We start from the raw sequence: 57,671 nt of genomic DNA on the forward strand, positions 1-57,671 counted from the left end.
TCATGTCGTGCATCTGAATCCCGATCACGCTGAACAAAACAGCGCCATCGCGCAACCCCGGCACCAAGAGCGAAAAGCAGCGTAAATCTTATGCGGCGAGGCGACAACTACCTTGAAAACTTCCGCTGTCATGATCTTGCCTGGCGCGACCGCATTGCAGACGATCAGATCGGGGGCGTGGTCAACGGCGACCTGCCGCGTGAGCTGCACGGTACCGCCTTTGGTCACGCCGTACGGGAAGTCGCCGGGTGAAGCCACCATGCCATGCTGCGACGATACGTTGACGATACGTCCACGTACCTCGTCGACGGGCGCCTGCACAAGCATCTGCTGAACCGCTCGCTTGCAACCATGGAACATGCCAGTGAGGTTCACCCGTAATACGTGTTCCCACTGAGTTTCGTCGGTCTCGACAAGGCTGGTGCCGGTATAGGTAGCGGCGTTGTTTACCATTATGTCGAGACGGCCGTAGCGCTCTACAGCGATGGTGACGAGCCGATCAATTTCATCCCAGCGGGAAACGTCCGTGGGAACGCTGAAGGCAGTCCCTCCTGCACGCTCTATCTGCACCTGTGTCGTCTCACCACCTTCGATCGGCGCCTCACGCAGATCCGCAAGCACGACGCGCGCACCTTCGCTTGCATAGCGGATAGCGATCGCCCGGCCGAGCCCCGAACTCGCACCCGTCACAACAGCGACCTTGCCTTCAAGCAATCCCATGATTCGAAGCTCCTATAATCGCTCCCGCGGGTGCAGACGCCGCCAGTTGACCTTCTTCGTAAATCAGGACGCCCCGCAGAAACACAGTGGTGAGCCTTCCGGGTACCTGCATGCCGTCAAACGGTGTATACCCGGCACGCGATAGCTGCTCTGCATGGCTGATACGTGTATCGAGCCGTGGATCCAGCACGAGAATGTCCGCGTCTCGCCCTCGTGCCAGCGAGCCCTTGCGGTCTCCGATTCCAAAACGCTGTGCAGGATTTGCCGAGCACATACGAATGAGCGCGGGCAGATCGATGTCGCCTGTGGCTACGAAGTGCAACATGGTGGCCAGCAGGGTCTGCACCCCTGGCATCCCGCCTGGTATGTCTGCAAACGAGCCGTAGTGCGCCCTCTTCTCGGCGCGGGCATGTGGCGCATGGTCGGTAGCCACGATATCGATGAGACCTTCACGCAAGGCTGCCAGCAGTGCATCGCGGTCCTCTGCCGAGCGCATCGGCGGCGATGCCTTAAGGTCAGCACCGCGCTCCGCGTAGTCATCCGCGGTAAAAAGCAGGCACTGCGGAGTCGTTTCAATGCTGGTATCCGCCAGGCCGCGCATACGACGCCATGTTGCAATGCCCAGCGCCGAGTTGGTCTGCCGCAGATGAACGCGCGCATTCGCTTCGGCTGCGGCAAGGATCGTCCTGGCAATGCCGCTCGCTTCGGCCAGCGGCGGCCGGCTGGCCAGGAATGCGTCCACCCCTCCTGTTGGTGCAGCCTCTAATAGAGACTGGTCGCCAGGCGATACGCACGCGAGAACGTCAAGTGGCCGCACCAGATTCAGCGCATGTATCAACAAAGCCTGCGTGTCATGCAGATAAGCCGCAGGTACGTCAGCGGTGAAAACCTCAACGGATACCGGATGGAGTGCGCAGACTGCCAGCAAATCGCGCGCGTCGCGACGCAATGCCACCTGAAAGCCGACGTCAACATGCAAACGCCCCTCAGCCAGCCGCTGTTTTTCGATAAGCGATTCAACGCTGTCGGTCCAGGGTTCATCAGTAGGCATGTCGAGCAACGTAGTTACGCCGCCTGCTGCAGCGGCACGTGTGCCCGACGCGAAATCTTCCTTATACGTAAGACCGGGTTCGCGCAGATGGACGTGCGCGTCGACCAGCCCAGGCAACAGGTAGCACCCGTCCACCCTGCGTTCAATCTTTGCGGTGGCCGGAGTCTCCGGATCGAGCAAGGCAGCCACGCGGCCGCCGCTTACGCACAGGTCTGCACGTAACGTACCGCTTGCCTCTACTATCGTTGCGCCGCGCAATACCAGATCAAACACCTTGTTTCTCCATGAAAGGGGCGATCAGCTCAAACCCGCGAGCCGGCTTTCCTCGTGCGTGACCACCTCAAGCAATGCCGCGCGACCGTCTCGCACCGTTGCAACGCAACGCAGCAGCGCTTCGCGCAGCTGCTCCGTGTCGACGACGCACTCGCCATGCCCCCCCAGTGCCCGTGCGATCGGTGCGTACTCGCCTGACATGCGGTTGGCCTGATACTTTCTGGTGGCCACCGGCATGCTCGCGGCGTAGCCGCCGAGAACGTGATTGCGCAGCACGATAGCCAGAACTGGCAACTTGCAACGCACGGCCGTCTCGAAGTCGATACCCACCATGCCGAACGCAGATTCCCCCATGACGGCGGCTACGATCGCATCAGGCCGCGCGAGTTTCGCGCCCATTGCGAAACCAAGGCTGCTACCGAGTTGCGTGGTTTTGCCCCAGCCAAGGTAGCCGCGAGGCTCGGTCACGTCGTAGAACGGAATGAACTGGTCGCGCGGATTGCCAGCATCGTGAGTAACGATGGCCTTTTCCCGATCGAGCACCTGCATGATTTCCCACACCACCCGGTAGGGAGAGATCGGGCTGCCACACGCATTCATGAGTGGCATCCACTGGTCCATAAAAGCCTCACGACAAGTCGCGATTTCCCGCATCAACTCATCGCCACATCCAGCGCGTTGTGCCAGCGCCGCCGGATCCTGCCGGACGCGAGCCAGCATCTGGCGCAACACGGACCGGCAATCGCCAACCACCCCAAGCGCCACCGGATAGTCCTTCCCCAGGTCGCCCGGGTCGATGCTGACCTGCAAAACCTGTTTGCCGGCCGGCACAGACCGGATGTAGTACGAGCGCGTAAGGCTGCTGCCCAAGGCCAGAATGACGTCCGCCCGTTCGATGAAACGATCAACCGTGGCCGGACGAGCCCGCCCGGCCGTGCCGAGCGCGAGTGGGTGTCGTTCGGACATCGCACTCTTGGCGTTCGGCGTGGTCATCACAGGAATATTGACGAGTTCCGCGAATTCGGCGAGCTCCACGGAAGCGTGCGCGTTGAGAACGCCCTGACCGGCGAGAATCACCGGATTGCGGGCTCGCAGCAAAGTCTCGACGATCTCGTCGATCTCGGCCGCATCGGCCTGCGGACGTGCGCGACGCACCTGTCCATGAGCTGGAAGCTCAGATTCGTATTGTTGCGCGAGCAGGTCCACGGGCAGCTCGAGCAACACCGGCGCGGGCGGACCATTGCGCACACGCGAGATAGCGCTGAACAGCAATTGCGGTAAATCTTCGATGCGGGTCACCGACTCGCACCACTTGGTGATGTGGGTGAAATTGCGACGCGCCTCGAAATTGGGCGCTACCGCCTCCGAACCGCGCGGATAACCGGTTGGCAAAAACAAAATCGGCGCACGATCGTTCCATGCCTGCGCGATGCCGGCAAATGCACTTTCTGCACCTGGCCCATATTGAACAGTGACAACCGTCAGGTCGTCGCCTGGCGTCGTGCGTGCATGTCCTTCCGCAATATTGACTGCGACTCGCGGCGTCCGCGCAATGACTGGCGGCACGTCCAGTTCGGCCGCCGCATCGAACAGCCCGCTGCTCGGAAAGCCGATGATATGTTTCATGCCCTGCTGCTTGAGGATAGACGCTACGATTTGTGCTCCCGTCATCGTGCACCCCGGCCGGTCGACCATGTTGCTGACACCATTACGTTCAGGCTCCCTTCTGAAACAAATTGTGGTTGGCGAGCCAATGGCGTGCAATGTCCTCGCGCCGCATGAACACTGCCTCGCCATGTGAACGGCCCACGTGTTCGATCACCTCGCGCAAACCCGAAGCACGGTTCGGCTGTCCGCTCCAGCGAGCATGCGCTGCGATGGTCAGCATCTTGCCGCCCGCCTCACCCGCTTCCTCGATCAGGTAGTCGATCGCAGCACGGCAATCTTCGGCAAAATCGCGCGGGTTGCTGTATCCCGGTGCGATGAGGTATCGGCTGTCGTTGAGCGTTTTTGAATACGGGACGACCAGCAACTCGCCACCGTCATGCTTGACGAAGTACGGAATGTCGTCATTGCATGGATCGGAGTAGTAGAGAAAGCCCCCTGCCTCGATGATCAGGTCGCGCGTATTCACACTAGGAAACGAGCGGCAGTTCCAGCCAGGCGGATGGGTGCCGAGTACCTCGCGATAGAGACTGATCGCCTCCTGCAATTGCCTGCGCTCTTCCTCGAGACTCATTCCCGGATAGTCCGTCCAGCGCAAACCGTGACCGAGGAGGTCGTGCCCTCGATCTTTCATCCATGCAGCCACCTCTGGATTACGCTGCAGCGCCACCGCGCACGCAGAAACGGTGACAGGAATCCCGTAACGGTCGAACAGTCTGGCGAGTCTCCAGACGCCCGCGCGGCTGCCGTACTCGAAATGGGTTTCCGTACCAAGGTCTCTCAAGTTCGGGCTTGCGCTCAGGTTGTATTCGCCCCAGTTGTCATTGCGGCCGTCTTCGAGCCACGAATATTCAGAACCCTCCTCGTAGACAAGCACGAGATTGATTGCCACCTTCGCGCCGGCCGGCCACGTAACGAACGGCGGCGTACGGCCATAGCCAATAAAATCCCGTGCTGGGCCCTGCGTCTGAATGTCGGTCATGGGTACAAGTCTCTCGTTCAGGAACGGCTTGCGACAAGCCAGTCCATATAATCGTGAAAGGCGTCGCGGCCTTCGCGCGGGCGCCAGCCGGTGTCACGCTCGAGCCGGGATATGTCATAGGCGCCCCACATTCCAGTCGCCAATGCCGGGTCCTGAATCACATTCGCGCTCGCTTCATCAGCCACTTCGTAGCGAATACCAGGCACGCGCTCCGCCGCCCAGCCGATGATGTCGCCAATACTCGTGGTCACACCGCTCGCCACGTTGTAGTGCCGGTAACGCAGCCGCGATGCTTCCGTGAGCGCAAGAATCGCCTGCGCAGCGTCCACCGAATGCAGATAGTCGCCCACGGATTGCAAGCTGTTGGGCCGGATGACTTCGCCGTCCAGTGCCATCTGTGCGACCCGGTTAGGTACGTGGCGAAAATTCCGGCTTTCAGTCGCACGGTCCATCGGGCCATAGATCGAGGACAACCGCACGGACGCCACTGAGAGCCCAAACAGATCGGCATAACGATTGGCCACCATCTCCGAGGCAAATTTGGAGATCCCATACAGCGTGAGAGGTGCGACGTAGCCGTCTTCGGGCAGCGGCTCGGGCGACCAGTCCGGACCATGGTGCCGGTAGACCGAACCGGAGCTGATGTAAATGAAGCGCTTGATCGTTGCGCTTTGCCTCGCCCACTCGAGCAATTGCACCGTGCCCATCAGGTTGATGTCCATGATCCTGGCCGGCATCAGGGCCTCGGGCGGCACGTGAGCCGCCTCTTGCGCGCTGCCACGCGAGATCGGCGTAACCGTAGCACCGTGTACCACTGCTGTGATCTCGTGGCGATCGAGCTCGGCTGACCAACCCGACGGATCGCGAACGTCTCCTTCAACGACGGTAAGCCGCTCGCGCACAGGGGCGAACCAGGCTTGCGCCGTTGTGTCCAGTCCCGCGCGGTCAAGGATGACGGCTCGTCGGCCAGGATGCCGCTCGAGCCACTCGCGGGCGACCACGCTCATAACGAAGCCGGTCCCGCCGGTAATCAGTAAGTTCATCTAAATTCCTGAAAAAAAGAGGTTACTTCGCAGTGACGGGGTGCCCGCGAGTCAGCGCGCGATATATCCGCCGTCCACCAGCAGGTCTGTAGCGGTCACGAACGACGCGTCTTCACTCAGCAAAAATGCCGTGCTCGACGCTACCTCTTCGGGGCGGCCAATCCGCCCCAGCACGTGAGCCGGGCCTAGTTTCATATCGGCCTCGTCAAGAGAAGACCACGAGCGCAACAACCGGCCGGTACGCACAGCACCGGGGGATAAACTGTTGACGCGTATGCCCGCCTCCGCATGATCGACGGCCATCAGGCGTGCAAGATGGATCAATCCTGCCTTGGCCGCACAGTAGGCGACCGAGCGGGCGGCCGCGACATGGCCCAACTGTGAAGCGACCAGTACGATGGAGCCGCCACCGCTCGTGCGCATTAGCGGCACCACGAAGCGACTCATCAGAAACGCGCCGGTGAGCGAAACGTCGATTTCCTGATGCCAATGCTCGGGATCGAGGTCCTCCACGGAGCCTTCGTGCCATGGCGCGGCAGCGTTGTGAACATAGCCGTCGAGCCGTCCGAACTTCGAACGGGCCAGTTCGACCACTGCGCGTGCGGATTCGAGGTCGGTCACATCGCAGCGCGCATCCAGCGCGGCGGGACCGAGTTGCCGCGCGGTACGGGCTGCGGCTTGCGCATCGAGATCCGCGCACACTACGGTCGCGCCCTCGGCGATGCAACGGGCACCGATGGCAACCCCGATGTCGCTTGCCGCGCCGCTGATCAGCACCACCTTGCCATCAAGTCGATTGCTGACGCCTGTCATGATTCGAGCACCGACGGCAAGCGGGTTTGTGGCGTGAACGGGCGTTCGGCAGCAATGAAGCGACCGCGTCCTGGCGTTGAACTGACCTTGCCCTCATGCCAGACAATTTCGCCTCGAGAAATTGTGGTCACGGGCCAACCGTGCACAACCATGTCCTCATACGGAGTGTGATCGGTTGCGTGATGCAGCATGCTGTTTCGAATCGTCACTTCGCGCCCGGCGTCCCAGATTGCCAAATCGGCATCCGACCCAATCGCGATCACCCCCTTCCTCGGATAAAGACCATACAGGCGTGCTGGCGTCGTCGAGGTCAATTCCGCAAACTGCATCAGCGACATACGCCCACCATTCACGCCCGCTGAAAACAACAATGGCAAGCGAGTTTCGATGCCTGGCACCCCGTTGGGGATACGCGTGAACGGTGTATCCGGGCCGCCGGAGATCTTGTCCCTGTAGTGCCACGGCGAGTGATCGGAAGAGAACACTTCGAGGGTCCCGTCGAGCAGCCCACGCCAGATTTCAGCCTGGTTCTCACGCGGTCTCGGCGGCGGCGTACACACACACATCGCGCCGGACAGATCAGGCGTATCAATGTCCTCCGCAGCGAGAAAAAGATACTGTGGACAGGTTTCCGCATAGACGGGCAGACCACGCTTTTTTGCTCGCCGGATTTCCTCGGCTGCAGCCGCCGCGGACACGTGACAAACAAGAATAGGCGTCTCGATGACCTCAGCCAGACTGATCGCGCGGAAAGTTGCTTCACGGTCACCGATGGCCGGATGCGAGACCACGTGATAGCGCAACTGCGTTTTGCGGGCTTTCAGAAAATGGTCCGTCAGCCAGCGGATACACGCGTCGTTCTCCGCATGCACCATCACCATCGCACCCTCTCGGCGCGCCACGTTGAGTACTTCGAGAACCTCGTAATCGTCCAGCTTCAACCCTTCGTATGTCAGGTAGACCTTCACCGAGGTGCAGCCCTCGGCAATCAGTCGTGGCAGCTCCTCTTCCAGAAGCTGCTGCGTTGGGTCTCCGACGATCAGGTGAAACGTATAGTCGATGTGTGCCTTTGGAAGTGCGCGCTCGTGGTAGTCCGCGACCACTTCGGAGAGCGCCTGGCCGCGCATCTGCATCGCGAACGGAATGATCGTAGTCGTGCCGCCACACAACGCAGAAAGCGTGCCGCTCTGGAAATCGTCGGCCGTGGACCGCCCTTCCCAGGGCTGCTGATCCATATGGCAGTGAGCATCGACACCACCGGGCAGCACAATGCGCCCCTCGGCTGACAACTCCTCCCGCCCGGCAGGCAGCCCTGCAGCCAGCTCGGCGATCCGCCCATCGCGTACCCCAATGTCGACCTCGGCAGCGCCTTCGGGCAATACGACCGTACCGCCACGAATAACAAGGTCGAAGGGAAAATTTTCGCCATTCACGCGAGGTTCCCCATCGGTGCGCTCTGCTGGAAAACGGGGCGCATCGTACGCAACTCCTCAAGGCTGATGTGGCAGGCAATTTCGTGCGTTTGCGACGCCCGCCGTACGGGTGGTGCAACGGTGTCGCAAATCTCGCCAATCTTGCGATGACACCGTGAGGCAAAACGGCATCCCGCCGGTACATTGATCGGGCTTGGGGTTTCGCCGGTCAAGCGGATTCGATCCTGTTGTTTCACCGACGCGTCCGGACTATGGACCGCTGACAGCAGCGCTTCGGTGTAAGGGTGGTACGGTGGCGCGAAAATTTCCTCCGCGAGCCCTTTTTCCATGACCCGGCCCAAATACATCACGACAATGCGATCAGCGATATGGCGCACGAGCGCAAGATCGTGGCTGATGAAAAGCATCGTGCTCTGCTGCTCTTTCTGGATCGCCAGCAGCAACGTGACGATCGCCGCCTGCACCGAGACGTCCAGCGCCGAAACCGGCTCATCGGCAACGATGAGTGATGGATCAGTAGCAAAAGCGCGAGCGATGGCTATCCGCTGCTTCTGGCCGCCGGACAACTGCGAGGGGCGGCGCTGCGCCAATTCGGCCGGCAATCGCACGAGCTCGAGCAATTCCTGCAGGCGTTGCTCGATCGCGGCCTTGTCCTTGTAGCCGCCGAACTTGTGCAACGCACGACGAATAGGCGAAGCCACCGAATGTGATGGATTCAGCGTGCTGTCCGGGTTCTGGAAAACCATCTGAATCGACTTCAGCATGTCACGAGTGCGCTTTTTCGCAGGGACTTGCGCCAGCTCGATTCCTGCATACTGAATGGAACCCGACGTCGCCTCTTCGAGGCCGACAAGCATGCGTGCAAGACTCGACTTGCCGCAGCCGGATTCCCCAACCAGACCCACGATCTCTCCCTTGCCCACCTCGAACGATACGGATTCGTTGGCTTGCACAGTGCGACGTCCGCCGCCAAGCAGGTACTGCTTGGACACATCAGTGATCGACAATGCCGTTTCATGCCCGGCCGCAACCGCCACTTCGCCGCCCAAGGCTACGCTTTCGCGCGTCAGGTCCCGCCAGCGTATGCATCGGACCAGATGATCTTCGCTCGCAGCCGGAGCAAGCGTGATGGCTTCACCACATTTGTCTTTCTGAAAATGGGCGCAGCGCGGCCCAAACGAGCAGCCCTGCGGGCGCTCGGCTGGTGACGGCAGATGGCCCGGAATAGGCGATAGCGCACGTGCCCCCTTGGCGCTGCCGATTCCCGGAATGCAGCCAAGCAGACCCTGGGTATAGGGGTGGCGAGGCTGCCGGAAGAGCGTCTGCGTGTCGGCTTCCTCGATCATCTCGCCCGAATACATGATGCCAACCCGGTCGCACGCACTCGCGATCAGGCCGAGATTATGCGAGATGTAAAGAAGGCTCGTGCCGTATTGCTTGCGCAGGTCGGCGATCAGATCAAGAATCGCGGCCTCGACGGTAACGTCAAGTCCGGTCGTCGGTTCGTCGAGCAACAGCAACGCCGGACGCGCGAGCAGGGCCATCGCGATCACGATACGCTGCTGCTGGCCGCCCGATAGTTGATGCGGAAAACGCTTGAGCATCGCCAGCGGATCAGGCAGCCGGACGTTTTCCAGCATGGTCGCGCACAACTCCCGCGCCTCGGCGCGTGACGAACCCAGATGCCGGCGCGGCACCTCGGCGAGCTGGGCGCCGATGGTCTTGACCGGATTGAGTGCGCTCATCGGCTCCTGATAGACCATGGCCACGCGACGGCCACGAATCGCCCGCAGCTTCTCCGCACTTGCTCCCACGAGCTCTTCGCCCTCAAAGCGGATGCTGCCGCCCGTGACGCGCCCGGTACTGCCCAGGTACCCCATCACCGCCATGGCCGTCGTAGTCTTCCCGCAGCCTGACTCGCCCACCAGCCCGTAGCTCTCGCCCGGAGCGATGCTCAGCGACACGTCAGGCACGGCTACTACCGACTCGTAGCGCCCACGATATTCAATCCGAAGATTACGGATTTCCAGTAAAGCCTTGTTATCCGGCGTCGGCGTGTTGCGATTCTCAAGCACGCCGGCGTCAATGATTGCATTCATGGTTTCCAGGCCTCCCGCATGCCGTCGGCCAACAGGTTGAATCCAAGTACAAGGCTCACGATCGCGACCGACGGTGCAATCGACATCAGCGGCCAGACGTTGATGACAGTCGTAGTTTCACGGACCATGCCACCCCAGTCCGGATTGGGCGGGGGAAGGCCCAGCCCGAGGAAACCGAGCACACCGATTGTGATGATCGTGTAGCCGATACGCAGGCACGCATCGACCAGCAGCGGACCGCGGCAGTTGGGCAGCAGCTCGCAGACGATGATGTAAAAGGTGCTCTCTGCGCGTAGACGCGCTGCCGCCACGTATTCCTGCTGCTTGAGATCGAGCACGAGCCCGCGCACGATGCGGCCAATGCCGGGCGCCGAAGCGATCGTCGTCGCAATGACGATATTGACGACCGAGGCTCCAACGTTGGCAATCAGGATCACATAGAGGATGAGCACCGGAAACGCGAGTACCAGGTCGGAAAAACGGTCAACCAGCGCCTCAATCCAGCCGCCGAAGTAACCTGCGAGCATGCCGAGCGTGATGCCTGCGACCATTGCAACCGCCACGGACAGCGGCGCCACCATCAGCACCGTGCGGGCGCCAAATATCAGACGGGAAAGAATGTCTCTTCCAAGGATGTCCGTACCGAGCCAGTGAGCCGCCGAGGGCGTCGGATCGGCCATGGCCATCGCGTCCTGAGCCGTCGGTGACGGCAGTGGCAACACAGGCGCCAGTACGGCCAGTACGATCCAGAAAACGATCAATGACAGCCCGACTACCGCGGTGGGAGAGCTGAAAAGTCGAGTCCATGCGCGCCTTGGCGCAAGTGAGGTACGCACCGCTAGCGGCACGACACTGGGATCAATCGAAGACATGGGATTACCTCACACGGATCCGTGGGTTGAGCAGCATGTACCCGAGGTCGCCGAGGAATTGCGTGAGGACCGCGACGAATACCGTAACCAGGGTGGCAGCCTCGAGCGTGGCGATGTCACCGAACATGCTTGAATCGAGCAGCATCCTGCCGAAGCCGGGATAGGCAAAGACCATTTCAGTCACCACCACGCCGCCGATCAGGAAGTTAATTTGCAGTAGCAGCACGGTGAATGGCGCAATCATCGCGTTTCTCAATGCGTGCCCAAGAATGACCTGTCGGGGACTCAGCCCCTTGAGGATTGCAGTGCGGATGTATGGCTTTTCCATCACCCCGATCATCGACACGCGAATCATCCGGGCCACATAGCCGAAGTCGTAGAGCACCAGCACCGCTACCGGCAGCACCATCTGCGATGCGATAGACCAGTGGCCGCCCTCATTGCTATCAAGAGGGCTTGTGCCCGGTAAGATCGGCCAGAGAATCACAAACAGCGTCACCAAAAAGACGCCGGACGCGAACTCCGGAATTGACGTGAAGGTAATGCAGACAACAGAGAGGATGCGGTCGAGCGCACCTCCCTCCCTGAGTCCCGACAGGATGCCGAACAACATGGAGAGCGGCACGATCAGCGCGAACGCGATACCCGCCAGCAACGCCGTGTGCCCGAGGCGCTTCCACATGACGTCGTTGACCGGGAGCTTGTAGAGCGTCGAGTATCCGAAGTTGCCAAAGTAGCGGGATCCGCGCGGATCGGTGAAACCCAGTCCATTAGCTGGGTCCTCAAGAGGATCCGGCATGACACCGGCAAGAACGCCGAGCCAGCGACCATAACGGACCATCAGAGGATCGTCTGCATGCATACGCTGGGCGAGCAAATCCACTTGCTGCTGCGTCGCATACGGCCCAAGAGTACGGCGCGCAACACTTCCTGGCGTGAACTCCGAGACTGCGAAGACGATGAACGATGCACACAGCATCGTGACCATCATCAAGGTGATGCGCTTAACGAGAAATGAAGCCATGGCCACAGAAACTCACAGTTGGTACCCTCTTGCGACATCCGGTACCGCGCCTCAGCGGCGCGGTTTATAAGCTCAAGCACTCACAGCGTACTGATTCGCGAAGATGTATTGCGACGGATGAACAGAAAAGCCTTTGACCTTCTTGTCCATGACCGTCGAAAACGCACGCCAGAAAGGCTGTACGATTGGACCATCCTCCTGCATCAGCTTCTCAATCTTGGCCATCACCAGGCTGCGCTTCTTCGGGTCGAGAATGCCGTCGGCCTGATCAAGCAGCGCATCGAATTCAGGGTTCGCGTAACCTGACTCATTCCACGCGGCATTGGACCGGTACGCAAGGGAGAGTGTCATCACGCCAAGCGGACGATGGCCCCAGCCGGTCAGGCTAAACGGCACCTTCGTCCAGACTTCCCAGTACTGAGCGCTAGGCAGCGGCTTGATCGTCACCTTTACGCCGATGTCCTTGAACTGTTCAGCCAAAGCCTGGACCGTGTTCAGCTCCCAGATCGGATCAGGACGCGTCACCATATCGATCTCGAAGCCGTTCGGATAACCCGCCTCGGCCAGCAGCTTCTTTGCCTGTTCAACGTCCCGGCCGTATTTTGGCAAGGGAAAGTATTCGGGGTGTACCGGCGCAACGTGGTGATCCTCAGCCGAGGTACCCGCGCCGAGCAGAGATGTTGCGATGATTTTCTGATGGTCGATCGCAAGCTTCATGGCCTTGCGCACGCGAGGGTCGCCCAGGATCTTGTGATCGACACGCATACGCGCCACGCCGGTCTGCGAAGTCAGCACGCTATACGGTTGTACGTGAGGCAAGCGCTTCATGGCATTCACCTGAACCGCGTCAGCCTCGGAGAGGCCGTCCACCTGCTGCGAGGCCATTGCCGAGATTCCAGCACCAGCGTTGTCTCCAAGGTCAATGAACTCAAACGTGTCGAGATAGGGACCGGTGCCCCAGTAGTCCTTGCGCGCCTTGTACGTCGCACCCTTGCCCACCGTGTATGAGGTAAGTTCGAATGGTCCGGTGCCGTTGGCGCCAGGACCGAACATGCCCTTGTCGGCCGGATCGATGATGAACATCGCGTAATGGAACAGATGTTCCGGGACGGCAATCTGCGGAGCAAAACAGTTCAGCCTGACCGTGAGGTCATCGACTTTTTCGATCGCGTGATCGGACCACAAGCGGCTCGACTTTTTCGGCTTCCCGCTCGCGTCCTTTTCGCCAGCGTCGTATTCCTGAACGAGATATCCAGTGAACAATCCAAGCTGGGACGAACCGACAGCGGGATCGCAAACGCGCTTGAGGTTCCACACGACGTCGTCTGCATTAAGCGCGCGGCCGTTGTGCCACTTCACGTTCTTGCGGATGTGCAGCGTCCAGGTCTTGAGGTCGTCGCTTGCCTCCCACCGCTCCAGCAAATACGGACGCGTGATATTGTCGTTGCCCGTGAACGTCAGAAACTCGCACACCTGGCGGATCACGTTTGATTTTTCGGCGAAATCGGCTTGGTGCGGACTCTTGATTTCCATGCAACGCATCCCGATTCGGAGATGGCCGCCTTTAGGCAGTGCATCGGCAGCTTGCGCCTCGCCAATGAATGGATTTGCCTCACCACTCAGCGTGTATGCCGTGACGGCCGACAATCCGAGCAACGTTGCAGTGCGCAGAAAATGACGGCGCGAGATAGTCCCGCTCTTCAGGTCCTCGACGAGAACTGGGATATAAGGATGCTGCGTTGGTCTGGAATTCCTGGACACTGCGTTTTCTCCGGATGAATGGGCGGGCTGGCAATGAACGACTGATGGAAGGTTACGGCGATTCGACTTTTTGAAAAAAACGCATATGCGACATTTCAGGTACAAAAAGCGACATCACCGATGTTTGACGAGACGCTCGCCAGCTACGCTACCGAGGCGTCGTAATCAGGCCGCCGCCGCACGGCGCATCACGCCGCCCTGTCGCACTTCACGTGGGGTGTTGCCGTAGTGCGCCCGGTAGATCCGCCCGAAACGCGACACCGACATGTAGCCGCAAATCTGGGCAACGTCGGAAATGGCGAGGTCGGTCTGCAGGATCAGATCATGAGCGCGGGCCATGCGCAGACCCGCATAAAAGGCCGAGGGGGTTTTGCCCAGATGAGTAACAAACAGGCGTTCGATCTGGCGGGTCGACAGCTGCACACGTCGCGCCAGTACCTGTAGGTCGACGGGATTCTGGATGCTCGACTCCATTACCTTCACGACTTCCAGCAGCTTGGGATTTCGAATCCCGAAGCGGGTCTGCGCGGGCAACCGCTGTGAAGAATTCTGCTGACGAATCTCGGGGTGGTTAAACTGATCCGAGATGGCGTCGGCAATATCGCGCCCTTTGGTGGCTGCGATGAGGTACAGCATCATGTCAAGCGTCACCGTTCCGCCCGAGGACGTGATGAATGGGCCATCGACAGCGAAAATGGCGTTGGAGGCGACGCTGCGGGGGAATTCCTCCTGAAAAGCCGCGAGCAATTCCCAATGGACCGCACACCGACGCCCGTGCAGCAGGCCGGCCTTCCCAATCAGAAACTGGCCTGCACAAATTCCTCCGAGCACACATCCCCGGCTATGCAACGCTCGAAGCCACTTGAATACAGCGGGCTTGTATGCTTTGGTGTGGTTCAGGCCCGCGCACAGGATCACCAGATCGCACGCGGGCATGTCTGCAATCGAGTAGTCGATTGGGATCGGTAGGCCGGCGCTTGAGTAAACGGGCGCGCCATCCATCGACAGAAAAATCCACTTGTAGAGCGCGCGCCCCGCGATGCGATTCGCCTGCCGCAAAGGATCGATCGCGGCAGCAAACGTCATCATCGGGAAATCGGGGACGAGGTAAAAGCCGACGCGCAGCGGCTCGCTCGCCGCTGCGATCATTTCGAGGGCGTTATCGGAGACTTGTTGCATCTTCAGTTGACCTGCGATCGTTTTTGAGTGCCCGCTAACTTGCTCTCAGACGAGTGCAACTGTCAACGTGCGGTTTCGACAAGATGCTCTTTCTAGCCTCCACCATAGTACTTCGCCAATATGGCCGAGAGTACGTGGTCCGCTCCCCCAAGAGCGCAAGCTGGACGTGTGCGTCGGCCCGGCCGACAAGATGCGCGAGGATTCACTTTGATTCAAGCCGATAGGGAGAAACGGCGGTGAAATCGTCAAGGCAACGCTGGCCTCTGAGGCGACAGTGCTGTCCTTTTTTTGTTGGCGTCCTGTTGATGCGGCCGTCAAAGCCGGCGTGAGAACCCAGAATCCGTCACGCTCAAGGATTATTGATCCGTTCAGCGTTGCTTTTTTCAGCCTTAGGTCAACGCAGTAGAGACCGCCGCCGTCGGCGTAGTGGCCCGACGTCACGTCCTCCCATGTTGCCCTCCATTCCTGCCCACAAACCGCTTTGAAATGGGCGACCTGGAGGACATCGGCGGAAAAGGTCGGAATGGCCGGGAAGGCCCAAGTGGCGGAAGGCAACCGGAGTCGAACCGATCAGGGAGTGTCTGACACCCCCTACTGAGTTTGAAGCTCAGCCGCACCACCAGATGCGAATGCCTTCCTTCATACACCAGGCAACACTTTCGAAAATCAAACGACCCGCTTATAGCGTCTCGAGCAAACGGCTATCGGCGCGCACGAGCCGAAGCTCGCGCTGAAAGCGAGTATATCCAACGCGGTCGAAGAACTCCAAAATCTGAATCGCGCGCTTGCGGCCCAGACCGCTGGCATCACGAAACGCGGAGGCCCCCAGTGCGCCGTCATGCTGTCCTGCAAGCGACGCGATTAGGACTGCCAATTCGCGCACCGCGTCCGGATGATAAAACAGATCGCGCACCACCTGATAAAGCTCGCCACGCCGCGAGAGCTTGCGCAAAAGTTGCCGCACGTGCTCCTCCGGCGTCTGCGTCTCCTTCGCCAGATCGCGTACCCACGGCGGATCGAAACGTCCTTGCGCGATCAAGGGCAATAGCTTCGCGGCTAACACCGCCTCGCTCGCATCGAGCGTCACGGTATGCGCCGGAAGATGCAACCACGCGCCGCTTCTCACCACCACACCTTCGTCGATGAGCGCGTCGACCAGCGCGCGCCACAGCGGTTCAGTGACGAGCGGCGCCGCCATACGCCGTAAGCGGGCGGCATCCGGTCCCTGCTCGTCCGGCATCCGCGCGTGAAACTGCTGTAATGTGCTCACGATTTGCGCGCACAGTGCTTCCCAATGATGGCGTAACACGATCACCGCATCGTCTGCCGCCTTGCCGTGCAGCGCAATGGTCAGCGCTGTCTGCGGCAATTTCAGCAACGAAACGGGTAGTCCCGTCAGATGCAGCAAGGTCGAGCGCAACGTGCCGCGCGGCGCCTGCTCGAGCAACGGCTCGAGTGTTCCCGCGTCGAGCCAGCTTTGCAGTGCATCGAGCCATGCGCGTCGTTCAGGCGTGCGGCGCTTGCGCGCCGGCCCGAACGGATCGAGCACGCGGCCACCGCCCACGGTGCGCGTGGCCTGGGCATTACGCACGATAAAACGATCGCCCGGCAACGCACACACGGGCGCGTCGAATACGAGTTGTACGCGCGCGGTGTCACCCGCGCACAAGCTCTCTCCCTCCAGCAACGCCACATGGACCACCCGATGCATCGTGCCGATATGCACGTGCAGTGGCGTCCAATGTTGCAGCGTGAGGCCGGCGTCGGCCAATAACGTGAGTTCGACGTCGAGCCGTTCCGACGACCCGGCCAGCGCCGCATCGACGATCCAGTCGCCACGCGCAATTGCGTCCTTGTCGATGCCGGTGAGATTGAGGGCGCAGCGTTGTCCCGCATGTCCCGTGTCGGTGCTGCGATTTTGCGCGTGAATGCTGCGCACGCGCACCGGCATCGCGGACGGCGCGAGCATCATCGTGTCGCCCGTTCTCACATGCCCGGCAAATACGGTGCCGGTCACAATCGTGCCTTGCCCTTGCAGCGTAAAGACACGATCCACCGCCAGACGAAACAGGCCGTCATCGCGGCGTGCATGCCAATGCAGCGCCGCTTCGCGCAGATGAGCGCTCAGTTGCGCCACACCCGGATCGTCAGACTGCGTGGCGTTGGTTTCGAATAGCGGCGCGTCGGCGAGCGAAGTCGGTGCCAGCCAGGCGCGGATTTCCGCGCCTACCTGTGCGAGGCGCGCCGTATCGACGCGATCCGTCTTGGTCAAGGCAACCGCAGCGTGGCTCACGCCGAGCAGTTGCAGGATCGCCAGGTGTTCGCGCGTTTGCGGCATGACGCCATCGTCGGCGGCAATCACAAGCAACGCGAAGTCGATTCCGCACGCGCCCGCAGCCATTGTATGCACCAGCTTCTCGTGACCGGGCACGTCGATCATGCCGAGCACATCGCCGTTGTCCAACGGCGTGTACGCATAGCCCAATTCGATTGAAATGCCGCGCGCCTTTTCTTCCTTCAGTCTGTCGGTATCGACACCGGTCAGCGCGCGAACCAAGGTGGTCTTGCCATGATCGATATGCCCGGCAGTGCCGACGATCATGCGCGCACCTCTTCGCATTGTGCGAGAAAAGCGCCTTCGTCCACGGCTTCGAGGCAGCGTAGATCGAGCCGCAGCGCATCGTCGGCGATGCGTCCGACGACCGGGCGCGGCAATTCGCGCAACGCCTTTTCGAGCTTCATCAGGGCACGTCCATTGCGCTTGCCGCTTGCATGACGCACCACGAGTCCATAGCTCGGCAGTTGTTCAACCGGTAAAGCGCCGCTGCCAATCTGGCTGAACATCGGCTCGGCGCTCACGGCAAAGTGCTCTCCCAGGGCACGCTGCAAGACGGGCGCAGCACGTTCGGCAAACGTCCGCATTTCAGCCGCCGGGCGGGTCAGCAGACGCAGCGTCGTCAGGCGCTCACGCAAAAATTCGGGCGCACGATAAAGACGCAAGACAGGTTCGAGCGCCGCGAGCGTGAGCTTGCCGACGCGCAAAGCGCGCTTGAGCGGATGCTTCTTGATCTTGCGGATCAATTCCGCGCGCCCGACGATCATCCCGGCTTGCGGGCCACCCAGCAACTTGTCGCCGCTAAAAGTGACCAGATCCGCTCCGGCGACGATGTTCTCGCGCACGGTCGGTTCGCGCGGCAAACCCCACTGGGCCAGATCCACGAGCGTACCACTGCCCAAATCCACCGCGACCGGCAGCGTATGACGGTGCGCCAGAGGTGCGAGTTCGTCGAGTTCGACGCTCTTCGTGAAACCGCTGATGGCGTAGTTGCTGCAATGAACTTTCATCAATAGCGCGGTACGCAGACCAATCGCTTCCTCATAGTCTTTCAGATGCGTGCGATTGGTGGCGCCGACCTCACGCAGCTTCGCGCCGGCGCGCGACATAATGTCAGGAATGCGAAATGCCCCGCCAATCTCGACCAGTTCGCCGCGCGACACGATCACTTCCTTTTTCGCAGCCAGCGCCGACAACGTCAACAACACGGCCGCGGCATTATTGTTCACTACCGTGGCCGCTTCGGCTCCGGTCAGTTCGCAGATGAGATCGTCGATCAGGTCGTCGCGATCGCCACGGCTACCGGTCGCCAGATTGAACTCAAGATTCGCAGGACGCGTCAGCACTTCGACAACGGCGTGCACGGCTTCATCCGGCAACAAGGCACGGCCAAGATTGGTATGCAGTACGGTGCCGGTGAGATTGAACACGGTGCGCAGACGGCTTTGCGCGCGCTGCGCCAGCACGGCGGCAACGCGTTCGGCAAGATGGGGCTCGTCGCAAATCGTACCCGCCGGCAGCCCCTTTAATTGATCAGCACTGCAAATTTCACGCTGCTGTGCAGCCGTGCCTTGCAGCTCGTGCCGCAACGTATCGAGCACATTACGCACGGCGGCCAGAACCTGGGTACGGCCATATTCGACCAGCAGCGGCTGTACCGTGGCAGACGACATGAGCCGTTCCACGGCCGGCACACGCGCCAGCAGCGCGTTTAGCTGACTCCCCTGCACTTCGCTCACGCCGGCTTTCTCCCGCTTAAACGTCCGATGGCACTTCGGGCCACAGCAACGGATTAGGGCCGCTGCGCTGATAACCTGCTTCGTTCATGAGCAGATCGAGTGTCAAGCTCGCGAGGTCGTCGGCGAGTGGTTCGAACTCGAAATCCTTCTCCTGATAGCCGATCTTGCGATAGGTATGGCACTCGTCGCAAGACTCGGCCTTAAGCGCTTCGCTGCCGCCTTCGATGCCATGGTAGGCGATGCCTTTGGTCGAATCGCAATTCGAGCACTTGGTGCGAACCACATGCCATTCGGTGGCGCACAGCCCGCATTGCAGAAAACGATACCCCTGGTACTGACCGCCGACGCGCACGACGCTGGCAACCGGCAACCCACCGCAGACAGGGCAGACACCGGGCGTGTCGAGATAGGGAATATCGCGCGAATCGAGCCGGCTCGCAAGATCGGTCCAGACGACCTGAAGCGCCGCCATGATAAACGGCGCTGTGGCGGGATCGACTTCGCTGTAGCGCTGGGCGAGCACGGCGTCGGCTTGCGCTTCCAATTCTTGCGGGGTTTTCAGGCGTAGCGCGTCGAGGACTTTGCCGAGCGCGGGAGTAACGGCGCCCGCGGCTTCGATTTTATCCAGCAGACGGTAAAGGAGATCGCGCCAGCTTGCGGCGCGGTTTGGCGAGTTTGCCGGGATCAACGGCATCGAGTGTTGCTGGGCTTTGGCAATTGCCTCCGGCGCGGGTCGTGGCGCCTCGAAGCCTGCCTGCAGGTGGTGTTGAGCTTCCGCTACTGCCGACATGAGTCTGACGTAGGCGCTTATCGGGTTGCCGACGGCCAGTTTTTTCAGGCGTTCCGCGCGGGTCGAGAAGACCGTTGCCCGTTCGGGCAGGCGGATGCGCGGGATTGCCGTGGGGTCCAGGGTTTGAATCTCGGCGGGGTCGAGGATTTTTTGAGGCATACACGCGGGGTCTCTTTTTGGCCAGACAAACAAGAAGCCATCACTTAACACTTTCCCTAAACCACTTGGGATGGTGCTTCCTGGCCCACCCAAGCGTGACGGTCCCCCTCACCATAGCCCCAACCGACCCTTTAATCCAGATCGCAGCATAAATATGGACCACAATCCCTACAATCAAAACAAACGCCGCAGCAGCATGCACGAGCGCTGCAAGGCGAATCACCTCAATAGGAAAATAAAACGAAAAATACCGCCGCCAGATCACCACGCCGCTGCAAAGCAATAAAACCAGACACCCCACCATCGTAAAGAACAACAGTTTCTGCCCAGCGTTATAACGCCCAATCTCGGGCAAATTCTCCTCGCGATTGGCAAGCACATCGTCGATCTGCTTGAGCCACTGCACATCGTCGCGATCCAGATAGTTGTGATGCCAGAACCGCAGCGCCAGAATCAGGAACGACACAAACATCACCAGGCCCACGAATGGATGCAGGATCCGCGTCCATTGACCTCCGCCGAACAAGGCGGTCAGCCAGAACATCGAAGGATGAAATAGCGCCAGCCCCGAGAGCGCCAGCAACACAAACGAAATCGCCGTGATCCAGTGGTTCGTCCGCTCGTTCGGTGTGTAGCGCACGATCAGGTTCGGGTCATCAGACTTCATCGCTGTGCTCCTCGCGTTCGTCACGAATGCGCCGTGCTTCGTCCCGCGCCGCCAGTTCGTCTTCTTGCGTCACTTCATTCGGGCCGATGCGCGTGTAATGGAAAAATCCCGACAGCGCGGCCAATGCAATGCCCGCCACTGCGAGCGGTTTTGCTATGCCCTTCCACAGCCGCACCATCGGACTGATACGCGGATTGTCCGGCAAGCCGTGGTAGAGCGACGGCTGATCGGCGTGGTGCAGCACGTACATCACATGCGTGCCGCTCACGCCCGGCGGATCATACAGGCCCGCGTGTTCGAAACCGCGCTCCTTCAGGTCCTCGATGCGCTCGGCCGCATGCTGCTTCATGTCTTCCTTGGTGCCGAACACGATCGCGCCGGTCGGGCAGGTCTTCACGCAGGCCGGTTCCTGCCCCACGGCGACGCGGTCGGAACATAGCGTGCACTTGTAAGCGCGCTTGTCCTGCTTCGAAATACGCGGAACGTTGAATGGGCAGCCCGTCACGCAATAGCCGCAGCCAATGCAGTTTTCCTCGTGGAAATCGACGATGCCGTTCGTATACTGCACGATCGCGCCCGGCGACGGACACGCCTTAAGGCATCCCGGGTCTTCGCAATGCATGCAGCCGTCCTTGCGGATCAGCCATTCGAGATTGCCATCCGGGTTCTCGTATTCGGAGAACCGCATCACCGTCCAGGAGTGCTCGCTGAGATCCAGCGGGTTGTCGTAGACGCCGTGGTTGATGCCCACCTCGTCGCGCAGATCGTTCCACTCCATGCACGCCGTCTGGCACGCCTTGCAGCCAATGCATTTGCTGACGTCGATCAGCTTCGCCACCGTGCCGGTCACCGGCTCGCGCACCGCCGGGGGTTGTACCGTGGTGGCCGAGAGACGTTTGATATCCAGTGATTGCAGTGCCATCGCGTCTCCCTAGGCCTTCTCGACTTTTACGAGGAACGACTTGAATTCCGGCGTCTGCGAATTTCCGTCGCCTACCACCGGGGTCAGCGTATTGGTCAGGTAACCCGGTTTCGTCTGACCTTTAAAACCCCAATGCAGAGGAATGCCAACCGTCTGCACCTTCTTGCCGTCGATCATCAGCGGTTTGATGCGCTTGGTCACCACCGCCACGGCGATCAAATAGCCGCGATTGGACGACACCTTCACCCGATCGCCCGCCACCACGCCCACCTCCCTGGCGAGGTCCTCGCCGATCTCGACGAACTGCTGCGGCTGAATGATCGAGTTCAACCGGGCATGTTTGGTCCAGAAGTGGAAGTGCTCGGTGATGCGATAGGTGGTCGCGGTATGCGGAAAATCCGCCGCCTTGCCGAAGGCCGCGCGGTCGTCCGGGAACACGCGCGCCGCCGGATTGCTGGTCGCCTGCGCGTTGTGCGGATGCAGCGGGTTGTAGCCGAGCGGTGTTTCGAACGGCTCGTAATGCTCGGGAAACGGCCCTTCGTTCATCTCGTCGCGTGCAAAGAAACGTGCCACACCCTCCGGATTCATGATGAACGGTCCCATGCCGTTTTCCGGCGGCTCGTCCACCTTGAAGTCCGGAACATCCGCGCCGGTCCACGCCGATCCATTCCAGCCGATCAGCTTGCGGGTGGGGTCGAACGGCTTGCCGCTCAAATCGCACGACGCGCGGTTGTAGAGAATGCGGCGGTTCACGGGCCACGCCCATGCCCAGTTGAGCGTCTGGCCAATCCCGGTCGGATCGGAGTTGTCGCGCCGTCCCATCTGGTTGCCGGCCTCTGTCCACGCGCCGCAAAATATCCAGCAGCCGCTCGAAGTGGAGCCGTCGTCCTTCAGTTGTGCGAAGCTCGCGAGCTGCTGACCTTTCTTCACCAGCACCCTGGTCGGGTCCTTCGGATCGGTCAGGTCGGTCACAGCGCGGCCGTTGTACTCCATCGCCACCTCTTCGGGCGTCGGGCTTGCCGGATTCGCATACGGCCAGGCCAGCTTCACGATCGGGTCCGGGAATGCGCCGCCCTGCTCTTCGTATGCCTTGCGCATACGCAGGAAAATGCCGGACATGATCTCCAGGTCGCTCTTCGATTCGCCTGGCCCCTCCACGCCCTTCCAGTGCCATTGCAGCACGCGGCTCGAACTCACCAGCGAGCCGCGCTCCTCCGCGAACAGCGTGGTCGGCAACCGGAACACTTCGGTCTGGATCTTCGAGGGGTCCACATCGTTGTACTCGCCATGGTTCTGCCAGAACTCCGCAGTTTCGATGGCGAGCGGGTCCATCACCACCAGCCACTTCAGCTTGCTCAACGCGGAAGCAGTCTTCGCCTTGTTCGGCGAGGACGCCAGCACGTTGAAGCCTTGCGCGATATAACCGTTCATCTTGCCCTGATCCATCAGCTCGATGGCTTGCATCAGGTCGTACAGTTTGTCGAGCTTGGGCAGGTAGTCGTAGCCCCAGTCGTTGTCGGCGGTGGCGGCGTCGCCCCACCACGACTTCATGAAACTCACGAAGAACGCGCCGTAATTCTTCCAGTAACTCAGCTGATTGGGCCGCAACGGCTGGCTCGCGCGTTTCTTGATGTAGTCGCCGTAATTCTGCTCGCCTTCGGTCGGCAAGGTCATGTAACCCGGCAACATGCTCGACATGAGCCCGAGATCCGTCAGCCCCTGGATGTTCGAGTGACCGCGCAGCGCGTTCATGCCGCCGCCGGAAATGCCGATATTGCCGAGTAGCAACTGCACCATCGCACCGGTGCGGATCATCTGCGCGCCGACCGAGTGATGCGTCCAGCCAAGTGCGTACAGGATCGTCCCGGCGCGGCCAGGCACGGCCGTGGTCGAAAGCATTTCGCACACCTTGAGAAATTTTTCCTTTGGCGTGCCGCAGGTTTTCTCGACCATCTCAGGCGTGTAGCGCGAGTAATGCTGCTTGAGCAGGTTATAGACGCAGCGTGGATTCTGCAGCGTCATGTCGACCTTCGCGAAACCGTCCTCACCGAGTTCGTAGTCCCACGAACCCTTGTCCGGATAGGCGTGCTTCTGCGCGTCGTAGCCCGAATAAATGCCATCGTTGAAGGCAAAATCCTCCCGCACGATGAAGGCGAAGTCCGTGTAATTCTTCACGTACTCGTGCTGGATCTTGTCGTTCGTCAGCAGATAGTTGATCACCCCGCCGAGGAAAACGATGTCCGTGCCGGTGCGGATCAGCGCATAGAAGTCGGCCACCGAGGCGGTGCGCGTAAAGCGCGGATCCACCACGATCAGGCGCGCCTTGTTGTTGGCCTTTGCTTCGGCCACCCATTTGAAACCGCACGGATGCGCCTCGGCGGCATTGCCGCCCATCACCAGAATCACGTCCGCGTTCTTGATGTCGACCCAATGGTTCGTCATCGCTCCACGGCCAAACGTCGGGGCAAGACCTGCCACCGTCGGGCCGTGTCAGACACGCGCCTGGTTGTCGAACGCGAGCATTCCCATGCTGCGCACGGCCTTGTGCGTCAGATACCCCACCTCGTTGCTGGCCGCCGATGCAGCAAGCATGCCGGTGGTCAGCCAGCGATTGACCTTCTTGCCGTCCGCCGTGGTTTCGACGAAGTTCGCATCGCGGTCTGCTTTCATCAGTTTCGCGATGCGGTCGAGCGCGTCATCCCACGACATGCGTTGCCACTGATTCGAGCCGGGAGCGCGGTACTCCGGGTACAACAGACGGCTCGGGCTATGAATGAAGTCGATCAGGCTCGCGCCCTTCGGGCAGAGCGTGCCGCGGTTGACCGGATGGTCGGGATCGCCTTCAATATGAATGATGCTGGCCGTGGCGTTCTTCGCGCCGTCACCGAGGCCGTACATGAGGATCCCGCAGCCCACCGAACAGTACGGGCAGGTGTTGCGGGTTTCAGTAGTGCGCGTCAGCTTGTACTGTCGGACCTCGGCGAGCGCAGGTTCCGGGGAGAAGCCCATCAGGGCCAAGCTCGATCCGGCCAGCGTGGATGCCGTTACCTTCAGGAACTGACGCCGGGACATTTGCAGCATGGTCGCCCTCGGCAAGGATGTTGTATGGGTACACGAAAGTATAAGACGTTTCATTAAAAGATTCGTGGCACCTGCGCAGAGTTCACACCGGGCATACCCTGAGTCGCGAGCCCGCTTGCTATAGTGACAGGCATGAGGCTTGCGGCTCGACCTGTAACTTACTGTTGATTGACTGGACCCGCCGCCCCCCAGCGGCATTTCAAGCGCAACGTCCGGCGCCACGATTCGTCTAGAGACATCATGGAAATCGACACGCTATCCGCCGACAATCTGCAACGTGCCGCCCGCCATCAGGCGTCGTGGGCCATGGGCGCATTCAACAAGTTCGCCGAAGACCGCTGCGCCGCCATGGCCGCGGGCATCGCCTTTTACGCCGCGTTTTCGCTGGCGCCCACGCTCGTCATGGTGATCGCCGTAGCCGGCTGGTTCTTCGGTGCAGAAGCCGTGCGCGGCGAACTGTTCGCGCACATCCACGGGCTGCTCGGCGACGAAGCCGCGGCCGGCGTGCAAACCATCGTGCAGAACGCGCGGCATGCGGGCAGCGCGGGCGGCATCGCAGCCATTATTTCGTTCGTCTTACTGGCGGTCGGCGCCTCGGCCACCTTCTCGTCGCTCAACACCGCGCTCAATATTGTCTGGCCGCTCACCGGACCGCGCTCGTCGAGCGTGATCGCGCTGGTTCGCGTTCGGCTAGTTTCGTTTGGGCTCGTGCTCGGCGTGGCGTTTCTGCTGATCGTGTCGCTGGTGCTCGATACGGCCATCACCTTTGTCGGCAAGTGGCTGTGGGGCGAATCGCCGTATGTGGTGATCGGCAACCTGCTGCAACTGGTGGTGGCGCTACTGGTACTGGCATTCGCCTTCGCCGCGCTGCTGAAGTTCCTGCCCGATGCCGTGGTGCGCTGGCGCGACGCCATGGTGGGCGGGGTAGTCGCGGCGGTGCTGTTCTCGGCGGGCAAGAAACTCTTCGCCATCTATCTGGCTCATGCGGGCATGGCGAACTCGTTCGGCGCGGCTGGGTCGCTCGCGGTCCTGTTGATGTGGCTGTACTTCTCCGCGGCGGTGCTGCTGCTGGGCGCGGAGTTCTCGGCGGCCCGCGGACGGCTGCACGATCCGCGCGGCGCATGGGGACAACTCGAAGACGCGCCGCCGGGCAGCCGCGCGAAGATGGCGTCCGTGTTCGCCGCGTCGACGATGCAGGGACATACGCCTTATAGCAGCTCGCCGGCGGCGAAAGAACTCGCCGATACAGTGGCCACTTCAGCGGCAGCCGCAACTTCGACCTCGGCGGTCCTGGGCACACCGGCAACGGCAGCAGGCAACGCTGCGATCGAGGCCACGACTTCAGCAGGCAAGCTGGCTGCACAGCCTGAAGCCACAGTCCGCAACCAGGCAGCCGCTTTGACGACTCCATCCACCGGCATCCGCAAGGCGGCCGACCTGGGCCGCAAGGTCATGCGTGCCGAGGATCACGCCACGCGCGCCGCCGCCTCGACGCTGCTGCGGGCCGGCCGTAACGCCGCAGCCGCCGACCGCTACGTCAAGCGTCACCCCTGGGGCTCGATGCTGCTGGCGGCCGGCGCGGCCATGCTGGTGACGGCCGTAGCCGGCCGCCGGCGCGGCGACGACACCGCCGCCATCCCTCCCGGCAACGACGTCCGTTGACCTCCCGGTCGCAAAGCACGCCGGAGCAAGCACGCACACTCGGTCACAACTGTCCAGCGCGCAGATCAATGCGGGCCGCATGTCAACTCCATCCAGGCTCCATAAAGCCACTTTTTGCGTCGACAAAAATTTACACCAATCCTCCAAACGGGCGGCCGAGCAACAAATATCGACACTTCAACTATCAGCAAAACAACAATAATGCGAATTTTGACATTTGGTGTTGCTATATCGGCAATAATCCCCGGTTGTCTTGATCTATAAGCCTTTTCGCCCAGTGTCACGTTTACGAGACACTCAATTTTTTTCAGTATTACCCTTCAGACACCCTGCGCTATTCTCCTTTCCGCAACAACGAAACCAATTATCGCGTGGAGAAATGGATGAAAAAATTCGCACTGTCTGGCCTCTCGCTGGCACTGCTGGGTGCAGCAACTGTCGCTCACGCCCAAAGCAGCGTCACGCTGTACGGCGTCATCGATGACTCGATTCAATTCGCGCACAACGCCAATACGAGCAATCAGAACTTCTACGGTCTCGTCGCCGGCAATCTGCAAGGCAATCGCTGGGGCTTGAAGGGTACGGAAGATCTGGGCGGTGGCCTGAAGGCTGTGTTCCAGTTGGAAAACGGTTTCAGCCCGAACAATGGTTCTCTGGGACAAGGCGGCAAGATGTTCGGCCGTCAGGCATTCGTTGGCCTCTCGAGCGACCAGTTCGGTACGGTCACGCTCGGCCGCCAGTATGACCCGCTCGTCGACCTGGTCCAGGCAGTCACGGCAGACAACTACTGGGGTTCCACGTTCAGCACGCCGGGCGACGTCGACAACAACGACAACAGCTCGCGGACGAATAACTCCATCAAGTTCACCTCGAATACCTACGCTGGCTTCCAGTTCGAAGCCATGTACGCATTCGGCGGCGTCGCAGGTTCGACCGGCTCAGGTCAAACGTGGGCGGGCGCGGCAACGTATGCAAACGGCCCGTTCAGCATTGCAGCCGGCTACATCCGCATGGACAACGGCGATACGCTGGCCTCGCGTACCAACGCCAATGGCGCAGGAATCTGGAGCACTGGCGCGACTTCGGACGCGACGTTCGACGGCGCGGTCAATACTCCGTTCGTGACGGCCAAGTCGATCGGCATCGCATCGGTTGGCGCGCAGTACGTGGTTGGCCCGATCACCGCCGGCATCCGTTACAGCAACGCGCAGTACAAGCCGGACGCGTTCTCGGCGTTCGACTCGACGGAACGTTACAACATCGGCGCGGGCTTCGTGAACTGGCAGGTTACGCCGGCAGCCTTGCTGGGTCTGGGCTACACGTTCACGCACGGCTCGGGTTTCGGCGAATCGGCGACGTATAACCAGGTCTCGCTGGGCGGCGACTACAACCTGTCGAAGCGTACCGACGTGTACCTGGTCGGCGCTTACCAACGGGCATCGGGCACGGGCGTGACGGCATCGGTGGCCGACTACGGCTACGTGTCGAACTCGAACGTGCAGGAAATCGTCAGCCTGGGTATCCGTCACAAGTTCTAATCGACTGGACGGACAGCTCAAGCACGACGCTGTCGAAAACCAGCCACAGGCGCGCAGCCGGTGGCTGGTTTTTTTATGGCTGACGGTTTTATGGCTGATGGGATTGCGGGCGACTAACTACGGCTGCCTGCCGCTGCCCACCGCTGTCTACCGCTGCGCCTTGTTCTTCTCGGCCTGCGCCAGCGTCTGCGCGGGCTTCGAGGTCACCGCCTCGTCGCCGGCCACCGGCGCACGATGCAGCACCAGCGCGCGCTCGCGGCGCTGCACCGGCACATTCGCCGATTCCTGCCAGTCGGGATCGGGGATCTCGCCGAACACCTGACGCAGGCGCTCGCCCCACGTGCGGTGAATCATTTCGAAGTACGCATTGTCGTGATCGACCGAGACGAACCGCGTCACCCGCAGCGCGTCCTTTTCGTAGACCAGCAGATCGAGCGGCAGCCCCACCGACAGATTCGAGCGCAAGGTCGAGTCCATCGAGATCAGCGCGCACTTGGCGGCTTCGTCGAGCGGTGTGGTGGGGGTCAGCACGCGGTCGATGATCGGCTTGCCGTATTTCGACTCGCCAATCTGGAAATATGGGTTCACCGCCGACGATTCGATGAAATTCCCCGCCGCGTAAATCATGAACAGATGCGGCCGGCCGCCCTTCGGCTTGCCGGGCGCGGCGATCTGGCCGCCCAGAATGAAGCTGCAATTGAAGTCGACGCCGAAATCCTGCAGCGCCTTGGCTTCGCGCTGATGCACGTCGCGCACCGCCTGCCCCACCACCCGCGCCGCGTCCGCCATGGTGGGCGCGCTCCACAGCGTGGGCCGCTCGGGGTCGGTCGGCTCGCACAGTTCCTGCAGCACGGCCTGAGTCAGCGACAGATTGCCGGCGCCGAGCAGCACCAGCACGCGCTCGCCGGGCAGCTCGAACACCGTCATCTTGCGCGCCGTGCTGATGTGATCGACGCCTGCATTGGTGCGGGTATCGGACAGAAACACGAGTCCGTCGTCGACGCACATCGCCACACAATAAGTCATAAAAAGTATCCGGAAAGCCAGCAAACGCCGCTATTGTAATGCGGCGCCGCCGCGTCCTTTGTGTGTCGGCGCATCTTATTGCGGCGCCTGCGTGCTCACCATCACTGAAACGTTCAACCGTTCTTCGACACCGCCGATGCGCCGGCCCCGCACCGGCGCGGCCGCCTCGTAATCGCGCGCCGCGGCGAGCCGGCAGTAGATTTCGCTGGCAAAGGCCGCGTGCGTCACGTCGACGGAAATCCAGCCCGAACCGTCCAGCCAGACATCCACCCACGCGTGACTTGCGCCGTGCGCCGCCTCGCCCTTTTCCTGCGGCACGATATAACCGCTCACAAAACGCGCCGGCAGGCCGCGTGAGCGGCAACACGCCAGCATCAAGTGCGCATGGTCCTGGCTGATCCCATGGCCGAGCGCAAGCGCCTCGGCAGCCGTGCTGGTCTGTTCCGGGCGCGCGCCGCCTGGCTGCTGCTTTACGCGCTGCGCAATCGCCTCGGCCAACTGGATAAGCCCTTGCGGCGTGCCGGGCGACGCCACCGCTTGCGCCAGTTCGCGCACCGCCGCGTCCGCTTCCGTGAGACGCGTGGCGCAGGTGTAATGCTCGAGCGGCACCGGCCCCACCGCGTCGCGCAGTTGGCCGTCGACGAGCGCAATCGTGTCGATCTCCCCCGTTACGTGCAGACGGATCTCGCTGTGCGGCTTGTTCAGCACCAGCGTGTGCAGCACGTTGCCATAGGCGTCGAAGGTCGAATCGAGTTTGCCGGGCGCGTCGATGCTCCAGCGCCGCACCGTCTGCGAGGCGCCGCTCGACGGCGTCAGACGCAATTGCTGGATCGAATAATGAACCGTCGTTTCATAGCGATAGGCGGTGTCGTGGCGGATCGTCAGGTACATAAAGAAAGCTCCGTCAAGCCACTGGCAACATCAGATAGGTCCGCGCCACCAGGTTGCCGAGTTCGAACACCCGGGCGAGGAACTGGGTCAGATAGGCGTGCAGACCCGCTTCGAAAATCTGCCGGATGTCTGAATAAACCAGCTCGGCGCGCAGCTTGCCGGCAAACCGCTCGCATTGATTGGAGCCGGAAGTGCGCAGCATCGCCAGATTGACGCACACGCCTTCCAGCGAAGCGAGCAGCGAGCGCGGCATCTGCTGGTTCAGAATCATCAGTTCGACCACCCGCGCCGGCGTGACCACGTCGCGATACACCTTGCGATAAATCTCCAGCGCCGACACCGAACTAAGAATCGAGGTCCAGTAATAGAAGTCTTCGAGCTGGCGCGCCGCATCGCGCGAGTTCGGCTCGACGTCCGCAAAGCGCACGTCGAGAATCCGCGCGGTGTTGTCCGCGCGTTCCAGATACGTGCCGAGCTGCGTGAAAAAGAACGCGTCGTCCTGTAGCGCGGTGCCGATCGTCACGCCACGCGAGAGATGCGAGCGGAACTTGACCCATTCGAACAGTTCATCCGGATTCGCGGTGAGCTGGCCGGCCACGGCGCGTTCCTGGAACTCCAGCCAGGTGTCGTTGATCGTCTCCCACCACTCGGTGGTCAGCGTGCCGCGCACGGCGCGGGCGTTTTCACGCGCCGCCTGCAGGCAAGAGTAAATGCTCGAAGGATTGGTCGAGTCCGCCACCATGAAGTCGAGCACGTGTTCGCGCGTCGGCTCGTCGTAGCGTTGTGCAAAGGCCGCTTCCAGTTCGGAGATGCGCAGCACCGAGCGCTGCGCGCGAGCCTCCTGCGCAGGCGTCTGCGGCAACAGCAGCGCCTTCAGGTTGATGTCTAGCATGCGCGCGGTGTTCTCGGCGCGCTCCATGTAACGGGCCATCCAGAAGAGATGGTCGGCGGTGCGGCTTAACATGACGGCTTTCCATTTTTGATGATGCGCCGGCGGGACCTCGCGCCGGTTTTCCTTGTCGCGGTTGCCGCCTGCTGGCGGCACGAGATCCGCAACCCACTCAGTCGACCATCCACGTATCCTTGGTGCCGCCGCCCTGCGAGGAATTGACCACCAGCGAGCCCTCCTGCAGCGCGACCCGCGTCAATCCGCCCGCACACATCGCCACGCTCTTGCCGGACAGCACGAACGGGCGCAGATCGATATGGCGCGGCGCGATGCCCGCTTCGACGAACGTCGGACACGCCGACAACGCCAGCGTCGGCTGCGCGATGTAACCGGCCGGACGCACGATCAGCCGCGCGCGGAAGTCTTCGATTTCAGCAGCGGTCGAAGCCGGCCCGACCAGCATCCCATAGCCGCCCGCGCCATGGACTTCCTTCACCACCAGTTCGGGCAGATGCGCGAGCGTATAGGCAAGGTCGTCGGGCTTGCGGCATTGAAAAGTCGGCACGTTATTGAGGATCGGCTTCTCGCCGAGATAAAACTCGATCATCTCCGGCACATACGGGTAGATCGATTTGTCGTCGGCGATACCGGTGCCCATTGCATTGGCAAGCGCCACGCGCCCTGCCCGATACGAAGTCAGCAGGCCCGGCACGCCAAGCGCCGAGTCGGTGCGAAACGCGAGCGGATCGAGAAAGTCGTCGTCCACCCGGCGGTAGATCACGTCGACGCGCTTCGGCCCCTGGGTCGTGCGCATGAAGACGTAGTTGTCGTCGACGAACAGATCCTTGCCTTCCACCAGCTCCACACCCATCTGCTGGGCGAGAAAGGTGTGCTCGAAATACGCCGAGTTATACATGCCGGGCGTAAGCACCACCACCACCGGATCGTCAACGCCTTCGGGCGCCACCGAACGCAAGGTATCGAGCAGCAGGTCGGGGTAATGCGCCACCGGCGCGATGCGGTTCTGCACGAACAGATCGGGAAACAGCCGCATCATCATCTTGCGGTTCTCCAGCATGTACGACACGCCGGAGGGTACCCGCAGGTTATCTTCGAGCACGTAGAACGCGCCGTCTTCGCCGGCCCGCACCACGTCGACGCCGGCGATATGCGCATACACGCCAAGCGGCACGTTGACGCCCTGCATCTCGGGCCGATACTGCGCATTGGTGTAAACCTGCTCGGCCGGGACGATGCCGGCGCGCACGATGTTGCGATCGTGATAGACGTCGTGGATAAACAGATTGAGCGCCTGGACGCGCTGCCGCAGACCCGCTTCGAGCGTCTGCCATTCGCTGCGCGGAATGATGCGTGGGATCAGATCGAACGGGATGAGCCGCTCGGTGCCGGACAGGTCGCCGTTCACCGCGAAGGTGATGCCCACGCGGCGAAACAGCAGATCCGCTTCGGCGCGCTTGCGCGCGATTGCCTCGTTACCCTGCTTTGCCAACCAGCGTTCGAAGCGTGCGTAATGAGGTCGCACGACTTCGTCTTCATGACGCATCTCGTCATAGCATCGCATGTCACGCCCCGCTCTTTGTGTCGGATAGAAGGCGAATGCGCTGCGCATTCGGTGTTCGACAAGCATTAAAGCAAGCGCTATGCCATTGGCTTTCCGCACGCAAACCGAACAGGATGCACACGAACAGCGCATGCGACCGGCACGGCTTCTGCACCATCGTATCGCGCCCGCCCCCAATGCGCTACTCCGGTGCAGCGAATCTGCGGCGGCCATAAAAAATCCCCGCGGATTCACAGCCGCGGGGATTTCGTACTGCAGGACATCCAGCGTTTGAAAACCGGCTCTGGCGCCCTCCGCCGTTTGGAAACGAACCGGGCGCCGCGCGCGATTACGCCGCTGCTGCGTCCTTCAGTTTCTTCAGCGGACGTGCCTTGATGCGCACGCTAGCCGGCTTGGCCGGGAACCAACGCTCTTCGCCCGTGAACGGGTCTTTGCCGAAGCGCTTCTTCTTCGCCGGGACAGCGGTCACGACGATCTTCAGAAGACCCGACAGCGTGAATTCGCCAGCACCCTTTTTGTGGACTGCGCCGAGGATCGTGTCTTCGAGCGCGGCCAGCACAGCCTTGGCAGCCTTCGGTTCAACAGCAGCACGTTCTGCGACGTGTGCAGCCAGCGAGGCCTTCGTGAAGGTGTCCTTGATCGGCGACAGTGCGCCGGACGCCTTCACGGCGACCTTCTTAGCTGCGACGGCTTTCTTCGCAGGAACTTTCTTCGCAGCAACCTTCTTGGTCGGTACCGTAGCAGCCTTCTTGGCCACCTTTTTTGCGGAAGTCGGCATGTTTCTCCTACCTGTTGTTGGTCAGTGAATGCAAGAAGCGCTCGCGGTATGCGCACGCTTCAAGGCCGGATTCTACAAGCGCTGTGGCGTTTTGCGCGACTCTTTTGTGTATAAGCGTTACGGTTTGTTGCGCGGCGCTGACTACGCAACACTTTTTAACCCGTATTTCAGGGGGTAAACGCGATTCGACGAGCACTTCCACCTGGGTGTCCTGAGTCCCGTCGTTCATTCCGGGGTCGCGCCGGACGATCGGAAAGTACCTGTTTTTAGCTGCTTTAACGACAAAACAGCGGTTGGCTGAGTCAGCCTGACGGTGCTTTATGACGCGCCCGACAGGTCCGAACTCATCGGGCAAGGCGCGGCATCAGCCTCGCCAGCGTAGAGAGTGCGGCATCGATCTGCTCGACAGCAATCCCGCCGTAGCCGAAAATCAGACCGGGTCGCGCCCGCACCCGGCGATGAAATCCGGCGAGTCCATAAAGCCCGATCGATGCCTCGCGGGCTGCCGCGATCAGCGCGTCCTCCTTGATGGGCGCCTTGAGATGTGCAGCCAGATGGATGCCGGCAGTCGGCACCACCGCCTCGAACCACGGCGCGAGCGCGCCTTGCAGATGCTCGAGCAGGCATACGCGGCGCGCGGCGTAGACCTTGTGCATGCGCCGCAGATGCTTGGCGAAATCGCCGTTCAGCATAAAGGCCGCAAGCGCGGTTTGCGTCAGCGTGCAGCCGTGCACGTCCGCCATCTGGCGCGCCGTGCACAGCGGTCCAAGCAGGGGCGCGGGCGGCACCGCGTAGCCGATGCGCAACTCCGGGAAGATGGTTTTCGAAAACGTGCCGATGTAGGTGACCAGCCCGGCACGGTCGAGACTTTTGAGCGGCTCCATGGGCCGTCCTTCGAAACGATACTCGCTGTCATAGTCGTCTTCGATAATGATCGCGCCGCGCTTTTGCGCCCATTCCAGCAACTCGACGCGCCGCTCGAGACTCATCGGCATGCCGAGCGGAAACTGATGCGAAGGCGTGACATAGACGAGCCGCGCATTGTCCGGAAGCCTGTCGACGACCAGCCCTTGCGCGTCCACCGGCACCGGCACGACCTTCGCGCCGGTCGCCGCGAAGCAGGCGAGCGCGGGCGGATAGCCGGGATCTTCGAGCGCCGCCACGTCGCCCGGACGCAGCGTGATACGTGCGACCAGGTCGAGCGCGTGCTGCGCGCCCTGCGTCACGATCACCTCGTCCCAGTTACACGCGACCGCGCGGTTAAAGCCGAGATAACGCGCAATCGCCAATCGCAACTCCTGCTCTCCCACGGGCTCACGATAAAAGCCAGGACTGCGCGACTGCGCCCGTAGCGCGTGATTGACGCAGCGGCGCCAGACATCGAAAGGAAACAGCGACTTGTCCGTCATGCCGCCGATAAACTCGTGCTTCAACGCGAGCCTTCGCGGCGGTAACGACAAGCCCTGCGGCGTGCGCTCCCACAGCGGCTGCGCACGCACGGCCAGTTGCGCTTTCGTCTGGGTTTTAGGCTGTGCGTCCGCTTGCGCCGGCAACCGCTGCAGACCTTCCGCGACGAACGTCCCCGATCCCGCGCGCGTGTTCAGATAACCCTCGGCAAGCAGCCGCTCGAACGCGTCGAGTGTCGTCTTGCGCGAGACACCGAGTTGCGCGGCGAGATCGCGCGTGGACGGCAAACGCGTACCACCGGTCAGACGACCTTCGACGATTCCCGCGCGCAACTGCCGGTAAATCTGCGCCGCCAGCTCGTGACGTCCTTCGATCGTGATATGGATGTCCATTTAAGTGGTTACCTGAAATATCCAATAAATGGCTATTTTACGCGACCACTCCACGGACTAAGCTGCGCTCAGTGGGTCCCGCATCGGGGACACTTTCAATCAGGAGCACACCATGCAATCCCGTCTCGACTTCTACAAAGCGACCCCCGCCGGCATCCGCGCCATGATGGCGCTGGAGCAGGCAATCGGCCAGTCCGGCCTCGAAAAATCGCTGATGGAACTGGTGCGGTTGCGCGCCTCGCAGATCAACGGCTGCGCGTTCTGCGTCGACATGCATGTCGCCGACGCGCGCAAAGGCGGCGAAACGGAGCGGCGTCTCGCCACCGTCACGGTCTGGCGCGAAACGCCCTTCTTCACCGACCGCGAACGGGCCGCGCTCGAATGGACCGAAGCGCTCACGCTGGTCGCGCAGACGCACGTGCCCGATGCCGTCTGGGAAACCGTGAAACCGCATTTCAGCGACGAGGAAATCGCCAACCTGACGATGCTGATTGTTGCAATCAACGGCTGGAACCGGCTGGCTGTTTCGTTTCGCAAGTTGCCGGAGTGAATTTGCCTGGTAAGACTGCCAGGTAAAACCGCGAAGTCATGCCGCCGCGAAAATCGCCTCGATGCGCAAACCAGACGGCAATAAAAAAAGCGCGCCGTTCAAGGCGCGCCCTCTGGCTCGAATCACCGCAACGCTTTGATTACTCTGCGGCCGCCGGCGAAAGACCGTTCGACACCCGCGCGGCGTCGCGCGCTTCGTTGGCGCTGCGATGATGCTCGCGCGACAGGCGATTCATCAGCGGCAGCAGCAGCACAGCGACCAGCGCGCCGAGCGCCGCCAGCCAGCCAAGGCCCATGAACAGCTTCGTGTAGAGCGGCAGCGACTGCAGCGGATCGAGGTCACCCGACGGCATCTGCGCGAAATTCGCCACCACGCTGCCGAGATAACCGGACACGCCGCTGGCGACAAAATACGCGCCCATCAGGAAGCCGCTCATGCGGGCCGGCACATAACGCGCGATCATCGCGAGACCAAGGCCGCTCACCAGCAGTTCGCCGAGCGAATACAGTCCGTAGCCGCCCACCATGAACCACGACGACACCCGGCCGTCGACAGCATAACGTCCGCTCACCGCGTACACGAAGAAGCCGGCTGCGACCACCACAAAGCCGATCGCATACTTCACCGCCACCGAGACGTCGTTGCCGCTCTTCGAGAGGTGCGTGTACAGCACCGCGAGAATCGGGCTCAACAGCATGATCCAGATCGGATTGAGCGCCTGGAACTGCGCCGCGCTCCACGTGAAGAGCGACACGCCGAACACCGAGAAATGCGGATCGACGTTGCGCACCGCGAACAGCGTAAGCGAGGTCGACATCTGTTGATAAAAGATGAAGAACAGGATGGCCTGCAACGTCAGAACCAGCGCGGCGATCAAACCGGCGCGTTCCGAACGCTCGCATTTGGCGAGCATGTAGCCGAAGATCCCGAGAATCGCGACGCCCGCCGCATACACGCAGGCCACCGCAATGGCCTTGTGCTGCAGCACGAACATCGTCGCGAGGCACAGGGCGGCGCCGCCCAGCACCACGGCGCCCACCCGTCCCCAGCGCACCGGTGCGGCATCCGGCGCGGAGCCCACGTGCGCCAGCGTGCGGAACATGATGAAGTAATTCACCACGGCCAGCAGCATGCCCGCGCAACACACGGCGAACGCCGCGTGCCAGCCCCAGTGGTCCTTGATCCACGGCGTGGCGAGCATCGACACCGTCGAGCCGATGTTGACCGCCATGTAGTAGATGGTGAACGCGCTGTCGATGCGCGCGTCGTCGCCTTCGTAAATGCGGCGCACCAGATTCGCGGCATTCGCCTTGAAGAGGCCGTTGCCCACCACGATCACGCCAAGCGAGACGTACATATAGTTGAGCCCGTCGTTCGGCATGGACAGCATCAGATAGCCCAGACACAGCACCAGCGCGCCGAACACCATGGTGCGGCGCGCGCCGAGGATCTTGTCGCCGATCCAGCCGCCCACGGACGGCGCGGCATAGACGAGCGCCGTAAATGCGCCCCATGTGAGCGTGGCGTGACTATCGGTGAAGCCGAGCTTGTCGATCATGAACAGGACCAACAGCGCGGCCATCCCGTAGTAGCCGAAACGCTCCCACATCTCGATCAGGAAGACCGTCGAAAACGATCGAGTCTGGGATACGGTTGAATTCATCATGTGCCTCGTGTTCTTGCGATTGCGGCGGCGCGCGAAACAAAGACTGCGCCGCTGGAAACTGGGTCTGGAAATAACAGGCTATGGCGCGCGCAACAGCCGGCACGCACGCGCTTATCTGCTGAACAAAGCGGAGCAACCAGGGAGTGGGAAAGGCAGGCTGACCGACATAAATCGCGCCATATCGGCGCGCGCCATCAGGCGGAACGGCTCCAATGATAAAGCATAGCGTGCGCGAAGCAGCCCGAGGGCGGCAGACAGCGGCCCGTGCGAACGGGCGGTGAAGCAGGCGTGGCGGTGGGCATCAGCGGTGGCATTCATTTCAATTTGACGGCGCAGTTGGGATAAACCGCACCGCTCGTCGTTCCGCGCACAGGATCGCTACGCACGGGATTGGCAACAGCATGCAAGCCGAAAGCATGGATCGGCTCGCAAGCGCACGCGATTGTGCGCAGCGCGAGCCGCGCCGTCACTCAGGGAATTCACTGATGTGTCCCGCGCCAACCCAGGGCAATTGCAAATTTTGCCGTGGCGCGTCACGCGATATCATCCATGAACTCGAAATGCATGAATTTATTTAAGCATCGGATGTGTTAATCGTTCGTATTATCTGGCCGCGCGATATTAACGCCCACTCTGTTTCGCCGGCGCAAACGGTTCTTGAGCAAGCTGCAAGCCGGTTTGAGCCTCTGGCAGATGAGCCGGTTTGTTTTCGAAAAAAATGCCCGACAGGCATACTCACGCTATTCCGATAGCCATCCAGGCTATCAAATTTTGTTTACTTAAATCAAACATATTTTGACGGGCTGATTCATTTCTCGCTATGGTTACAAAAACTGAAAACAAAAATCCGGCCCTCGAGCTGGGTAGCAAGATACGCGCGCTGCGGCAGCGGCTGAAGCGCACGCTCGATGACACAGCCACAGCGGCACGCATTTCAAAACCCTTTCTGTCGCAGGTGGAACGCGGCCTGGCCACCCCATCTCTGACGTCGCTGGCGGGGATTGCCAGCGCCCTCGGCGTGACCGTGCAGTATTTCGTCGACACCCCCAGCGAAGAGCGTTCGGTGAGCCGGGGCGACCAGCTGCGGTTTTTTGGTTTCGCGGATTCCGCCAACCTGTTCGCCCGTCTGACCAATCTGACGGGCGGCCGGCAACTGGAAGCGATTCTCGTCAAGATGCCGCCGGGACAAAAACGCTCCGAAGTGAACACGCATGCCGGCGAAGAGTTTTTGTACGTGATCAGCGGCAAGGTTTCGCTGACGCTGGAAGGCAAGACGTTTGCGTTGCAAGCAGGCGACAGCGCGCATTACGAATCGACCGTGCCGCATAGCTGGGCCAATACGGCGCGTGGCGAGTCGCTGGTGGTATGGGTGGGGACGCCGCGGCTGTTCTGATCGCGGCGCTTCTCGCATGATTGAAAACGCTGCGAGCGGAGCGGATTTTCCCGGCCGGTGACGGCCCCGCGCCAATTATCAGGATTGCTATCGAACAGGCGGAGAAAACGGCGCGGCTTTGATCTGCTTGACCGGTTTCACTTCACGATGGATAGCGTAAGCGCGAGCCAGACCGCGCTTACGCCGCCAAGAAACAGACGCCTTGCGACGCGAACGCCGTCGTCGTCGCTTTCCTGCCTGACCGGACGGGTCGCCACGAACGGCACCAGCCCGAGGCAGGCGAATCCGCCTAAAGCGAACATCACCACCAGCACGTCGGTGAATTTCCACGGCGCGGGTTCGTGGACACCCCAGTAGCCGAGATAGGCAATTCCGAACGAAAACGCCGTCGCCGAAGCCGAACTTAGCGCCACGACCGACCCTGCTGGACTCGGCATGATGTCCTCCTGTCGCCCGCTTTTCGCATGCCCGCCCGCACACCCCTTGCATGCTCGCCGCCGCAAGCACGCGGCCAAACCCTAGGCGGCGGTACGCGCCTCGCGTGCTTCATACGTTTTCAGATTGCTGTAGGCGATGCGCAGCAACGACAACCCCGCATCGCGCTGCTGCGCGGAACCGCCGCGCTGGATCAGGTCGCCGAGGACATGGTCGGCCTCGGTCGGGGCGTGATTCTCGACGTCGCGCAGCATCGAAGCCGTCAGCGGCGAAGGCGTGAAGAGCGTCTGGTTGGCGCGGGCGTCGAAATGCGGCCCCATCGTAAAGCCGTTGTGCTGGGCGATCGCCCGGCATTCGCCAAGCAGCCCTTCGATTGCGCGGCGGCCATCCGGCGCGCTCAGAATATCGGCGACGGCGCCGCGGAACAGACACGTGCTGGCGGCCAGCGTCGCGAGGAACACCCACTTTTCCCACATGCTCAGCAGCACGTGATCGCTCTGCAGTACGTCGAAACCGGCGCCCGCCATTTCCTCGCCAATCGCACGCACGCGCGCCGACAAGCCGCCTTCGAGCTCGCCGAACGACATCGAATGCATTTCGTTCAGGTGGACGATTTCGCGCTCGCGGTTGAGCGTCGCAGCAATCGCGCATTGACCGCCCAGCACGCGCGCCGCGCCGAACTTCTGCGTGAGGACGTCGATATGACGCATGCCGTTGAGCAGCGGCAGGATCAGCGTGGCCGGCCCGACCATCGACTCGAACGACGCGATGGCATCGTCGAGATGGTAGGCCTTGCAACTCAGCATCACCAGATCGAAGGGCTCGACGCTGTCGCCGGCCTGCACGGTCTTGGGGTCGCGCAGCGTGAAGTCGCCGCGCGGGCTTTTGATCACCAGACCGGCACGGCGCAGTTCTTCGGCGCGGCCCGCGCGCACCAGAAACGTTACGTCACGGCCGGCATGCGCAAGACGACCGCCGAAATAACCGCCCACTGCACCTGCACCTACAACCAGAATTCGCATCACATTGTCTCTCGGGAGGATTTGTTGTTCCGCTCACGGGCTCAGTGCGGCCACGCCCTCCGGATAAGAAGGACGCGGGCCGCGAACCGGGCATCTGCGTCAATGTAGCAAAAAATTCCGCTTTGCATTGACATGACGCGTAAGCGTCGAGCCGGACTCAGAGTATTTCCAGCGCCAGCGCGATCCCCTGGCCGCCGCCGATGCACAGCGTGACGATGCCGCGCCTGAGTCCGTCACGCCGCATCGAGTGCAGCAGGCGCGTCGTCAGCACGGCGCCGGTGGCGCCGATCGGATGGCCGTGAGCGATCGCGCCGCCTTCGACATTGACGATCTCCTCGTCCAGCCCGAGCTTGCGCAGCACGGCAATCGGCACGGCGGCAAAAGCCTCGTTGATCTCGACGCGCTCGACGTCCTTGAGCCGCCAGCCCGCGCGGCCGAGCGCCATCTGCACGGCGGGCACCGGTCCAAGCCCGAACAGGCCAGGCTCGACCGCCGCGACGCCATAGGCGACGAGCCGCGCGAACGGTTCGATGCCGTGGCTCTCGGCGAAGCCGCGCTCCGCCACCACCATGGCGGCGGCGCCGCTATTGAGGCCCGGCGCGTTGCCGGCGGTGATCGTGCCGTCGGGACGAAACGCCGGCCGCAGCCGCGCCAATGTTTCGACGGTGGTATCGGCGCGCGCTTGCTCGTCGCGCAAGAATAGCTGCGGCCCTTTGCGTCCGGCGATTTCGACGCTCACCCGTTCCGCATCGAAGCGGCCGTCGTCCTGCGCCGCCGCGAAACGCTGCTGCGAACGCGCGGCCCAGCGGTCCTGAGCCTCGCGCGTGATGTCCATCTGCGTGACGAGGTCTTCGGTGTGCCAGCCGGAATGTTCGCCGGAAAATGCGTCGACGAGGCCGTCGCGCAACATGCTGTCATGCACTTGCGCGTTGCCCATGCGATAGCCCCAGCGGCCGCCATCGAGCAGATACGGCGCGCGGTCCATGTTCTCCATGCCGCCCGCCACGGCGGCGTCACCGAAACCCAGCCAGATTTCCTGCGCCGCCGAGGCAATCGCCTGCGCGCCCGAACCGCAGACGCGGTTCACCGTCAGCGCCGGCACTTCGACCGGCACGCCGCCGCCAATGGCCGCCTGGCGCGCCGGATTCATCCTGTTGCCCGCCTGGATCACGTTGCCCAGCACCACCGCGTTCAGCTGCGCCGCCGCGAGGCCGCTGCGGCTCAGCGTCTCGCGCACGACGAGCGCGCCGAGTTCGGTGGCCGGCACGTCTTTCAGCGTGCCGTTGTAGGCGCCAATCGGCGTCCTCACGGGATTGCAGATCACTACTTCTCGCCTGTTCATCATCGTCCCTCACATTCCATCAGTCGCGTCCGCCTGCATCGCATCGGCCCGAGGCGGGCTGGTCCGTCATCTCCGGGACGCGGGCGGGCCGGCGTCGCGTTCCGGGTCCGTTCAGTGTCGATTGGCTCGCGCCATCAGTTCGCGGCCAGCGCGGGTTGCGTATCCCAGCCGCCGCCGAGCGAGCGGTACAGCGCCACCGCCGCCAGCGCGTGGGCGCGCTTCGCCTGGTTCAGGGCTTCGGAATCGCGCAGATACGCCTGCTGCGCATCGAGCACGTCGAGGAAACTCGACGCGCCGTCCTTGTACAACTCGGTGGATAGATGCAACGCGTGACCCGACGCATCGAGCGCGCCGCCCAGACGATCTACCTGCACGGCGTCGCTGACCAGATCGCTGCGGGTGTCCTCGACCTCCTTTAACGCCTGTAGCATGGTCTGCTGCAAGCCGAGTTGCGATTCGCGCATCCTGCTTTCGTTCTCGTCGATGTTCGCCGTGATGCGGCCCGCGTTGAAGATCGGGCTCGTCGCGTTCAGGGCTGCGCTGAACAGGTTGTCGGTCAAGGTGGGCAAGCCAAGATACGACGACGCCAACAAACCATCCGCCAGATTCAGCTTGAACTGCGGATAGCGCTGCGCCTTCGCGGCGCCCACCTCCGCCGCGCGCTGTTCGACGCTGGCGTAAGCAGTGCGCACGTCGGGCCGGCGCAACAGCGCTTCGGACGGCAGGATCTGCGGCACGCTTTGCGCCGGCGCCGGAATCTCGCGCGCCTGCGTGAGCAGCAGACTGTTGACGCTCTCCGGCGTGCGGCCCGAATACACGGCGATCAGGCTGAGCTGATGCTGGATGGTCGACTGCACGTGCGGAATCTGCGCCTGCAGATCCTGTAACTGGTTCTGCGCGCGGGCCACGTCGAGTTGCGTCGACAGGCCGTAATGCAGCCGCTCCTGCGTGAGCTTGAGCGCGCGGCGGCGGATATCCTCGTTGTCGTTGAGAATCTGCAGCTCCGATTGCGCCCAGCGCAGGTCGATATAAGCGCCCGCCGTATTGGCCGCAAGCGCGAGCCGCAATTCGTCCAGCGATGCTTCGCGGCCCGCGAGCTGGGCTTGCGCCGCCAACACGGCGAGGCGCTCGCCGCCGAACACGTCCGGCGTCCAGCTTGCCGCCACGCCAAAGCCCGCCTGGCGCACGTAACCGAGCGGCGGCGGCGCGTTTTCGCGTTGGTCGGCGGCTGTTGCCGTGGCATCGAGTTCGGGCAGCAGATACGAGCGCTGCTGCGTCGTGATGGCCTGCGCCTGCTTGACACGCTCGACGGCGGCCTGCACATCCAGATTGCCGTTCAGCACGGATTCGACCAGTTGATGCAGCACCGGGTCGCCAAAGTGCTCCCACCAGGCGTCGGCATCCACGCTATCTTGCGGCGCGTCGACGCTCCACGCCGTGGGCGCCACGCTTTGCGCCACGTGCGGCAGGTCCGCATGCGTCTCCGGCTGCACCGCACATGCCGCCAGCGCCAGCAGCATCGCCGCGGCCACCGTTTTTTCTGCGATCGATTTCATATCGCTATCCTGAAGATTGTCTAATGGGCGTCGGGAGGCGGCGAGCTCAAGCCGAACGGGCGCGAAAACGCCACGCTCACGAGCCCCACCACGAAGCACAACGCCACCGCGAGAAAGGCGTCGGAGAAGGTCAGCACCAGCGCTTCGCGCATCAGCAGCGTATGCAGCAGGTCGAGGCCCGCATGGCCCGCGTTGAGCGCATTGCCGCCTACCGCGGCGAGCCGGCTGGCCTGCTGCTGCAACAGACCTTCGACCACCGGCCGGCCGACGCTGAGGTGTTCATCAAGCCGTTCGTAGTGCAGATTGAGACGGTCGTTGAGCATGGTGCTGCTCACCGCGATGCCGATGGCGCCGCCCAGATTCCGCATCAGATTGAACAGGCCGCTCGCCGAGCGCAACCGGGATGGCGGCAGCGAGCCGAGCGCCATGGTGACGATGGGCGGCACGCAAAACTGCTGGCCGATGCCGCGCAAGGCCTGCGGCAGCAGCAACTCCTGCCAGCCCCACTGGCTGGTCAACGGCACGTATAGATAGCAGCCGAGGCCAAAGCACGCGAGGCCGAAGATCATCAACCAGCGCATGTCGATAAACCGCGCCAGCGTCGAATACGCCGCCAGCGCCAGCAACTGAAAACACCCCACCGACAACAACGCCAGACCGATCTGCAGCGAGTCGAAACCGCGCACGCGCGAGAGGAACACCGGCGTCAGGAACACGGAGCAGAACAGCCCCACGCCGGTGATGAACGACAGCAAACTGCCGATGCCGAAGTTGCGCACCGCCAGCGCGCGCAAATCCACGATCGGCTGTTTAGCCGTGAACGCATGCACGATGAACAGGAAACCGCAAATCGCCGAAACCCACGTGCACAGCAGGATGGCATCGTCGCCGAACCAGTTCTTGCGCGGCCCTTCTTCGAGCACGTATTCGAGGCAGCCGAGGAACGCCGACATCAAGAGGATTCCCAGGTAATCGCCCTTTTTCGCCAGCGACAGATCCACCTCGTCGATATGCACGAACTTCGGCACCATCACCGTGACGAGCACGCCCGGCACGAGGTTCAGATAGAACAGCCAATGCCACGACCATTGCGCGGTGATCCAGCCGCCGATCACCGGGCCAATGGTCGGCGCGAGCGAAGCCAGCGCGCCGATGGTGGTCGAGGCGATCAGCCGCTGCTTGCCGGGGAACAGCACGAAGGCGGTGGTGAACACCGTGGGAATCATCGCCGCGCCCAGCGCGCCTTGCAGGCCGCGAAACAGGATCATCGAATTGATGTCCCACGCGAGGCCGCACAGCATGCTGGTGATCGTGAAGCCGAGTGCGGAGAACGCGAACAGCCAGCGCGTCGAGAATACGCGCGTGAGCCAGCCGGACATCGGGATCACCATGATTTCCGCGATCAGGTACGAGGTCTGCACCCACGACAGCTCGTCCTGGCTGGCAGATAGCCCACCGCCGATATCCCGCAATGATGACGCGACGATCTGGATATCCAGCGTCGCCATGAAAAAGCCGAGGCACATCAGCGCAAACGCGAAGGCCTTGGTACGGGCCGGCTGGTCGGCCGGATTGAGCGGAGGGTGGGTCATGGTCGGCGTATCTCAGGCGAGCGCGAGGCGCGGATCACGAATGCGCCGGCGCGTTGATGCTGCTGGCGTTACCGGTGTTGCCGGCGCCGCCGTTGCCGCTATCGAGATGCACCTTGACCGTCGCCGACAGGCCCGGACGCAGCACGCCCTGCATGTCCTGCGGCACGTCGAGATGAATCCGCACCGGCACGCGCTGCACGATCTTCGTGAAGTTGCCGGTCGCGTTTTCGGCGGGCAACACGCTGAAGGTCGCACCGGTGGCGGGCGCGAGGCTGTCCACCACGCCGTGCAGCGACTGGCTGGAGGCGTCGAGCGAGACGTCCGCCTTATCGCCCACGCGCATCTTCTTCAACTGGTCTTCCTTGAAGTTCGCATCGACCCACAGGCCCGACGAAGGCACCACCGTCAGCAGCGACACGCCCGTATTGGCCAGCAGCCCCACCTGCGCCGTGCGATTGCCGACATAACCATCCACCGGCGAGCGAATCGTCGTGTACTCGACGTTCAATTCGGCGACGCGCTGCGCCGCCTGCGCCGTCGCGACACGCGCCTCAGCCGCCCCGATCTGCGCATCGAGCACGCTGATCTCGCGCTGCGCGGCAAGCAGCGCGGCGCCGCTGCGATCGACCGAGGCATGTGCCTTGGCGAGATCCGCGTCGGCGCGTTCGACGACCTGGTTCGACACCGCCTCGTCCTTCACCAGCTCACGGTAACGCGTCTCGTCCTGGGCGCTGCGGGTCAGTTCCGCAGCCGAGGCCTTCACCTCGGCGGCCTGCTCGTTGATGGTCGCCAGTTGCAGCGACTTCCTCGCCTGCAATTCGGTGACGGCTGCCTGCGCGCTCTGCACTTCGGCGCGTGCCTGCGCGAGACGCGCATCGTAGTCGCGGGCGTCGAGGCGGATCAGCACCTGATTCACCTGCACGCGCTGGTTGTCGCGCACCATCACGTCGGTGACGAAGCCGCTCACCTTCGGCGCCATTACCGTGACGTCGCCGCCGACGTAAGCGTCATCCGTGCTTTCGACAAAGCGGCCGACGATAAACCAGTACGACAGCGCGCACGCCAGCACCACCAGCACGGTGATGACCGCGAGCAGCATCCACGGAATGCGGCGGGCCGGTTGCGCGGCGCCGGCGGCATCGGTGGCGCCAGCCGGGGCGAGAGTAGAAGGAGTCGTGGACATGTTTATGTGTGCGTATGCACTAAATAGAGATCAAAATAGGCGTAAAAAAACCGTGAACAGCACGCCAACCTGTGCCGGCCTGAGCGAGCGCCTTGGCGCCTGCCCGGGTCGCATGCCGCGCCTGATCGCTCAGGCCTTCGTCATCGCAAACAACTCGCGCCGCAATTCGGCGGCGCGTTCCGCTCCGAAGCGTTGCTCGAACTCTTCCTGGGCGGCACGCCATTGCAACCGCGCGGCGACCAGTTTGACAGCGCCGGTTTCGGTGAGACTGAGCGACAGCTCCCTGCCCTTCGTTTCAGCGCTGCGGCTCGATAGCAGGCCGTCGCGCTGCAACGGCTGCAAGGCTCGCACGAGGGTGGTCCGCTCCATCACCATCTCCTCGGCCAGTTGCTTCATCGTCATGGGCGCCGCACGCTTGATCCTCGTCAGGATCGAGAACTGCGTGATCGTCAGGCCCACCTGCGCGAGATGCCGGTCGTATAGCTGCGACACGTAGCGGGCCGCCTGGCGAATCGCAAAACAGTCGTCATCGGGTAGCGTTTCCATGGCGTCGTTTTTGTCCGTGCCTTGTGCGTTTTATTTACAGCTCACGAGTGCATACGCACTCAAATAATTAAAACAAAACCGCCAATCTGACGACGCCCAATTGCCACGCCGTCGATTCACGGTTTGCTGCGAGCGCGCCGCGTGCCGCGCCTCTTGCTCAGTCCGCGGTCAGTTCGAACAGCTCCGAGCGCAAGGCCTTCGCCCGCGCATGGCCGAATTTGCCTTCGAATTCAGCCTGCGCGTTACGCCACGCGGTAGCCGCTTTGGCAAACGTCGCCTTGCCGCTCGCCGACAAGCTGAACAGATACGTCCGGCCGTCGTGTTCCGATGCTTCGCTCACCACCAGACCGTCACGCTGCAGCGGCTTGAGCGCGCGCACCAGCGTCGTGCGGTCCATCACCATGGCATCGGCCATTTCGACCATGGTGGCCGAGGCGCGCCGCGCCAGCTTGGCCATGATCGTGAACTGCGCAGCCGTCAGCCCCACCTCGCCGAGATGGCGCTCATAAATCTGCGTGACGTAGCGGGCAGCCTGGCGCAAGGCGAAGCAGTTGCATTCGTCGTAGGTGAGAGGTCCGTTCATGGAAGGCAGTATATGTGTGCGTACACACAGTGTCAAGAAACTTGCGCCCGGGTAAGACTTGGTGAGACGCCAACGGTTGGAAACAGGCCAGCAAAACGGCCGATAAACCGCCAATCAGACAAGGCAGCTAAAGAGGCAGCACGCTCACGCCCACTTCCACCCGATGCGCACCGCCACCGAGAATCATCCCGCGCAGCAGCGAGACGTCGCTGTAATCGCGGCCGATCGCCAGCGTGACATGATCCATGTCGGCGAGGACGTCATTGGTCGGATCGAGGTCGATCCAGCCGCTGCCGGGGCAATGCACCGACACCCACGCATGCGACGCATCCGCGCCGATCAGCCGCGGTTGCCCCGGCGGCGGATCGTTGCGCAGATAGCCGCTCACATAGCGCGCCGGCAACCCGAGTGAGCGCAGGCAGCCGATCATCACCTGAGCGAAATCCTGGCACACGCCGCTCTTCAGTTCGAAGGCGCGCTCGGCGGGCGTATCGAACATGGTCGCCGATGGCTTGTAGGCGAAATCGCGGTAAATGCGATGCATCAGGTCGATCGCGCCGGCCGCGACCGGCGTGCCGGGCTCGAAGCTCGCCAGCGCGTAGGCGCGCAACGCGGGCCGCAAGGCAATGTTTGGCGAGGCAAAGCAGAACTCGACCTCCGGCCGGAATTCGCCGCCCACCCGAAAGCGCAGCGCCTCGGCCACGTCTTCCCATGCCGGCGTGGTGTCGGGATCCAGCTCGGTCCAGCGCGGCGTCAGTTGCACCGTGGTTTCACTGACCATTTGCAAACGCTCGTGCGGCGCATCGAGCGTGAAGTACAGCACGTCATTGCCGAACGCGTCGACGCGGCTATGCAGATACGACGGCTGCGGCTCGATCGTCTCTTCATGCGAGATGACGCGCTGCCAGGCGCACGCCAGCGGCCGGATGGTCGCGAGATGCTGCGCGGTCTCGACGAAGGTCGAATACCGGTAAGTGGTGCGGTGCGAGACCGACAGCATGGTCTGTGCGGTCTTCATGACGATACCTGCGAGGCGAGCGTGTTGGCGTGGCTGAAGTAGCGCGCGCTGATTTCATTGGCCGCCGCGGCGGCGAACGCGCCCAGTTCGTCGCACACGCGGATCAGCGCCGTGTAGGCGCCGGTCCCATCGATTTCGCACAGGCGTTCGAGCGACGGCAACGTGTCGGGCGGCGGCATCAGATCGACAAACGCGCGGTGCCGGGTGCCGCCCGCCGCGATGGTGATTTCATCGAGCTTGCCGCACAGGCGTTCGTAGACGCCGTACAGGCCACGCGGATTGGTCGGCTCGACCACCAGTAGGTCGAGCAGCGCCGGCACTTCGAGGCGTCCCGGATAGAGCGAGCGGTAGGTCAAGGTACTATCGAAGAGTTGCAGCAGCAGATCGAAACCGGCGGGCGTCGCCAGTTGGCCTTTGCCGGCGACCACGCGCAGGATCGACGTCATCGCGGCGACCCGTTCGATGTGCCGCCCCGCAAACAGCAAACGCCACGCTTCGTCGCGCGTCATGCGGTCGCCTTGTGCGCCGCTGATGGCCGAAAGTTGTGTCGCCAGTTGTTCGAGCGCGTCCATCAAGGTGACGCGGTCGTAGCGGTCGTGACGGCCGCTGCCCGATGCGACTGTCCCAGCGCCGCCACCGCTGCCGCCGCTGCCACCGTTAAGCCCCGCCGCGGCGGCAACACTCGCAGGCATCAGCTTCTGCAACGCATCGCGGAAGTCATTGCGGGCCGCGAGAATCGTGCGCCAGTGGTCGTTCGACAGGCGGCCGCGAATCTCGCCGCTCGCCCGCACCTGCGCGTTCAGCACCTGGCCGATGCTGGCCGCCCCGGTTGCTTCATGCAGATTCGCGACCAGGGTCCGCTCGAAGGCTTGCAGCGAATCGTCGCGGCGCACGTCGCCGAATTGCACCAGCCCGCAGTATTGCGCCAGCTCCACCAGCGTCTCGAACATCGCATTCGCGTCGTTGCTCTCCAGCGAGCCGAGGATCAAGCGCAGCAGCCGCACGTTGTTCTCGGCGCGCTCGCTATACCGCCCGGCCCAGAACAGATTCTCCGCGGCGCGGCTCGAGACCGTGCGATGCTTGCGCGCGAGATCGGCGGGCTGCATCGGCGAGGGCAATAGCGTGAAGGTGGAGGTCGGCTGGCTCGACAGCACCCAGGTATCGACACTGCTGCCGCCGAACTGCATCGACACCGTTGCCTGCCGCTCCGCCGCGAGACGCGTGAAGCCGCCCGGCATGACGTGCCAGCCGCCGTCGAAATCGGCGATGGCATAGACGCGCAGCACCGACGGACGGCGTCCCAGCGTGCCGTCTTCGTAACGCGGCGCGCACGAATACGGCAGCGGCAATTGAATCGTGAAGTTGTCGGGCAAGGCTTCGATGCGCTCGCGCCACTCGTCCAGCGGTTGCACGCCCTGCTCCAGGCCCGGCGCGCCGTCGCGCCGCGCGGCCGGCCAGGTTGGCACCAGAAAGGCTTCGTCCAGATGCGCATACGCGTGCTCGCGAGCCGCTTCCTCGCCGCACCACCAGGTCGGCACGCCCGGCAGCAGCAGATCTTCGCCCAGCAGCGCCTCGGCGATACCCGGCAAAAAGCCGTGCAAGGCGGGCGATTCGACGAAGCCCGAACCGGGCACGTTCGAGACGATCACGTTGCCGGCCCGCATCACCTGCAGCAAACCCGGCACGCCGATCGTCGAATCCGCGCGCAGTTCGACCGGATCGCAAAACGCGTCGTCGAGCCGGCGCATCACCACATGCACGCGTTCGAGTCCCGCCAGGGTCTTCAGATACAGCATGTCGTCGCGCACCGTGAGGTCTTTCCCCTCGACGAGCGTCACGCCCAGGTAACGCGCCAGAAACACGTGCTCGAAATAGGTTTCGGCGAATGGCCCCGGCGTAAGCAGCGCGATATGCGGCGAGCTGTCGGCGGCATCGCCATGCATTACGGCGCGGGCCGACTGCACCATGGTGGCGATCAGTTGCGAATAGGTGGGCGCGAGGCGGCTCACATGCAGCGAGCGGAACGGCTCGGCAAACTGGCTCGAAACGATCAGGCGGTTTTCCAGCGCGTAACCGAGACCCGACGGCGCCTCGGTGCGATGCGACATCACCGTCCAGTTGCCGTTCGGCGCGCGCGCCAGATCGACCGCGACGACCTGCAGATATTGCCCGCCCGGCGGCGTGAAACCGCGCACGGAACGCAGGTATCCCGGATGGCCATAGACCAGCGCCGGCGGCAACTGGCCGCGCCGCAGCAAGGTCTGCGCGCCGTAGACGTCGGCCACCACCGCGTTGAGCAACTGCGCGCGCTGCATCACGCCCTGCTCGATTTCGGCCCATTCGGCCTCGTCGATCAGAAGCGGCAGCAGGTCCAGCGCCCACGGCCTGGGTTCGCCCTTGTCCGCGTAGACGTTGTAGCTGATGTCGTTATCGCGGATCTGCTGCGCGACCGAGGCGGCGTTCTGTTCCAGAGCGGCGATGCCGTCCTCGCCCAGCAGTTCGAAAAACTGCCGCCACGGCTCGCGCAACGACCCTGACTCATCGAGCAACTCGTCCCAGTGCCCATCGCGGACCGGCAGCACCCGCAGGAGCGACAGCGCATCCGCGTGAGCCGCGGTTGCCTCGAAGGGAAAAGTCGATTGAAAGGCCAAGGTCGTGTCGGGTCAATTGTTGTCAGGTCACCAGTAGCGTAAGTCCAACGTGAACGGGAATTCCAGACTGCGTTGCGGCGCCTCTGCCACGAGCGGTCCAGGCGTATGACCCATCGTGAAGAAGCGCGCGCGCCGCCGGCTCTCGGCCTCATACGCGTTGACCGGGAAGGTCTGGTAGTTGCGCCCGCCCGGATGAGCCACATGATACTGGCATCCGCCAATCGAACGGCCAGTCCAGGTGTCGACGAGATCAAAAACAAGCGGCGCGTCGACGCCGATCGTCGGATGCAGGGCCGAAGGCTGCGACCACGCGCGATAGCGCACGCCCGCCACATACTCGCTGACGCGCCCGGTAGGTTGCAACGGCAACGCCACGCCGTTGACGCTCACCCGGTGACGATTTTCGTTGAGACCGAGCACCCGCACTTCGAGCCGCTCCACCGACGAATCCACATAACGCACCGTGCCGCCGGGGGCGCCCTCCTCGCCCATCACGTGCCACGGTTCGAGCGCGCTGCGGATGGTCAGCGTCACGCCGCTGGTGGTGGTTTCGCCCACCAGCGGGAAACGGAATTCGAAATGCGGAGCGAACCAGGCGCGGTCGAAGGCGTAGCCGGCCTCCGCGAGATCCGCGAGGACGTCGTCGAAATCCATCTGCACGAAGGTGCCGAGCAGGAAACGGTCGTGCAGTTCCGTGCCCCAGCGCGTCAGCCGCTGCGTGTACGGCGTCTTCCAGAAGCGCGCCACCAGGGCCCGCAGCAGCAACTGCTGCACGAGGCTCATGCGCGCATGCGGCGGCATTTCGAAGCCGCGCAGTTCCAGCAGACCGAGGCGGCCGGTCGGGCCGTCGGGCGAATAGAGCTTGTCGATGCAAAACTCGGCGCGGTGCGTGTTGCCGGTGACGTCGATGAGAATATTGCGCAGCGACCGGTCGATCATCCACGCCGGCAATTGACCGCCGTGACGGCCGCCGAGCAGGTCGATCTGCCGCTGCAGTTCGCGAAAAGCGATCTCCAGTTCGTAGACCTGGTCGTTACGCGCCTCGTCGACGCGCGGCGCCTGGCTGGTCGGCCCGATAAACAGCCCCGAAAACAGGTACGACAGCGACGGATGGTTGAGCCAGTACGCCACCAGGCTCGCCAGCAGATCCGGACGGCGCAGGAACGGGCTGTCCGCGGGGGTCGCGCCGCCAAGCACGAAGTGATTGCCGCCGCCGGTGCCGGTATGGCGGCCGTCGGTCATGAACTTCTCGGTGCTCAGATAGGTTTCGTGCGCCGACTGATATAGATACTCGGTATGGTCGACCAGTTGCTCCCAGCTCGACGCCGGATGGATGTTGACTTCGATCACGCCCGGGTCCGGCGTCACCTGCAGCATCTTCAGCCGCTGATCGCGCGGCGGCGGATAGCCTTCGATCACCACCTTCATGCCGAGTTCGGCAGCCGTGGCTTCGACGGCCGCCAGCAGATCCAGGTAATCGTCTAGCTCGGTGAGCGGCGGCATGAACACGTGCAGCATCTTGCGGCCGCTGCCGAAGCTCTCGGTTTCCACCTTCGGACCGGCGGCGCGGGCGGGGTCACGGGCTTCGACGCACAGCGCGGTACGGGTGATCCAGCTTGCGGATTCGCCGCGGGGGATGCGCGAGGCGGCGGACGTATGGCCGACAGCCGCGCCTGCGCCAGAGCCGCCGGCGCCACTGCCGGCATGGAGCGCGGCTGTGCCGCCGCCCGCGGCCGAAGTGTCCGCGCCATATGCTTCCCCGCCGTTGCGTCCTTCGTACTGCATGCGCAATTGCGCCGCCGTGCGCAGCGGCGTGGGCGGGGCGAACGGGTCATGCGCATGCTGATACGGATAATCCGTCTGCGAAACCCACGGCAGCGCGTCGAGCGGCAGACGGTAGCCCATCGGCGAATCGCCCGGAATCAGGTACATGCGATCACCGCGGAAATACCACGGACCCGTCACCCAGCGCGGCCCTTGCAGCGGCAGATCGCGTTCGCGTGAAATCGGCAGTACATAGCCCGTCACCGAGGCGAGACCGCCGTCGTACACGCGCCGCAGGCGCACGCGCTCCATCTCGTCGTCGAGACGCGATTCGAACGGATCGACGTTGACCGGCAGGCGACGCTCGCGCCACAGGTAATACCAGGTGTCTTCATAACCCGGCTTGACGAATTGCGTGTCGAGCCCGAGCTTGGCCGTCAGGTGTGTCAGGAAGCGCTGGGCGTCTTCCGCCGTATAGCTGCCGGGCTCGCGTTCGTCGGCGAACAGCGCCGGGTCGTTCCAGCACGGCTCGCCGTCCGCGCGCCAATAGAGCGACAGCGCCCAGCGCGGCAACTGCTCGCCCGGATACCACTTGCCCTGGCCGATATGCAGAAAACCGTTCGCGCCATAGCGCGCGCGCAGCTTGTCCATCAGGCCCACGGCGTAGCTGCGCTTGGTCGGCCCGAGGGCGTCGGTGTTCCACTCGGCGGCGTCGCGGTCGCGCACGGCGACGAAGGTCGGCTCGCCGCCCATCGTCAGGCGCACGTCCATCGCTTCCAGTTCGCGGTCTACCTGCGCGCCCATTTGCAGCACGTCGGCCCAGACGTCTTCGGTATAAGGCTTGGTGACGCGCGGGGTTTCCAGCACGCGCTCGATCGACATCGTGTGTTCGAACTCGACCTCGGATTCGTCCACGGCGCCGGAAATCGGCGCGGCGCTGCCCGGTTCCGGCGTGCAGGCCACGGGGATGTGGCCTTCGCCCGCCAGCAGCCCCGAGGTCGGATCAAGGCCGATCCAGCCCGCGCCCGGCAGGTAGACCTCGCACCACGCGTGCAGATCGGTGAAGTCGACTTCGGTGCCGCTCGGACCATCCAGAGACTTGGTGTCCGGCGCCAGTTGCAGCAGATAGCCCGACACGAAGCGCGCGGCGAGCCCCAACTGCCGCAAGGTTTCGACCAGCAGCCAGCCGGAATCGCGGCACGAGCCGGCGGCCGTGGTGAGGGTCTCCTCGGGCGTCTGCACGCCTGGCTCCATGCGGATCAGGTAACGGATCTCGCGCTGCAAACGCTGGTTCAGCCCGACCAGAAAATCCGCGGTCGCCTTGGGCGAGCGGTCGATGCTGGCGACGAACTCCCTGAAACGCGGCGTCGGCTCGCGCTTGACCAGATACGGCGCCAGTTCGGCGGCGAGGCCCGGCGCGTATTCGAAGGGAAATTTCTCGGCGGAGGGTTCGAGGAAGAAATCGAACGGATTGTAGACGGCCATTTCGGCCACGAGGTCTATGGTGATCTTGAACTCGCGGGTCTTCTCGGGAAACACCAGCCGCGCCTGATAGTTGGCGAAGGCATCCTGCTGCCAGTTGATGAAGTGCCCGGCTGGCTCGACGCGCATCGAGTACGACACGATCGGAGTCCGGCAATGCGGCGCGGGCCGCAGCCGCACGACCTGCGGCGACAGCGCGACCAGGCGGTCATAACGATAATGCGTGACATGGTTCAACGCGACACGGATAGACACACGGACTCCTGGGCGAAGGATGGCAGCCCGCCAAAAAGCAAGCTTCATGCCGTTGGTAGAAAAACTTGCCGCATCCGGCTCCATGGCCGGAAAACAAACCTCGCATAGGCACGGACGGTCCTGAGAGCCCCGCAGAGCCTGCGTGAAGCCGTCAGCGCCACTTTCAAGGGCTCACCGAGCGGCGCCTTGAAAGTCCGTCAACGCCGCACGCACCAAAGCGGCGCACGTCACATGCCCCATCATGCACGTAATGTGCGTTAAAGCAGTGACGTCTGGCAAATGCGGCATGAAGATTGCGGCGTGCATGGCGCAACACCGCCCGTCAGCCATCCAATCCGATCTCCATGAAAACCTTTCATTGCAACCGCTGCGAGCACCTCGTGTTCTACGAAAACGTCCAGTGCGAGCGCTGCGAAGCCTTGCTCGGCTTCGTGCCGGAACTGGGCGAACTCAGCGCCTTCGAGGACGCCGGCGAGGGCCGCTGGCGCAGCCTGCATCCGCAGGCCGCCGGCACGCTCTACCGGCAGTGCGGCAATTACGCGCTTGAACATGTCTGCAACTGGATGATCCCCGTCGATCAGCCCGACACGCTGTGCCCGTCCTGCCTGCTGACGCGCACCATTCCGAATCTCACGCCGCCGGATAACCGGCTCTACTGGTATCGGCTCGAAGTCGCCAAGCGGCGCCTGCTCTACACGCTCGCAACGCTAGGCGTGAAAGTGGAATCGCGCCGCGACCATCCGCAGGACGGCCTCGAATTCGAGTTTCTCGAGAATATCGGCGACGGCACGCAGGTGCTGACCGGCCACGATCACGGCCTGATCACGCTGAACATCGCGGAAGCCGACGACGCCTACCGCGAACGCACCCGCACCGCCATGCACGAGCCGTATCGCACGCTGCTCGGGCATTTCCGCCATGAAACGGGCCACTATTATTTCGATCGCATGGTGGCCGGCACACCCTGGCTGGAGCCGTTTCGCGCGCTGTTCGGCGACGAAAGCGTCGACTACGGCGAAGCACTCGAAGCCTACTATCGCGACGGCGCGCCGGCCAGTTGGCCCGAGTCGTACATCAGCGCCTACGCGACGATGCATCCGTGGGAGGACTGGGCGGAGACGTGGGCGCACTACCTGCTGATCGTCGACGTGCTGGACACCGCCACTTCATACGGCGTGGCCCTGATGCCGAGCGATCCAGCCGACCCGACGCTGACCGACCAGACGCCGGTCGAAGACGCCAGCTTCGATAACCTGATGAAGCGCTGGTTTCCGCTGACCTACGCGCTCAACAGCCTGAACCGCAGTCTGGGCATGCCGGACGGCTATCCGTTCACGCTTGCGCCGCCGGTGGTCGAAAAGCTGCGGCTGGTGCACAAGGTCATTGCCGGACAGCCGGCGCCAGCCCGGGTAGCCGCGCCTGCGCCCGCTCCCGCCGACGAGGCGGATCAGTCGCAGATTGCGCCTGAGCAACAGCCCGGCCAGCCCGATCAGCCGGAGCTGCCCGAAGTGCCGGCGCAGGCCGTACAGCCCGCCTCGCCACCTGCACCGCCGCCCGCATCGCCCAGCGCCGATCCGGTTTCCGCCTCGTAATTTATTGTTACGGCTGGTAAACATTGGTAGTGAAGCGGCGGCTATTCTGCTCGTTCGCGCGGACAGCCGCTGCCCCCGCCTGTGCGCCCGGCTCAATCCGCATCCTCCGCGACCCTTTCGGATCAAGGCAGAAGCTCGATGCGGACCGACCAGTGCCTGGCGTTGGCCAAACAACATCATCTCGCCGGCGACCTCGCCGCCGCCCACCAGCTCTATGAGACGGTTCTCGCCGACGAGCCGGCCAACGCCGACGTCATGTTTCGCCTGGGCGTACTGGGACTGCAATGCGCCACATATGACGAAGCGCTCGGCTGGCTCGACCGCGCCATCGGACTGGCGCCGCGCGAAACCCGCTACCGGTTCGCGCGCGGCCAGGTGCTCTACGCAGCGGGCCGCCTCGCCGGGGCCATCGACACCTACCGCGCCCTGCTCGCCTTCGACGCCACCTCCGCCGACCTGTGGTTCGCGCTGGCCGGCGCGTTGCAGTCGAATGGCGATCTGCGCGGCGCGGCCGCGGCGTATGAATCGGCCGCCGCGCTCGATCCATCCCAGGTCGACGCGCTGAATAACCTCGGCAATTGCCAGCGTCAGCTCGGCGAGTCCGAGCGCGCGCAGGACGCGTACCGTCGCGCGCTCGCGGTGCAGCCCAATCACTCGAACGCGCTGACGAATCTCGGCACGCTACTGCAGGAGAACGGCCAGCTCGATGCCGCGATCGAACTGCTCGCCACGGCGCTGCAAAGCGCGCCGGATTCGCCCACCTGCCTGCTCAACCTCGGCGTGGCGTGCTGCGCGAACCGCCAGTTCGACGACGCCGTGCTGCTGCTCACGCGCACGCTCGAACTCGAACCACGTTTCCCGGAAGCCGCGTACAACCTCGGCAACGCGCTGCATGCGCTTGGCCGCCGCCGCGAAGCCCAGGCGCAATACCGCCACGCCGTCACGCTCGATCCGCTGCATGCCGACGCGCACAACAATCTCGGCAACGTCAGCAAGGAGCTGGGCGAATACAAAGCTGCGGCGGACGCGTTCGATGCTGCGATTCGCGCGCGTCCCGGCTTTGTGGCCGCGTATAACAACGCGGGCAACCTGATGCGCACGCTGCGCCGCACGACTGACGCGGAAGCGCTATTCGAGGCCGCGCTCGCAGTCGATCCACGGCACTCGGCCTCGCATAACAATCTCGGCAACGTGCTGAAAGACTGCGGCGCGCTCGATGAAGGCATCGCCCACTATCGCCGCGCCATCGAATCGGATCCGGATAACGTGGTCGCGCACAGCAACCTCGCGTATGCGCTGACGTTCCAGGCCGAAGACGGCGCGGCCGTGCTCGAGGAATGCCGGCGCTGGTCCGCGCAACACGAAACGCCGCTGCGAGAGCGACGCCTGCCGCATACGAACGACCGCACGCCCACGCGACGGCTGCGGATCGGCTACGTGGCCGCGGACTTCCGCGATCACTGCCAATCGCTTTTTACAGTGCCGTTCTTTTCGCACCACAATCATGAGCAGTTCGAAATTTTCTGCTATGCGAGCGTCGAACGCCCTGACGATCTGACTCGCCGGCTGGCCGGTTATGCCAACGTCTGGCGCGATGTCCGCGAACTCGACGACGAGCACCTCGCGCAACAGATTCGCGCGGACGGCATCGATATCCTCATTGATCTGGCCATGCATATGGCCGATGGCCGACCCCTGCTGTTTGCGCGCAAACCCGCGCCGGTGCAGGTGGCGTGGCTGGCTTATCCGGGCACCACCGGCATCGAGGCGATCGATTACCGTCTGACCGATCCGCATCTCGATCCGCTCAACGCTGCCGGGACACCAGGCACGAGCGACAGCCACTACACCGAACGCTCGGTGCGTCTACCCGATTCGTTCTGGTGTTACGACCCGTTGACGGATGAGCCTGCGGTGAACGCGCTGCCGGCGCTGACGTCCGAAACATTTACGTTCGGATGCCTGAACAATCCCTGCAAGCTGACCGACCGTACATTGGCCATGTGGAGCGCCGTGCTGCGCGAGGTCACGCAAGCGCGTCTGCTACTGATGGCGCCGGCCGGCAACGCCCACCAGAATCTCGCGCGCCGCGTGGAAGCCCAGGGCATCGACATGCAGCGGGTCAGTTTCGTGCCATTTCAGCCGCGTGCCGATTATCTGCGCACGTATCATCAGATCGATCTCGGACTTGATACCTTTCCATACAACGGCCACACGACGAGCCTCGACTCGCTATGGATGGGCGTGCCGGTCGTGACGCGCGTCGGC

General features: G+C 62.7%; 42 protein-coding genes, 1 tRNA gene and 1 pseudogene (1 of these 44 running past the window's edge). 6 read left to right on the top strand and 38 right to left on the bottom strand.

Annotated elements, in window-relative coordinates; translation table 11 throughout:
• Positions 1-24 precede the first annotated feature (24 nt).
• From FQ755_RS08335 to fdnG, 20 genes and pseudogenes are all read right to left on the bottom strand, one after another.
• Positions 25-720 (bottom strand): SDR family NAD(P)-dependent oxidoreductase, encoded by a 696-nt coding sequence (locus FQ755_RS08335; protein ID WP_144153005.1) that lies wholly within the window; start codon positions 718-720, stop codon positions 25-27.
• Positions 707-2,044, bottom strand: a complete 1,338-nt coding sequence (locus FQ755_RS08340; RefSeq protein ID WP_144153007.1) for a dihydroorotase — start codon at positions 2,042-2,044, stop codon at positions 707-709. The genes FQ755_RS08335 and FQ755_RS08340 overlap by 14 nt, the downstream gene beginning before the upstream one ends.
• A 24-nt stretch (positions 2,045-2,068) precedes the next feature.
• Positions 2,069-3,841, bottom strand: coding sequence for a thiamine pyrophosphate-requiring protein (locus FQ755_RS08345; RefSeq protein WP_313957437.1), 1,773 nt, complete (start codon positions 3,839-3,841; stop codon positions 2,069-2,071).
• The gene (locus FQ755_RS08350) at positions 3,759-4,691 is read right to left on the bottom strand and encodes a polysaccharide deacetylase family protein (protein WP_144153012.1); all 933 of its coding nucleotides are present in this window, start codon (positions 4,689-4,691) and stop codon (positions 3,759-3,761) included. The genes FQ755_RS08345 and FQ755_RS08350 overlap by 83 nt, the downstream gene beginning before the upstream one ends.
• A gap of 17 nt (positions 4,692-4,708) precedes the next feature.
• On the bottom strand, positions 4,709-5,734 hold the full coding sequence (locus tag FQ755_RS08355) for an NAD-dependent epimerase/dehydratase family protein (protein ID WP_144153014.1): 1,026 nt from the start codon (positions 5,732-5,734) through the stop codon (positions 4,709-4,711).
• Positions 5,735-5,785: 51 nt separating this feature from the next.
• Positions 5,786-6,547 (bottom strand): SDR family NAD(P)-dependent oxidoreductase, encoded by a 762-nt coding sequence (locus FQ755_RS08360; RefSeq protein ID WP_144153016.1) that lies wholly within the window; start codon positions 6,545-6,547, stop codon positions 5,786-5,788.
• Complete coding sequence (gene hydA / locus FQ755_RS08365; protein WP_144153018.1) at positions 6,544-7,980, bottom strand: dihydropyrimidinase; 1,437 nt, start codon at positions 7,978-7,980, stop codon at positions 6,544-6,546. The genes FQ755_RS08360 and hydA overlap by 4 nt, the downstream gene beginning before the upstream one ends.
• Complete coding sequence (locus FQ755_RS08370) at positions 7,977-10,079, bottom strand: ABC transporter ATP-binding protein (protein ID WP_144153020.1); 2,103 nt, start codon at positions 10,077-10,079, stop codon at positions 7,977-7,979. The genes hydA and FQ755_RS08370 overlap by 4 nt, the downstream gene beginning before the upstream one ends.
• A complete protein-coding gene (locus FQ755_RS08375) occupies positions 10,076-10,759 on the bottom strand; it encodes an ABC transporter permease (protein ID WP_260858431.1) in 684 nt (227 codons plus the stop codon). Before FQ755_RS08375 ends, FQ755_RS08370 begins: the two co-directional genes overlap by 4 nt.
• Positions 10,760-10,774: 15 nt before the next feature.
• Positions 10,775-10,951 (bottom strand): annotated as a pseudogene (locus FQ755_RS38640) (ABC transporter permease); the annotation flags it as partial.
• 4 nt (positions 10,952-10,955) lie between these two features.
• A complete protein-coding gene (locus FQ755_RS08380) occupies positions 10,956-11,975 on the bottom strand; it encodes an ABC transporter permease (RefSeq protein WP_144153024.1) in 1,020 nt (339 codons plus the stop codon).
• A 72-nt stretch (positions 11,976-12,047) separates the two neighbouring features.
• Entirely contained in the window at positions 12,048-13,508 is a 1,461-nt protein-coding gene (locus tag FQ755_RS08385) for an ABC transporter substrate-binding protein (RefSeq protein WP_222105727.1), read from the bottom strand.
• 393 nt (positions 13,509-13,901) lie between these two features.
• Positions 13,902-14,885: a GlxA family transcriptional regulator gene (locus FQ755_RS08390; protein WP_186308456.1), complete on the bottom strand. Its 984-nt coding sequence runs from the start codon at positions 14,883-14,885 to the stop codon at positions 13,902-13,904.
• A 572-nt stretch (positions 14,886-15,457) separates the two neighbouring features.
• Positions 15,458-15,553 (bottom strand) — tRNA-Sec (locus FQ755_RS37230).
• Positions 15,554-15,594: 41 nt separating this feature from the next.
• A complete protein-coding gene (gene selB, locus FQ755_RS08395; RefSeq protein ID WP_144153030.1) occupies positions 15,595-17,517 on the bottom strand; it encodes a selenocysteine-specific translation elongation factor in 1,923 nt (640 codons plus the stop codon).
• A complete protein-coding gene (selA, locus tag FQ755_RS08400; protein ID WP_144153032.1) occupies positions 17,514-18,989 on the bottom strand; it encodes an L-seryl-tRNA(Sec) selenium transferase in 1,476 nt (491 codons plus the stop codon). The genes selB and selA overlap by 4 nt, the downstream gene beginning before the upstream one ends.
• A gap of 16 nt (positions 18,990-19,005) precedes the next feature.
• Positions 19,006-19,938, bottom strand: a complete 933-nt coding sequence (gene fdhE, locus FQ755_RS08405; protein ID WP_144153216.1) for a formate dehydrogenase accessory protein FdhE — start codon at positions 19,936-19,938, stop codon at positions 19,006-19,008.
• Between the two features lie 40 nt (positions 19,939-19,978).
• On the bottom strand, positions 19,979-20,605 hold the full coding sequence (locus FQ755_RS08410; protein ID WP_144153034.1) for a formate dehydrogenase subunit gamma: 627 nt from the start codon (positions 20,603-20,605) through the stop codon (positions 19,979-19,981).
• Positions 20,595-21,527, bottom strand: coding sequence for a formate dehydrogenase subunit beta (gene fdxH / locus FQ755_RS08415; RefSeq protein WP_144153036.1), 933 nt, complete (start codon positions 21,525-21,527; stop codon positions 20,595-20,597). Before fdxH ends, FQ755_RS08410 begins: the two co-directional genes overlap by 11 nt.
• A gap of 9 nt (positions 21,528-21,536) precedes the next feature.
• On the bottom strand, positions 21,537-24,608 hold the full coding sequence (gene fdnG / locus FQ755_RS08420) for a formate dehydrogenase-N subunit alpha (protein WP_144153038.1): 3,072 nt from the start codon (positions 24,606-24,608) through the stop codon (positions 21,537-21,539).
• Between the two features lie 240 nt (positions 24,609-24,848).
• On the opposite strand from fdnG, the gene FQ755_RS08425 reads away from it, so the two are divergent.
• Positions 24,849-26,270: a YihY/virulence factor BrkB family protein gene (locus FQ755_RS08425; RefSeq protein ID WP_144153041.1), complete on the top strand. Its 1,422-nt coding sequence runs from the start codon at positions 24,849-24,851 to the stop codon at positions 26,268-26,270.
• A 383-nt stretch (positions 26,271-26,653) separates the two neighbouring features.
• Positions 26,654-27,808 carry a porin gene (locus FQ755_RS08430; protein ID WP_144153043.1) on the top strand — a complete coding sequence of 385 codons (1,155 nt, stop codon included), beginning with the start codon at positions 26,654-26,656 and terminating at the stop codon, positions 27,806-27,808.
• Between the two features lie 147 nt (positions 27,809-27,955).
• Here FQ755_RS08430 and FQ755_RS08435 read toward each other — a convergent pair whose 3' ends face one another.
• From FQ755_RS08435 to FQ755_RS08460, 6 genes are all read right to left on the bottom strand, one after another.
• Positions 27,956-28,834, bottom strand: a complete 879-nt coding sequence (locus FQ755_RS08435; protein WP_144153045.1) for a proteasome-type protease — start codon at positions 28,832-28,834, stop codon at positions 27,956-27,958.
• A 75-nt stretch (positions 28,835-28,909) separates the two neighbouring features.
• Entirely contained in the window at positions 28,910-29,725 is an 816-nt protein-coding gene (locus FQ755_RS08440) for a transglutaminase domain-containing protein (protein ID WP_144153047.1), read from the bottom strand.
• A 13-nt stretch (positions 29,726-29,738) separates the two neighbouring features.
• A complete protein-coding gene (locus FQ755_RS08445) occupies positions 29,739-30,689 on the bottom strand; it encodes an alpha-E domain-containing protein (RefSeq protein WP_144153049.1) in 951 nt (316 codons plus the stop codon).
• A gap of 97 nt (positions 30,690-30,786) precedes the next feature.
• Positions 30,787-32,196, bottom strand: coding sequence for a circularly permuted type 2 ATP-grasp protein (locus FQ755_RS08450; RefSeq protein WP_144153051.1), 1,410 nt, complete (start codon positions 32,194-32,196; stop codon positions 30,787-30,789).
• Positions 32,197-32,524: 328 nt separating this feature from the next.
• Positions 32,525-32,974, bottom strand: coding sequence for an HU family DNA-binding protein (locus tag FQ755_RS08455; protein ID WP_144153053.1), 450 nt, complete (start codon positions 32,972-32,974; stop codon positions 32,525-32,527).
• Positions 32,975-33,318: 344 nt separating this feature from the next.
• Entirely contained in the window at positions 33,319-34,773 is a 1,455-nt protein-coding gene (locus FQ755_RS08460; protein ID WP_144153055.1) for a PLP-dependent aminotransferase family protein, read from the bottom strand.
• A gap of 112 nt (positions 34,774-34,885) precedes the next feature.
• On the opposite strand from FQ755_RS08460, the gene FQ755_RS08465 reads away from it, so the two are divergent.
• Positions 34,886-35,323 (top strand): carboxymuconolactone decarboxylase family protein, encoded by a 438-nt coding sequence (locus tag FQ755_RS08465; RefSeq protein WP_144153057.1) that lies wholly within the window; start codon positions 34,886-34,888, stop codon positions 35,321-35,323.
• A gap of 139 nt (positions 35,324-35,462) precedes the next feature.
• On the opposite strand, the gene FQ755_RS08470 is transcribed toward FQ755_RS08465, so the two are convergent.
• A complete protein-coding gene (locus FQ755_RS08470; RefSeq protein ID WP_186308457.1) occupies positions 35,463-36,989 on the bottom strand; it encodes a peptide MFS transporter in 1,527 nt (508 codons plus the stop codon).
• Positions 36,990-37,809: 820 nt separating this feature from the next.
• Here FQ755_RS08470 and FQ755_RS08475 point away from each other — a divergent pair.
• On the top strand, positions 37,810-38,382 hold the full coding sequence (locus FQ755_RS08475; RefSeq protein ID WP_144153060.1) for a helix-turn-helix domain-containing protein: 573 nt from the start codon (positions 37,810-37,812) through the stop codon (positions 38,380-38,382).
• A gap of 137 nt (positions 38,383-38,519) precedes the next feature.
• Here FQ755_RS08475 and FQ755_RS08480 read toward each other — a convergent pair whose 3' ends face one another.
• The 11 genes from FQ755_RS08480 to FQ755_RS08530 form a co-directional block, all read right to left on the bottom strand.
• Positions 38,520-38,819 (bottom strand): hypothetical protein, encoded by a 300-nt coding sequence (locus FQ755_RS08480; protein ID WP_144153062.1) that lies wholly within the window; start codon positions 38,817-38,819, stop codon positions 38,520-38,522.
• A gap of 81 nt (positions 38,820-38,900) precedes the next feature.
• Positions 38,901-39,839: a 2-dehydropantoate 2-reductase gene (gene panE / locus FQ755_RS08485; protein ID WP_144153220.1), complete on the bottom strand. Its 939-nt coding sequence runs from the start codon at positions 39,837-39,839 to the stop codon at positions 38,901-38,903.
• A 157-nt stretch (positions 39,840-39,996) separates the two neighbouring features.
• Positions 39,997-41,181 (bottom strand): thiolase family protein, encoded by a 1,185-nt coding sequence (locus FQ755_RS08490; protein ID WP_144153222.1) that lies wholly within the window; start codon positions 41,179-41,181, stop codon positions 39,997-39,999.
• Between the two features lie 134 nt (positions 41,182-41,315).
• The gene (locus FQ755_RS08495) at positions 41,316-42,737 is read right to left on the bottom strand and encodes an efflux transporter outer membrane subunit (protein ID WP_144153064.1); all 1,422 of its coding nucleotides are present in this window, start codon (positions 42,735-42,737) and stop codon (positions 41,316-41,318) included.
• Between the two features lie 20 nt (positions 42,738-42,757).
• Positions 42,758-44,329 (bottom strand): DHA2 family efflux MFS transporter permease subunit, encoded by a 1,572-nt coding sequence (locus FQ755_RS08500; RefSeq protein ID WP_144153066.1) that lies wholly within the window; start codon positions 44,327-44,329, stop codon positions 42,758-42,760.
• A 34-nt stretch (positions 44,330-44,363) separates the two neighbouring features.
• Positions 44,364-45,512, bottom strand: a complete 1,149-nt coding sequence (locus FQ755_RS08505; protein WP_186308458.1) for an HlyD family secretion protein — start codon at positions 45,510-45,512, stop codon at positions 44,364-44,366.
• Positions 45,513-45,641: 129 nt separating this feature from the next.
• Complete coding sequence (locus FQ755_RS08510) at positions 45,642-46,058, bottom strand: MarR family winged helix-turn-helix transcriptional regulator (protein ID WP_144153068.1); 417 nt, start codon at positions 46,056-46,058, stop codon at positions 45,642-45,644.
• A gap of 157 nt (positions 46,059-46,215) precedes the next feature.
• Positions 46,216-46,641, bottom strand: a complete 426-nt coding sequence (locus FQ755_RS08515) for a MarR family winged helix-turn-helix transcriptional regulator (RefSeq protein ID WP_144153070.1) — start codon at positions 46,639-46,641, stop codon at positions 46,216-46,218.
• A gap of 127 nt (positions 46,642-46,768) precedes the next feature.
• Complete coding sequence (locus FQ755_RS08520) at positions 46,769-47,659, bottom strand: transglutaminase N-terminal domain-containing protein (RefSeq protein ID WP_144153072.1); 891 nt, start codon at positions 47,657-47,659, stop codon at positions 46,769-46,771.
• Complete coding sequence (locus FQ755_RS08525) at positions 47,656-50,310, bottom strand: circularly permuted type 2 ATP-grasp protein (RefSeq protein WP_144153074.1); 2,655 nt, start codon at positions 50,308-50,310, stop codon at positions 47,656-47,658. Before FQ755_RS08525 ends, FQ755_RS08520 begins: the two co-directional genes overlap by 4 nt.
• Before the next feature lie 27 nt (positions 50,311-50,337).
• A complete protein-coding gene (locus tag FQ755_RS08530; protein ID WP_144153076.1) occupies positions 50,338-53,811 on the bottom strand; it encodes a DUF2126 domain-containing protein in 3,474 nt (1,157 codons plus the stop codon).
• A gap of 344 nt (positions 53,812-54,155) precedes the next feature.
• Between FQ755_RS08530 and FQ755_RS08535 the strand changes: the two genes are divergently transcribed.
• Both FQ755_RS08535 and FQ755_RS08540 read left to right on the top strand, forming a co-directional pair.
• Complete coding sequence (locus tag FQ755_RS08535; protein WP_144153078.1) at positions 54,156-55,403, top strand: putative zinc-binding metallopeptidase; 1,248 nt, start codon at positions 54,156-54,158, stop codon at positions 55,401-55,403.
• A 138-nt stretch (positions 55,404-55,541) separates the two neighbouring features.
• Positions 55,542-57,671 carry the 5' portion of a tetratricopeptide repeat protein gene (locus FQ755_RS08540; RefSeq protein WP_144153080.1) on the top strand. Its footprint extends 249 nt past the window's final position, so 2,130 of the gene's 2,379 nt are visible here — the first part of the coding sequence; the start codon lies at positions 55,542-55,544; its stop codon lies off the right edge, out of view.

This window comes from Paraburkholderia sp. BCC1885 (assembly GCF_900996235.1).
Taxonomy (GTDB): domain Bacteria; phylum Pseudomonadota; class Gammaproteobacteria; order Burkholderiales; family Burkholderiaceae; genus Paraburkholderia.

What these genes read in the sequence shown, in the direction of transcription:
- FQ755_RS08480 (WP_144153062.1), bottom strand. Translation starts at nt 38,819, where the DNA reads ATGCCGAGTCCAGCAGGGTCGGTCGTGGCGCTAAGTTCGGCTTCGGCG.
- FQ755_RS08450 (WP_144153051.1), bottom strand. Translation starts at nt 32,196, where the DNA reads ATGCGATGCTATGACGAGATGCGTCATGAAGACGAAGTCGTGCGACCT.
- FQ755_RS08495 (WP_144153064.1), bottom strand. Translation starts at nt 42,737, where the DNA reads ATGAAATCGATCGCAGAAAAAACGGTGGCCGCGGCGATGCTGCTGGCG.
- FQ755_RS08430 (WP_144153043.1), top strand. Translation starts at nt 26,654, where the DNA reads ATGAAAAAATTCGCACTGTCTGGCCTCTCGCTGGCACTGCTGGGTGCA.
- FQ755_RS08515 (WP_144153070.1), bottom strand. Translation starts at nt 46,641, where the DNA reads ATGAACGGACCTCTCACCTACGACGAATGCAACTGCTTCGCCTTGCGC.
- selB (WP_144153030.1), bottom strand. Translation starts at nt 17,517, where the DNA reads ATGATCGTCGGCACTGCCGGGCATATCGATCATGGCAAGACCACCTTG.
- FQ755_RS08520 (WP_144153072.1), bottom strand. Translation starts at nt 47,659, where the DNA reads ATGAAGACCGCACAGACCATGCTGTCGGTCTCGCACCGCACCACTTAC.
- fdxH (WP_144153036.1), bottom strand. Translation starts at nt 21,527, where the DNA reads ATGGCACTGCAATCACTGGATATCAAACGTCTCTCGGCCACCACGGTA.
- FQ755_RS08490 (WP_144153222.1), bottom strand. Translation starts at nt 41,181, where the DNA reads ATGAACAGGCGAGAAGTAGTGATCTGCAATCCCGTGAGGACGCCGATT.
- FQ755_RS08350 (WP_144153012.1), bottom strand. Translation starts at nt 4,691, where the DNA reads ATGACCGACATTCAGACGCAGGGCCCAGCACGGGATTTTATTGGCTAT.
- FQ755_RS08505 (WP_186308458.1), bottom strand. Translation starts at nt 45,512, where the DNA reads ATGTCCACGACTCCTTCTACTCTCGCCCCGGCTGGCGCCACCGATGCC.
- FQ755_RS08455 (WP_144153053.1), bottom strand. Translation starts at nt 32,974, where the DNA reads ATGCCGACTTCCGCAAAAAAGGTGGCCAAGAAGGCTGCTACGGTACCG.
- FQ755_RS08445 (WP_144153049.1), bottom strand. Translation starts at nt 30,689, where the DNA reads ATGTTAAGCCGCACCGCCGACCATCTCTTCTGGATGGCCCGTTACATG.
- FQ755_RS08510 (WP_144153068.1), bottom strand. Translation starts at nt 46,058, where the DNA reads ATGGAAACGCTACCCGATGACGACTGTTTTGCGATTCGCCAGGCGGCC.
- FQ755_RS08410 (WP_144153034.1), bottom strand. Translation starts at nt 20,605, where the DNA reads ATGAAGTCTGATGACCCGAACCTGATCGTGCGCTACACACCGAACGAG.
- FQ755_RS08375 (WP_260858431.1), bottom strand. Translation starts at nt 10,759, where the DNA reads ATGGCCGATCCGACGCCCTCGGCGGCTCACTGGCTCGGTACGGACATC.
- FQ755_RS08440 (WP_144153047.1), bottom strand. Translation starts at nt 29,725, where the DNA reads ATGTACCTGACGATCCGCCACGACACCGCCTATCGCTATGAAACGACG.
- FQ755_RS08390 (WP_186308456.1), bottom strand. Translation starts at nt 14,885, where the DNA reads ATGATCGCAGCGGCGAGCGAGCCGCTGCGCGTCGGCTTTTACCTCGTC.
- FQ755_RS08425 (WP_144153041.1), top strand. Translation starts at nt 24,849, where the DNA reads ATGGAAATCGACACGCTATCCGCCGACAATCTGCAACGTGCCGCCCGC.
- FQ755_RS08355 (WP_144153014.1), bottom strand. Translation starts at nt 5,734, where the DNA reads ATGAACTTACTGATTACCGGCGGGACCGGCTTCGTTATGAGCGTGGTC.
- FQ755_RS08335 (WP_144153005.1), bottom strand. Translation starts at nt 720, where the DNA reads ATGGGATTGCTTGAAGGCAAGGTCGCTGTTGTGACGGGTGCGAGTTCG.
- FQ755_RS08535 (WP_144153078.1), top strand. Translation starts at nt 54,156, where the DNA reads ATGAAAACCTTTCATTGCAACCGCTGCGAGCACCTCGTGTTCTACGAA.
- fdhE (WP_144153216.1), bottom strand. Translation starts at nt 19,938, where the DNA reads ATGCCTCAAAAAATCCTCGACCCCGCCGAGATTCAAACCCTGGACCCC.
- FQ755_RS08465 (WP_144153057.1), top strand. Translation starts at nt 34,886, where the DNA reads ATGCAATCCCGTCTCGACTTCTACAAAGCGACCCCCGCCGGCATCCGC.
- FQ755_RS08435 (WP_144153045.1), bottom strand. Translation starts at nt 28,834, where the DNA reads ATGACTTATTGTGTGGCGATGTGCGTCGACGACGGACTCGTGTTTCTG.
- panE (WP_144153220.1), bottom strand. Translation starts at nt 39,839, where the DNA reads ATGCGAATTCTGGTTGTAGGTGCAGGTGCAGTGGGCGGTTATTTCGGC.
- FQ755_RS08380 (WP_144153024.1), bottom strand. Translation starts at nt 11,975, where the DNA reads ATGGCTTCATTTCTCGTTAAGCGCATCACCTTGATGATGGTCACGATG.
- FQ755_RS08460 (WP_144153055.1), bottom strand. Translation starts at nt 34,773, where the DNA reads ATGGACATCCATATCACGATCGAAGGACGTCACGAGCTGGCGGCGCAG.
- FQ755_RS08345 (WP_313957437.1), bottom strand. Translation starts at nt 3,841, where the DNA reads ATGGCGAGGCAGTGTTCATGCGGCGCGAGGACATTGCACGCCATTGGC.
- FQ755_RS08475 (WP_144153060.1), top strand. Translation starts at nt 37,810, where the DNA reads ATGGTTACAAAAACTGAAAACAAAAATCCGGCCCTCGAGCTGGGTAGC.
- FQ755_RS08500 (WP_144153066.1), bottom strand. Translation starts at nt 44,329, where the DNA reads ATGACCCACCCTCCGCTCAATCCGGCCGACCAGCCGGCCCGTACCAAG.
- FQ755_RS08385 (WP_222105727.1), bottom strand. Translation starts at nt 13,508, where the DNA reads ATGGAAATCAAGAGTCCGCACCAAGCCGATTTCGCCGAAAAATCAAAC.
- FQ755_RS08370 (WP_144153020.1), bottom strand. Translation starts at nt 10,079, where the DNA reads ATGAATGCAATCATTGACGCCGGCGTGCTTGAGAATCGCAACACGCCG.
- FQ755_RS08470 (WP_186308457.1), bottom strand. Translation starts at nt 36,989, where the DNA reads ATGATGAATTCAACCGTATCCCAGACTCGATCGTTTTCGACGGTCTTC.
- FQ755_RS08360 (WP_144153016.1), bottom strand. Translation starts at nt 6,547, where the DNA reads ATGACAGGCGTCAGCAATCGACTTGATGGCAAGGTGGTGCTGATCAGC.